The following is a 57,443-nucleotide window of genomic DNA, read 5'->3' on the forward strand; positions in this document are numbered from 1 at the left end:
CTCGCACGCCAGGACGTGAGGGCAAAGGCGCTTGGTCTGCAAATTGGCCTAACCCCTTAAATAAAATGAATTTTTTTCAAAAAAGATTTGACGGGTTTCAAGGCCCTCTATACTATTCGTCGCACTTGTCGGGCACAGCCTAGCACTGCTTAAGAAGGTCGAGCAGAATTGCTGTTCTGTAAGGCTGGAAGCACTTAGTTTGTAATCCTCCAAGAGTACAGATTAATAAGGCGCCCGTAGCTCAGCTGGATAGAGCATCCGCCTTCTAAGCGGATGGTCGCAGGTTCGAGTCCTGCCGGGTGCGCCATTAGGCAGCTTTGGCACAAGTAGCGTTATATGGTGGGCGTAGCTCAGTTGGTAGAGCACGGGATTGTGACTCCCGTTGTCGAGGGTTCGATCCCCTTCGTCCACCCCATATTTAGAAAGGCGCCAGATTAATCATCTGGCGCCTTTGCTTTAAGAGCTTCAAGCGCGGATGTGGTGGAATTGGTAGACACACTGGATTTAGGTTCCAGCGCCGCGAGGCGTAAGAGTTCGAGTCTCTTCATCCGCACCAATTAAAGCGTTGCCGGGCCGTCAGGCGCGGTAGGGCTCAACAAAGAAGATGTTTGAGTTCTTTGTTAATGCAATATGGTGGGCGTAGCTCAGTTGGTAGAGCACGGGATTGTGACTCCCGTTGTCGAGGGTTCGATCCCCTTCGTCCACCCCATATTCAGAAAAAGCGCCAGATCAATGATCTGGCGCTTTTTTTTGCGTCAGAAATTTCCCATTGGCTGTGCGAGTCAACTTGACGCCAAGAAAAAACAAGCATTCTCAATGCCTTGGCGTTAGAATCGTTGCCGGTTTTGAGCGTGTAGAACTGATCCCAGGCTATACCAGGGTCAGTACAGCTATTTAATAGCGATAACGGCGCAGTACCTGAAAAAGGGCTGTGCCGTTTTTGTTTAAGTGTTTTGAGTTTCAGGGCGGGGCGTTTCGTCGTATTTGTGTTCCTCGATGCTGCCGCCGTGCCCTCCGGTCTTGTTTGCAAGGTCGGTCGCCAGGGGAGTGCGTTCCGACGCTTCTATATATAGAAGGGTTGATGCAGAGCCCTGGCGTGTTGAGCTGTATTTGCTAACGGGATGAGGTGCATGCGTGCACTTGAACCTATAAATGGCCTGCTGTTTTTCTACCCGTTTTCAGTAGGGTGACTTCTTGAGTTTGACCCACTAGAATGCATGCCCTTGATTCTGGGGTCGGAAACGGCCGGCTAACGTCTGTGCAACGAGGAATATCCATGCAAGTTTCTGTTGAAAATACTACTGCTATCGAGCGCCGCCTGAGCATCACCGTGCCGGCAGAGCGTATTGAGACTGCGGTCAACAAGCGTCTGCAGCAGACTGCCCAAAAGGCCAAGATCGCTGGTTTCCGTCCAGGCAAAGTGCCAATGAGCGAAATCAAGCGTCGTTTTGGTGCCGATGCGCGTCAGGAAGCTGTGGGTGACGTGATCCAGGCTTCTTTCTACGAAGCTGTTGTTGAGCACAAGCTGAACCCGGCTGGCTCGCCTTCGATCGAGCCTAAGTCCCTGGAAGCGGGTAAAGACCTGGAATACGTTGCCGTATTCGAAGTGTTCCCGGAGTTCACTGTTGCCGGTTTCGAAGACATCGCTGTTGAGCGCCTGAGCGCTGACGTGGCTGATGCCGATCTGGACAACATGCTGGAAATCCTGCGCAAGCAGAACACTCGTTTCGAAGTGGCCGATCGCGCCGCCCAGAACGAAGACCAACTGAACATCGATTTCGTTGGCAAGGTTGACGGCGAAGCATTCGCTGGCGGCTCCGCCAAGGGCACTCAGCTGGTGCTGGGTTCCAACCGCATGATCCCTGGTTTCGAAGACGGTCTGGTTGGCGCAAAAGCCGGCGAAGAGCGCGTTCTTAACCTGACGTTCCCTGCTGACTACCAGAACCTGGACCTGGCCGGCAAAGCCGCCGAGTTCACCGTGACTGTCAACAGCGTGTCCGAGCCTAAGCTGCCAGAGCTGAACGAAGAGTTCTTCGCTCAGTTCGGTATCAAGGAAACCGGTATCGAAGGCTTCCGCACCGAAGTTCGCAAGAACATGGAGCGCGAGCTGCGCCAGGCTATCAAGTCCAAGGTCAAGAACCAGGTAATGGACGGCCTGCTGGCTGCCAACCCGATCGAAGTGCCTAAGGCCCTGCTGTCCAACGAAGTGGATCGCCTGCGCGTCCAAGCGGTTCAGCAGTTCGGTGGCAACATCAAGCCTGACCAACTGCCGGCCGAGCTGTTCGAAGAACAAGCCAAGCGCCGCGTTGTGCTGGGTCTGGTCGTGGCCGAAGTGGTTAAGCAGTTCGACCTCAAGCCTGACGAAGATCGCGTTCGCGAAATGATCCAGGAAATGGCTTCGGCCTACCAGGAGCCTGAGCAGGTTGTAGCTTGGTACTACAAGAACGACCAGCAGCTGAACGAAGTACGTTCGGTTGTGCTGGAAGAACAAGTTGTGGATACTGTTCTGCAGAAGGCTAAGGTGACCGACAAAGCGGTCTCTTACGAAGAAGCAGTCAAACCGGCGGAAGCAGCACAAGCCGACTGATTGTCCAACTCGTTCGAAATACAACCATAAGCCAGCCTCGCGCTGGCTTATGCGTTTTCAAGACATGACTATTTGGGAGTAACTGCAGAGCATGTTCCGTAATTCCTATATTCAGCAGAACTCTGATATCCAGGCCGCTGGCGGCCTGGTCCCGATGGTTGTCGAGCAATCTGCTCGTGGCGAACGCGCCTATGACATCTACTCGCGCCTGCTCAAGGAACGAGTGATTTTTCTGGTCGGCCCTGTAGAGGACTACATGGCCAACCTGATCTGCGCGCAGCTGCTGTTCCTTGAAGCGGAAAACCCGGACAAGGACATCCATCTTTACATTAACTCCCCGGGCGGCTCGGTGACGGCTGGCATGTCGATCTACGACACCATGCAGTTCATCAAGCCAAACGTGTCGACCACGTGCATCGGCCAGGCCTGCAGCATGGGCGCGTTCCTGCTGACCGCAGGTGCCGAGGGCAAGCGCTTCTGCCTGCCGAACTCGCGCGTGATGATTCACCAGCCATTGGGTGGTTTCCAGGGCCAGGCGTCGGACATCGAAATTCACGCCAAGGAAATCCTGTTTATTCGTGAGCGCCTCAATACATTGATGGCCAAGCACAGCGGGCACACCCTGGAAGAAATCGAGCGTGACACCAATCGCGACAACTTTATGAGCGCGGAAGCTGCGCGCGCGTATGGGTTGATCGATGCGGTGATCGAAAAGCGCCCCGCTTAATATAAGCAGCTCAAAATAGGGCTGGTCGGCGTGTCCGACCACCGGCGGGCTTGAAAAAGCCCGCATAAGCCTTCATCTTGTGTTGCAAGCCTATCGGATTTGGATCGAACGAATGACTGACACCCGCAACGGCGAGGACAACGGCAAGCTGCTCTATTGCTCCTTCTGCGGCAAAAGCCAGCATGAAGTGCGCAAATTGATTGCCGGCCCCTCGGTGTTTATCTGCGACGAGTGCGTCGACCTGTGCAATGACATCATCCGCGAGGAGGTGCAGGAAGCCCAGGCCGAGAGCAGCGCGCATAAATTGCCTTCGCCTAAAGAAATCAGCGGCATCCTTGACCAATATGTGATTGGTCAAGAGCGTGCAAAGAAGGTTCTGGCCGTAGCGGTGTACAACCACTACAAGCGCTTGAATCAGCGTGACAAGAAAGGCGACGAGGTCGAACTCGGCAAGAGCAACATCTTGCTGATCGGTCCTACTGGCTCGGGTAAAACCTTGCTTGCGGAAACCCTCGCTCGCCTGCTGAACGTTCCGTTCACCATCGCCGACGCCACCACCCTCACCGAGGCTGGCTACGTGGGTGAAGACGTCGAGAACATCATTCAGAAATTGCTGCAGAAGTGCGACTACGACGTAGAGAAGGCCCAGATGGGTATTGTCTATATCGACGAAATCGACAAGATTTCACGCAAGTCGGACAACCCGTCGATCACCCGGGACGTTTCCGGTGAAGGCGTGCAGCAGGCCCTGTTGAAACTGATCGAAGGCACGGTAGCTTCCGTACCGCCACAAGGCGGCCGCAAGCATCCGCAGCAGGAATTCCTGCAGGTTGATACGCGCAACATCCTGTTCATCTGTGGCGGTGCGTTCTCCGGTCTGGAGAAGGTTATTCAGCAGCGTTCCACGCGTGGCGGCATCGGTTTTGGTGCGGAAGTGCGCAGCAAGGAAGAAGGCAAGAAGGTGGGCGAGTCCCTGCGTGAAGTCGAGCCTGACGATCTGGTCAAGTTCGGTCTGATCCCGGAATTCGTTGGCCGTCTGCCCGTCCTGGCCACGTTGGACGAGTTGGATGAGGCTGCTTTGATTCAGATCCTCACCGAGCCGAAAAACGCCCTGACCAAGCAATATGCCAAGTTGTTCGAAATGGAAGGTGTAGACCTCGAGTTCCGTACCGACGCACTCAAATCAGTGGCCAAGCGGGCACTGGAGCGCAAGACCGGTGCACGTGGTTTGCGCTCGATCCTCGAAGGCGTGTTGCTCGACACCATGTACGAAATCCCCTCGCAGTCTGAGGTGAGTAAAGTGGTGATCGACGAAAGCGTTATCGAAGGCAAGTCCAAGCCACTGTATATCTACGAAAACAGTGAGCCGGCTGCCAAGGCTGCACCAGACGCGTAAGCGTTTAGCCGTCGCAGTACAAGCAAGGGGCCTTTCGGGGCCCCTTATTTATTTTGGGGCGATTTTGACGCGTTGTTTTTTTAATTCCCGTTTATTCATGCGTTTAACTGCTGGCATTGAGCTTGTTTTTTTTGCATGCAGCCCCCATCTTGGTTTCAAGCTAATTTTTCAACTGTCATAGAGGCGAAATCATGAAGACAACCATTGAATTGCCTCTCCTGCCGTTGCGTGATGTCGTCGTCTATCCGCACATGGTTATCCCGCTGTTCGTGGGGCGCGAGAAGTCTATCGAAGCCCTCGAGGCCGCGATGACGGGCGACAAGCAAATTTTGCTGTTGGCCCAGAAGAATCCTGCTGATGATGATCCAGGCGAAGACGCCCTGTATCGCGTCGGTACCATTGCGACCGTATTGCAATTGCTCAAGTTGCCTGATGGCACCGTCAAGGTGCTGGTGGAAGGTGAGCAGCGCGGTGCGGTCGAGCGCTTCATGGAGGTGGATGGCCACCTGCGCGCAGAAGTGGCGCTGATCGACGAAGTCGAGGCCCCTGAGCGCGAATCCGAAGTGTTTGTGCGCAGCCTGCTCTCGCAGTTCGAGCAGTATGTGCAGTTGGGCAAAAAAGTCCCGGCTGAAGTCCTGTCTTCCCTCAACAGCATTGATGAGCCAAGCCGCCTGGTCGACACCATGGCTGCGCACATGGCGCTGAAAATCGAGCAGAAGCAGGACATCCTCGAAATCATCGACCTGTCGGCACGTGTTGAGCACGTGCTGGCGCTGCTGGATGGCGAAATCGATCTGCTGCAGGTCGAAAAACGCATCCGTGGTCGTGTGAAGAAACAGATGGAGCGCAGTCAGCGCGAGTACTACCTGAATGAGCAGATGAAGGCCATCCAGAAAGAACTCGGCGACAGCGAGGAGGGCCACAACGAAATCGAAGAGCTGAAAAAGCGCATCGATGCCGCCGGCCTGCCGAAAGACGCCCTGACCAAAGCCAACGCTGAGCTGAACAAGCTCAAGCAAATGTCGCCAATGTCGGCCGAAGCCACTGTGGTTCGTTCCTACATCGACTGGCTGGTGCAGGTGCCGTGGAAGGCCCAGACCAAAGTGCGCCTGGACCTGGCCCGCGCCGAGGACATCCTCGACGCCGACCACTACGGCCTCGAAGAAGTCAAAGAGCGCATCCTCGAATACCTCGCCGTGCAAAAGCGCGTGAAGAAAATTCGTGGTCCGGTGTTGTGCCTGGTCGGTCCTCCAGGTGTGGGTAAAACCTCCTTGGCGGAGTCAATTGCCAACGCCACCAACCGCAAATTCGTGCGCATGGCCCTCGGTGGTGTGCGTGATGAGGCGGAAATTCGTGGTCATCGCCGTACTTACATCGGTTCGATGCCAGGAAGATTGATTCAAAAGATGACAAAGGTTGGGGTGCGAAACCCGCTGTTCCTGCTCGATGAAATCGACAAAATGGGCAGCGATATGCGTGGCGATCCGGCGTCGGCTTTGCTCGAAGTGCTCGACCCGGAGCAGAACCACAATTTCAACGACCATTACCTGGAAGTCGACTACGACCTGTCCGACGTAATGTTCCTGTGCACCTCCAACTCCATGAACATCCCGCCAGCTTTGCTGGACCGGATGGAGGTGATTCGTCTGCCGGGTTACACCGAAGACGAGAAGATCAACATCGCCGTCAAATACCTCGCGCCAAAGCAGATTTCGGCCAACGGCCTGAAAAAAGGCGAGATCGAATTCGACGTCGAGTCGATCCGCGACATCGTTCGCTACTACACCCGCGAGGCCGGTGTGCGGGGCCTTGAGCGTCAAATTGCGAAGATCTGCCGCAAGGCAGTCAAAGAGCACGCGCTGGAAAAACGCTTCTCTGTGAAGGTGGTTGCCGACTCCCTGGAACACTTCCTGGGCGTGAAAAAATTCCGTTACGGCCTGGCTGAGCAGCAGGATCAGGTAGGGCAGGTGACTGGCCTGGCGTGGACCCAGGTGGGCGGCGAATTGCTGACCATCGAAGCCGCGGTGATCCCGGGTAAAGGTCAGCTTATCAAGACCGGTTCGTTGGGTGATGTGATGGTCGAATCCATCACTGCCGCGCAGACCGTGGTGCGCAGCCGCGCGAAGAGCCTGGGGATTCCCCTGGACTTCCACGAGAAGCACGACACTCACATCCACATGCCGGAAGGGGCTACCCCGAAGGACGGCCCTAGCGCCGGTGTAGGCATGTGCACGGCACTGGTGTCGGCATTGACGGGCATACCGGTACGAGCCGATGTCGCCATGACGGGGGAAATTACCCTGCGTGGTCAGGTATTGGCCATCGGTGGTCTGAAAGAGAAATTGCTTGCTGCACACCGGGGCGGTATCAAGACGGTGATCATTCCTGAAGAGAATGTTCGCGACTTGAAGGAAATTCCTGACAACATCAAGCAGGATCTTCAGATTAAACCGGTTAAATGGATTGACGAAGTCCTGCAAATTGCGCTGCAATACGCGCCGGAGCCCTTGCCAGATGTGGCTCCGGAGATTGTCGCGAAGGATGAAAAACGCGAGTCTGATTCCAAGGAAAGAATTAGTACACATTAATGCCGTTAAGCCTGGGGGCTTCCTTGACAGCTTTTTAGAGCCCTTGTTATAAAGCGGCTCTTAAGTGTCTGTAGGCCATTCAGCACTGGTTTTTGCTTTCACCAAAAAACTTAGAACCATACTCAATAGATATATAAGGGGACTTAGAGTGAACAAGTCGGAACTGATTGATGCTATCGCCGCATCCGCTGATATCCCGAAAGCTGCTGCTGGCCGTGCGCTGGACGCAGTAATCGAATCCGTCACTGGCGCTCTGAAGGCCGGCGACTCCGTGGTACTGGTAGGCTTCGGTACTTTCTCTGTGACTGATCGCCCAGCTCGCACTGGCCGTAACCCACAGACTGGCAAAGCACTGCAAATCGCTGCCGCCAAGAAACCAGGTTTCAAAGCCGGTAAAGCCCTGAAAGAAGCTGTTAACTAAGTTTCGCTCAAGCCTTACCTACCCGGGTTGGACGCAGGTCTGACCTGGCAGCGGAGCGGCAGCTGACCCAAGTATCCATCGGGTCGCCACGCCGGGGGTGTGGGTTCAAACCCCCGTCCGCTCCGCCAGTTACGAGAAGGCGCATCCTCGGATGCGCCTTTCTTCTATCCGGACTCTACCCACGCTCCACGGTTGCCTAATTTTTGAAGATCAACCGTTTCTGGGGGACGCATGCTGCAGAATATCAGGGACAATTCACAAGGCTGGATTGCCAAAACCATTATCGGGATCATCGTCGCATTGATGGCGTTCACCGGTATCGAGGCCATTTTCCAGGCTTCGACCAATAACAAGCAGGACGTGGCCAAGGTCAACGGTGAAGAAATCACCCAAACCGAACTGAGCCAGGCCGTCGACATGCAACGTCGCCAGCTGATGCAACAGCTGGGCAAGGATTTTGATGCTTCTCTGCTGGACGAAAAACTGCTGCGCGAAGCGGCCCTCAAAGGGCTGATTGATCGCAAGCTGTTGCTGCAAGGCGCAGCTGATTCCAAGTTCGGCTTCTCTGAGGCTGCCCTGGATCAAGTGATCCTGCAGACGCCGGAATTCCAGGTGGACGGCAAGTTCAGCCCTGAACGCTTTGACCAGGTGATCCGTCAGCTGGGCTACAGCCGTATGCAATTCCGTCAGATGTTGAGCCAGGAAATGCTGATCGGCCAGGTTCGCGCAGGCATTGCCGGCAGCGGTTTCGTTACCGATGCCGAAGTGCTGGCATTTGCCCGTCTGGAAAAGCAGACCCGCGATTTCGCTACCGTCAACATCAAGGCTGACCCTGCGGCGGTGAAACTCACCGACGACGAGGTCAAGGCTCACTACGACCAGCACGCCAAAGAGTTCATGACCCCGGACCAGGTGGTCATCGACTATCTGGAACTGAAGAAGTCTTCCTTCTTCGACCAGGTCACCGTGAAGGATGATGAGCTGCAGGCTGCCTATCAGAAAGAAACCGCCAACCTCGCTGAACAGCGTCGTGCCGCGCATATTCTGATTGAAGTGAACGACAAGACTACCGACGCTCAAGCCAAGGCGAAGATCGAAGAAATCCAGGCACGCCTGGCCAAGGGCGAGAAGTTCGAAGCCCTGGCCAAGGAGTTCTCCCAGGATCCAGGTTCGGCCAACAATGGCGGCGACCTCGGTTTTGCCGGCCCTGGCGTCTACGATCCTGACTTCGAAACGGCCCTGTATGCCTTGAACAAGGACCAGGTGTCGGCACCGGTGCGCACCACATTCGGTTGGCACCTGATCAAGCTGCTGGGCGTAGAAGCACCGCAAGTGCCATCGTTTGCCAGCCTGAAAGACAAGCTGACCCGCGAGCTCAAGACCCAACAGGTTGAACAGCGCTTTGTCGACGCCTCCAAGCAATTGGAAGATGCGGCATTCGAAGCGTCCGACCTGGCCCAGCCGGCGTCCGACCTGAAGCTGACCGTACACACCTCCGCGCCGTTTGGCCGTGAAGGTGGCGAAGGTGTCGCGGCCAACCGCGCCGTGGTGACTGCTGCGTTCAGCCCGGAAGTGTTGGATGAGGGTGCCAACAGCACCGCCATCGAGCTGGACCCGGAAACCATCATCGTGCTGCGGGCCAAAGAGCACTTGAAACCTACGCAACTGCCTCTGGAAAGCGTCTCTGCGGCGATCCGCACACAGATGACCAAAGAGCGTGCCAGTGCAGCAGCCAAAGCCCATGCCGACGAGTTGATCGCCAGCCTGCGTGATGGCAAGACCCCACTGAACCAGGCGATTGATGGTCAGGCATGGAAAGTCACTGCAGCGGCTACCCGTAGCCAGGAAGCGATTGACCCTGCGGTGTTGCAAGCCCTGTTCCGCATGCCCAAGCCTGCGAGCAAGGACAAGCCGACCTTCACCACGGTTACCCTGGCTGACGGTAGCCTGATGATCGTGCGCTTGAATGCTGTCAACGAAGCGGCTGCGCCTACGGACGAAGAAAAGGCGCAATACCGCCGCTTCCTCGCTTCCCGTATCGGCCAGCAAGACTTTGCTGCGTACCGCAAGCAGTTGGAAACCAAGGCTGACATCAAGAAGTTCTGATGTTGGTCTGAATAAAGAGCCCCCGGTCTGCAAGGATCGGGGGCTTTTTTATGCAGCAGGCCCCGTCCTGTAAGGCTGTGACGTTTTACCGACAGGAATGCGCGCGCCAGGACCCCGTTCTGTTGCACAATACCGCCCTGACTGTTTTCCTCAGGATTTTCGATGTCGACATCATTTCACTTGCGTAGCCTCGGGCTGGCGCTGGTGCTGGCGGGCGCCGCGGGCTGCTCGTCACCCAAGACCGCCATTTATGAACATGAGAATTTCGACGATTCCGGTACGTTCTCCCGGGATTACCCGGTCAGTGACGTGGCAGCCTGCGAGGCCGCACGGCGCGCGCTGTTGAGCCAGGGCTACATCATCACCAGCAGCGATCCTAAGTTGGTCGTGGGTAACAAGAGTTTCCAGCAGACTGGCGAGACCCACCTGCAGATCAGTTTCAATGTGGTGTGCGCCGATGATGGCAAAGGTAATAACCACTCGACGATGTTTGCCAACGCCTTGCAGGACCGCTACGCGTTGAAGAAGGTCAACAACTCCGCAAGCCTCGGCGTGGGTGTGTTGGGCTCGGTGTCGATGCCGATTGGCTCCACCGATGACTCGATGGTGAAGGTGGCGAGCGAGACGGTTTCGGCGCCGAAGTTTTATGAGCGTTACTTCTCGCTCGTGGATGTATTCCTGCCGCAAGAAGTGAAGAAGGCTGCGCACATTCCAGAGACGCCGAAGGCGGAGCTGGGGGTGCCGGAACCGAAAGCGGCGCCGGTTGCTGAAAAAGTCGAGGCGCCAAAGGAAGTACCGGCAGCGCCTGCCGTTTCGGAGCCGGTTGCCACGCCACCCGAGGCGGCACCGATTGCCCCAACAGCAGAGCCGGCCCCAACGCCTGCAGCTGATCCTGCACCTGCGGCGACCAATCCAAAACTGCCGGCGCCAACAGAGGCGATTCCGCCCCTGCCAACTCCTTCGCAGTAACGTTGACCGCTGCGGGGTTCGTCTCTTCGACGTTCATCCCGTAGCGGCTCAAGCCTCCACGCGCTCCTTCGCGATCGATCATTCATACGCCAGCGGCTCAACGCCGCCAGCGCGATGAAGTGCGGGTGCCCGCCTCAAAGCCCTGATGCTAAATCCGCTCAGCGCTGCTACGTTTTATCTTGAAGTGCAGGAACGTCACGGCGCCGACATTTTTTCGTCATCACGGCACTTTAGGCTGGCTGTGCAGGTCATTTATTGACAGCCGCTTTAAACCAACAAGGAGTCCGCCATGGACGATTACCAAGAAGAACTGCTGGAGTACCACGCGTTTGAATTGGATCCGCTGGATCCGGTCGATGACGCAACCGAGCTGTAAGACCGACTTCAGGCGGAATGCCGCTGACTGCGGCGAAATTCCCCTGGGGTCTGGTTGTTCCACCGCCTGAACGCCCGTTGAAAGGCCTGGGCTGAGGCAAAACCGAGCAAGTAGGCGATCTCGCCGAACGCCAGTTCCGTATCGCGAATGTAGGTCATGGCCAGGTCGCGGCGGGTATCGTTGAGAATTGCGCGAAACTGAGTGCCTTCTTCGGCCAGTTTGCGCCGCAGTGTCCAGGTAGGCAGCTTCAAGCGTGCCGCCACTTCTTCCAGGTCGGGCTCCCGGCCGCCATTGAGCATCGGCCCGAGCAACCGGGTAATGCGCTCGCGCAGACTGCGGGTGCGGGTCAACTGCTCCAATTCGTGTTCACATAACTTCAACAACAGGTGCCAGGTACTGGGGCAGTGCTGCGGGTTACGCAAGGCCAGGGTCTGCTGGTTGAGGCGCAGTTGATTGGCGTCGGCGCCGAAGTGGACCGGGCTGTCACCGAGTACACCGTACTGTTCGCTGTACGCCGGGGCTTCAAACTCGATGTCAATGCGCTGTGCCTGCACCGGTTGCTGCGCCACGCTCGACAATTGCTGCAGCCAGCCGGCGATGATCGAATCCACCACAAAGCGGTTGTAGGCGTTGTAAGGGCTGATGGAATAGAAACGCAGCCAGGCGCCTTCGGCGTCTTCGTGAAAGCTCGATTGCCCGCGATAGTTGGAGCCGTACAGCGCTTCAAAACGGGTCAATGTGCGGGCCGCTTCTCGCACATTCGGTGCCTGTGCGGCAGTCACGCCTGCCAGTCCAGCCTGGCTCAGGCGACTCAGTTGGCCCATGCGCAGCCCCAGGGCAGGGTCGCCGGTCAGTTGGATGGCTGCGTGGCCCAGGCGCATGTAGCGCGGGATCGACAGGCGCGCCCCCGCTTCGGCGAGGCGCGCCGGGTCCAGGCCGTATTGCAGCAACAGCGGTTGCGGGTCCAGGCTATGGCTTTGAATGGCGTCCGCCAGGGTGTGCACGAAGCCCACCGAAAGATCGCCCAGGCGCACCGGCTTCACGGCACTACAACCAGATATTCAGCAGGCGCGCGCCACGGGCGTCGTTGCCTGTGATGACGTGCCCGTTGCCGCTGAGGAAGCTGTGCCCGGCGGTGCCCAGGTCCCAGAACTGCCCGCGCAGGAATACGCTCATTCCGGCGCTTGCCTGGCTGATTGGCTGTTGGCTGATCAGGGTGAGGCGGCGCCAGGCTTCGCCTTCACTGAGTTCTTCGGGCTTGAGGCTGATTTCGGGCGGCGTTGAAACGCTTTTAAAGCCGCGCCATGGGCGCTCCCAGGTGTCGCGGCCGGTCACAAAGGCTGGCACTGCGACCAGTTGCGCGCCTTGCTCGTTGAGTTTGCGGTAATTGTCCGGGTACCAGCTGTCGCTGCCGATCAGGATGCCCAGGCGTCCGGCCGGGGTGTCGACCACGCTGACGATGTTCTCATCGCCCGGTTCGATAAAGCCGCGCTCGTCGTAGATCGGGTAGAACTGGCGCTGTGGCTGGCCTACCGGCAAACCGTCCGCGCCAAACACCAGGCTGGCGTTATACAGCGCACCCTGACCGACCTGCAGTTGCCCCTGGCTGACACTCGGGTTGGGCAGGGCGATAGAGCCGGCCACCAGCGTAACCCCGAATTCTTTGGCCAGGCCGCCGAACAGCACCTGATAGTCGCGGGCCATGGCCGGTGCTTTCATGCGCAGGTAGGCGTCGTCCATGCGGTTATCGCCGGTGGCGCTGATCCAGGCGCGGGCGAATTGCAACGGGTTGCTGGCCGACAGCCAATTCATCGCGTCTTTCAGATGCACCGCCTGGTACAGCTCGTTCTTCTCGCCGCTGAGCATCAGCCACGTGCCGATGTGTTCCGGCAGCACGACGATGGTCTTGTCGTTGATCAAGCCTTTGTCCCGCGCTTTTTGCAGGTAGGCCGCGAGCTTCAGGTGCAGGCGTTCCAGGCTTTGGTAATCGGCGGGAAACAGCTCTGGCTGGATACCCAGCAAGTTACCGCGATCGGCGGGTTGGCCTTCGTTGATAGCCAGGGTGATGCGCAGGTCCGACAGGTAATGCGCCACAGGGCGCTCCTGGGTCCAGACCAGATACGCGGCGACGGCGGCAACCAGGGCCATGGTGACGGTGAACGCTAGAAGTTTACGCATGGGGCAACAGACAACAGACCGGGTGCAGGGTTCGCCGACTAGGGTAGGGCCCAGGCAGCGGCTTGCCAAGGGGCGCTGTGCATTTGGATCAATAACTTGTCAGTTTCAGTCATTGAGCGGTAGTCCATCGCCTCTTAGTCTGTGGGACATAAACCGATGGCGCGCCGTTCGAGCGCGTCACGTCCCGTGATGATCCGTTGTGGAGCTGTACCATGACCGCTGCTGCCTACCCGCACTTGCTGGCCCCGTTGGACCTGGGTTTCACTACCTTGCGCAACCGCACCCTGATGGGCTCGATGCACACTGGCCTGGAAGAAAAACCCGGTGGTTTCGAACGCATGGCCGCCTATTTTGCCGAGCGTGCCCGTGGCGGCGTCGGCCTGATGGTCACCGGCGGTATCGGCCCGAACGATGAAGGTGGCGTGTACGCCGGTGCAGCCAAACTGACCACCGACGAGGAAGCACAAAAGCACAGGATCGTGACCCAGGCGGTGCACGAGGCGGGCGGCAAGATCTGCATGCAGATCCTCCACGCTGGCCGTTATGCCTACAGCCCCAAGCAGGTCGCCCCCAGCGCGATTCAAGCGCCGATCAACCCGTTCAAACCCAAGGAGCTGGACGAAGAGGGCATCGAGAAGCAGATACAGGATTTTGTCACCTGCTCGCTGCTGGCCCAGGTCGCCGAGTATGACGGCGTCGAAATCATGGGCTCCGAAGGCTACTTCATTAACCAGTTCCTCGCCGCCCACACCAACCACCGCACCGACCGTTGGGGCGGCAGCTACGAAAACCGTATGCGCCTGGCGGTGGACGTCGTGCGTCGCGTGCGCGAAGCGGTGGGCCCGAATTTCATCATTATCTTCCGCCTGTCGATGCTAGACCTGGTGGAAGGTGGCAGCTCCTGGGAAGAAATCGTGCAGTTGGCCAAGGCCATCGAGCAGGCCGGTGCGACCCTGATCAACACCGGTATCGGCTGGCACGAAGCGCGTATCCCGACCATCGCGACCAAGGTGCCGCGTGGTGCATTCAGTAAAGTCACCGCCAAGCTACGCGGCTCGGTGAAGATTCCGCTGATCACCACCAACCGCATCAACACCCCGGAAATCGCTGAGCAGATCCTCGCCGAAGGTGATGCCGATATGGTCTCGATGGCGCGGCCGTTCCTGGCCGACCCGGAGTTCGTCAACAAGGCCGCTGCCGGCCGTGCGGATGAAATTAACACCTGTATCGGCTGCAACCAGGCCTGCCTGGACCACACGTTTGGCGGCAAACTGACCACCTGCCTGGTCAACCCGCGGGCGTGCTACGAGACCGAACTCAACTACCTGCCGGTGAAACAGATCAAGAAAATTGCCGTGGTCGGTGCCGGTCCTGCCGGGCTGGCGGCGGCCACCGTGGCGGCTGAGCGCGGTCATCAAGTGACGCTGTTCGACTCCGCCAACGAGATCGGCGGCCAGTTCAATATCGCCAAGCGTGTACCGGGCAAGGAAGAGTTTTTTGAAACCCTGCGCTACTTCAAACGCAAGTTGCAGACCACCCACGTCGAGCTGTGCCTCAACACCCGCGTGGATGTCGCGCAACTGGCGGCGGGCGGCTATGACGAAATCATTCTGGCCACCGGCATTGCACCGCGCACCCCGGCCATCCCGGGTATCGATAACGCCAAGGTGCTGAGCTACCTGGACGTGATCCTTGAGCGCAAACCGGTGGGCAAGCGCGTTGCGGTGATTGGCGCCGGCGGTATCGGTTTTGACGTCTCCGAGTTCCTGGTGCATGAAGGCGTGTCCACTAGCCTGGACCGCGAAGCGTTCTGGAAAGAGTGGGGCATCGACACCCAACTGCAAGCCCGTGGTGGCGTGGCGGGCATCAAGCCCCAGCCCCATGCACCGGCGCGCGAAGTGTTCCTGCTGCAACGCAAGACCTCCAAGGTCGGCGACGGGCTGGGCAAAACCACCGGCTGGATCCACCGCACGGGCCTGAAGAACAAGCGGGTGCAGATGCTCAACAGCGTCGACTACTTGAAGATCGATGACGAAGGCTTGCATATCCGCATCGGCGCCGAGGGTGAGCCTCAAGTGCTGGCGGTGGACAATATCGTCATCTGCGCCGGGCAGGATCCGCTGCGCGAATTGCACGATGGCCTGGTCGCAGCAGGCCAGAACGTGCACCTCATCGGCGGTGCCGATGTGGCGGCCGAGCTGGATGCCAAGCGCGCCATCAACCAGGGCTCGCGCCTGGCTGCCGAGCTATAAGGCGACGCAAGGGGGCGGTGATAGACTACCGCCCCGTTTTTTATTCAGATGCTTGCTAATGGGTCCTTTCGACTGGCTTCCTCGCGCTCCACTTGAACCCTTGCTGCTGGATTGGCTTAACGGGGTCGAGTTGGCCGTGCTGCGGCTGGACCGTATCGACCCACTTATCAGCGGCAACAAGTGGTTCAAGCTCACCCAACACCTGGCGGACGCACAACAGGCCGGTGCCGCTGGACTCATCAGCCTGGGTGGCGCTCATTCCAACCATCTGCACGCGTTGGCGGCGGCCGGCAAGCGGTTTGATTTCCCCACCGTCGGCCTGCTACGTGGCCATCCTCAAGACACCCCCACCATCCTTGACCTGAAAGCCTTCGGCATGCAGCTGCACTGGCTGGGTTACGGCGGTTATCGCGCGCGTCATGACGCCGGTTTCTGGCTGCCGTGGCGTGAACAATATCCCCATCTCTATCCCGTGCCCGAGGGCGGCGGCGGACGGGCCGGTGCAATGGGTTGCGGGGTGTTGGTCGAGCAGGCGCGCGAACAACTGAACACGCTCGGTTGGGCTGATTACGACGCATGGTGGTTGGCGGCGGGCACCGGCACCACACTGGCCGGGTTGGCGCTGGCAGAGGCGGGCGTGCATCCGGTGTTCGGTGCCTTGGCGGTACCGGATGATCACGGGGTTGCGCAGAACGTGCAGGCCATCGTGCAGCATGGCTATGAACTGCTGGACGCGAGCCGAGGCGGTTTCGCCAAGGTCGACCCGTTATTGCTCAATTTTATCCAGGCCACGGAGCAGGCATGCGGCCTGCTGCTGGAGCCGCTTTACACCGGCAAGGCCTTGCTGGCATTGAAGCAACAGATCGAGGCGGGACGCTTCGCCCCCGCCACTCGCTTGATCTTCGTGCACACCGGCGGCCTGCAAGGCCGCCGGAGCATGCAGGGTTAGCGCTTGGGCATCATGCGAAACACAGTGTTATCGCGCATGAAGTAATGGTGGTACAGGCCGGCCAAGGCATGCAGGCCGATCAGCCAATAACCGACGGTGCCTCCCAGCTCGTGCCATTCTTTGATCTGCTTGGACAAGTCTTTGTTTTCGCCAATCAAGGGCGGCAACTCGATCCCGTAGAACATCACGGAATGGCCCTGGGCACTCACGATCAGCCAGCCGAAAATCGGCATGCCGATCATGAATACGTACAGCGCCAGATGCATCAGTGTCGCCAGCAACGATTGCCATTGCGGCGGTGCCGGCACGATCTTCGGTGCAACGCCCAAGGTACGGGCAAACAGGCGCAGCCAGACCAGCACAAACACCGTCAGGCCGAACATGTAGTGCATTTCTACAATCAGGGCCCGCCCGCCACTGCCTTTGGGAAAGATCCCGCGAAACTCAATGCAGGCGTAAACCACCGCCAGCAGCACCACCATCAACCAGTGCAGTGCAATCGACATGGTGCTGTAGCGCGTATCGGAATTTTTCCACGGCATCGCTTTCTTCCTCACTCATCAGGGCAAACCTCCGTTCTTTGGCGACGGAGTCCTATTACTGTAAGCCTGTTTTGGCGGGTTTGCCCGGTGCGAATGCCGTTGTGTTGACCTCTATCAGTGGCTTTGCGGCATTTCACCACGGGCCAGGCGCTGGTTGATGTCGCTAATCACCGCCGGCAGGTCGGTAATGGTGTCGATCAGGTAATGCGGGCGCGAGCCTTTGAACATCGCCTCGATACGCTTGCGCTCGCGGGCCAGGGTGTCCTGGTCCAGCGCACGAAACTGTTCGTAGTTCAGGCCCAGGGCATTGCCCGAGCAGGTCAGGGCCACGGTCCACATTCCGGCGCGGCGTCCTTCGAGGATGCCCGGCACGGTGTCATCGACCTTCACGCACGCCGCCACATCGTCAATACCCAGGGCGATCACGTTGGCCAGGGCCTGGGCCGGCCACGGACGGCCGTTGGGCACTTCGTCGGTGGCAACCACGTGGTCGGCGATGTAGCCATTGATCGCGGCCAGGGCGACCACCTTGTCCATGACTTGCTTGGGGTAGCCGGAGCAGGAGCCGATCTTGATGCCTTGAACGCGCAGCCGGGCGAGGGTGTCGAGGGCGCCGGGGATGAGGGCCGAGTGCTCGGCGATCTTCTCGATCTGCAGCGGCATGAAGCGTTGGTAAATGGCAGTGACGTCGTCATCCGTCGGCGTGCGGCCGAAGGCCTTGCGGTAACGCTCGGCCACCTGCGGCTGGTCGCAGAGTGTGCGGATATGGTCCCACTTGCCCATGCCCATCGGGCCACGGGCTTCATCGATGGAGACTTGCACGTCGAACTCGGCGAAGGCTTCGACAAAGATCTGCGTGGGGGCGAAGGAGCCGAAGTCGACCACGGTGCCGGCCCAGTCGAGGATCACGGCCTGCAAGGTGGTGGGGTTTTGATAGTTCATGGCTGAGATCCAAAAGATGAAAGGTTGATGTGCATGGCGTGCAGCGCCTGGGCGATGGCCGCGACGGCGGCGCGCATCTCGGCCGTGTCGACATGGCCGATGCAGCCCACGCGAAAGGTGTCTACTTCGGTCAATTTGCCGGGATACAGGATGAAACCCTTGGCCTTGACCCGCTCGTAGAACGCCTTGAACTGGTAACGCGGGTCTTGTGGGGCATGGAAGGTGACGATGATCGGGGCCTGGATCGCCGTGGGCAGGAAACTGCGCAGGCCAAGTTCGGCCATGCCGTCGAGCAATGCCTGGCAGTTGCGGGCGTAACGTTGATGGCGCGCGGGCAGGCCGCCTTCCTCAACGTATTGCAGCAGCGCTTCGTGCAGGGCCGCGACCACATGGGTCGGTGGCGTGAAACGCCATTGGCCGGTCTTGGCCATGTAGCTGTGTTGGTCGAACAGGTCCATCGCCAGGGAGTGGCAGTTGCCTTGGGCGGCGGCCAGCGCCTGTTTATCGGCGAACACAAAACCCATGCCTGGCACGCCTTCCAGGCATTTACCCGACGCTGCGATCAGCGCGTCGAACCGCACCTCGCGGGCATCGATTGGCAGCGCGCCGAAGGAACTCATGGCGTCGATGATCAGGCGCTTGCCGTGGTTTTTAACCACGTCGGCGATCTGCGGCAGTGGGTTGAGAATGCCGGTGCTGGTTTCACAGTGGATCAGCGCTACATGGGAAATGGCCGGGTCGGCGCGCAGCAGGCGGTCCACATCGTCGGCAGTGGTGAGTGCATCTTCGGCGGTTTCGAAGGTGCTGAAATCGCGGCCGAGCACTTCGCAAATCCTGGCCAGGCGCTTGCCGTAGGCGCCGTTGATCAGCACCAGCACCTTGCCATCACGCGGGACCAGCGTGCCGATGGCCGCTTCGACCGCGAAGGTGCCGCTGCCTTGCAACGGCACACAGTCATGGCTGTGGCTGGCGTTGAGGATCGCCAGCAGTTGCTCGCACACACTGGCGGTGAGTTGGTTGAAGCGCTCGTCCCATGAACCCCAATCCACCATCATCGCCTGGCGCGTGCGGGCGGACGTGGTCAGTGGGCCGGGTGTGAGCAGGATCGGCGCGGTGCTGGTCATCTGAGGTCCTCGCGGGCATTGGGTTGACTCTAAGGCGCCTAAATTGCAGTTTGGCTTGTCATCAATCAAATTGTTTGTTGTTATGCGAGCTATCAGTTAGGCCGATAGCTATGAATTTGTTCCAACTGCGCGCATTCGATGCCGTGGCCCGTGAGGGCAGTTTTACCCGGGCGGCGGCGCGGCTATTCATCAGCCAGCCGGCGGTGACCGGGCATATCAAGGCGCTGGAAGAGCACTACCAGATCCCGCTGTTGCGCCGTACGGCACGCCGGGTGGAATTGACCGAGGAAGGCACGCGCCTGGCGGCGATCACCCGGGCGATCTTCGGCCTGGTGGACGAGGCACAGACCCTGCTGGAGGCCAATCGGCAATTGCTCGCCGGGCGGCTGGAAGTCGCGGCGGACGGCCCGCACCTGGTAATGCCGATGATCGCGCGGCTGCGCGCACGCTACCCAGGCATTACCGTCAACCTGCGGTTGGGCAATGCCCAGGAAACCCTGGCGGCGCTGCTGTCGGAGCATGCCGATGTGGCGGTGCTCACCGAGGTGGAGCCGCGCAGTGGCTTGCATCTGCAGCCCCTTGATGAATCGCGGATCTGCGCCTTGGTACCGGCCGGGCACCCTTGGCTGATCGACCCGGCGGGCATTCGCCTGGAGCAATTGCACGACGTGATCATGGTGCTGCGCGAGCCCAGCTCCATCACCCGTCGCACTTTCGACAGCGCTTGCGCAATCGCCGCTGTGCAGCCCAGGGTGTTGCTGGAACTGGACAGCCGCGAGGCCGTCACCGAAGCCGTCGCCGCTGAACTGGGGGTGGGGGTGGTGTCGTCGATGGAAGTCAGCCGTGACCCGCGGGTGCATGCCATTCCCTTGCAGGGCGAGGGGCTGGTGAACCGGCACATGCTCGGTTGCATGGAGCGACGCCGCTCATTGCGCCTGATCCAGGCGTTTTTCGAGTTGGCGTCTTGACGGTTTTTTGGTGGAACGATGGGTTTTTGCGCTATAAACTCTGCCCCCAAAGCGCCGGCCAGTAGACGTCTCGGCGCGATGGACAGGAAGAGAGTGAGTCATGGGCGCACAGTGGAAAGTCAAACATAAAGAAGCGGCATCCAATGCCAAGGGCAAGATTTTCGGCAAGCTGGTGAAAGAAATCACCATCGCCGCCCGCAACGGTGCCGACACCGCGACCAACGCCCACTTGCGTCTGGTGGTGGAGCAGGCCAAAAAAGCCTCGATGCCCAAGGAAACCCTGGAGCGCGCCATCAAGAAAGGCGCCGGCCTGCTGGGTGAAACCGTGCAGTACCACCGCGTGACGTACGAGGGTTTCGCTCCGCACCAGGTGCCGCTGATCGTCGAATGCGTGACCGACAACATCAACCGTACCGTGGCGGAAATCCGTGTAGCGTTCCGCAAGGGCCAATTGGGCGCATCCGGCTCTGTGGCGTGGGACTTCAACCATGTGGGCCTGATCGAGGCGTCGCCGGACAGCCCTGACGCTGATCCGGAAATGGCCGCCATTGAAGCGGGCGCCCAGGATTTTGAAGACGGCGAAGAAGAAGGCACCACCTTGTTCATTACCGAAACCACCGACCTCGATGCCGTGCAAAAAGCGCTGCCGGAGCAGGGTTTCACCGTGCTGTCGGCCAAGCTGGGCTATATCTCGAAGAACCCGGTGAGCGGGTTGACCGATGAGCAGATGGCCGAAGTCGAAGCCTTCCTGGAAGGCCTGGACAACCACGATGACGTGCAGGATATGTTCGTCGGCCTGGCCGGCTGATTTGTAGCTGAATACATGCAGTAAAAATGTGGGAGCGGGCTTGCTCGCGAATGCAGTGTGTCAGTCGCCAGATCAGCTGACTGACACGCCGCATTCGCGAGCATGCCCGCTCCCACATTGGTTTAGTGGTTTGGCAGAGACCTCAGCAGCGCTTCGATTTCTTCGAAGCCCGGTCGCGCTAACACATCCGGCTGGCAGCATCGTTTCTGCAGGTCTACCAGTCCCTCGTCGTTGAACTCAGTCTCGATCCGCTCCAACAACTCCCCAAGCAACACCCCAAACGCGCGCACTTCGATGCGCTGCAACGCTCTGGTTTCCAAGGTGTCCGCCGTGGCATGGAACGACGCCGCGCCAAAGTCCCCGAGCAAGCAATCGCCTGCTGCATTCCACAGAATATTGTGGCCGTACAAATCGCCATGGGTGATGCCGTGCCGGTGCAAGTGCGCCGCCACCGAGGCGATGCCACGCGCCATGCGCAAGGCCACATCGACGCTGAAGCGAGTCGTGGGCTCGTAGATATCGCGCGTGCAGGACGCCAGGCTCGGCAATGCCGCGAGGTTGCGGTAGCTCGGGTCGATCAGGTCCATGACCAGCGCGGCTTGATTATCAGGGTGACCTTTGATGCGGCCTTCTACCTTGATCAGGTTGGGGTGCAACCCGGCAGCGATGCAGGCCTGCATTTCATGCAGCGGTGAACCGTCGCTGGTGATCGTGCCTTTGTACAGTTTTACCGCGACAGGCAAGGCTTGCGGCTTCCACAACGCTTTACGAATGATCCCCGAGGCGCCTTCGCCCAGCACTTCGCCCAGGTCCAGTTCTGACCAGGGAATGTTCGGCGTCACGTCATCAGCGGCCACGTCCACTGCCATTTCCACCGGGTTACCGGCATAGGCCAGCCACGTCAGACTCGGCAGCGCCAGCAGCCATTCCGGCAGTTGGGTCAGACGGTTGGAGGCGATGCGGATCAGCTCCAGGTTTTTGCAGTTGGCCAGGCTCTCCGGCAGGTGCGCCAGATGGTTGCCGGCCAGCATCAGTTTTTGCAGCAACGGCCGCTCGCCCAATTCGCTGGGCAGTTGGCTGATGCAGTTGTCGGTGAGGATCAGCCAGCGCAATTGCGCCGGCAGCGCGGCGGCGGGTACATGGCTGATCTGGTTGGCCTTGAAGCCGATCATGCTCAACTTGGCGCACTGGCCCAGGCATTCGGGTAGTTCGGTAAAGGCGTTGTCCGAGCAGAACAGCACCCGCAAGTGCGACAGGCGATGCAGGTCGTCCGGCAGGCTGCTCAGGGCGTTACCCGTGAGGTTGAGGATTTCCAGGGTGTCGGCCAGCTCGAAGATTTCTTGCGGGAATTCGGTCAGCCCGCAGGCCAGGTCCAGGCGCTTGGTACCGGCCAATTGGCCAGTCTTGAGTTGGTCGAGGGTATTCATGAACGGCGCGGTCACTCGGCAATAGGGTGTAAAAGGCGCTCATGATACCGGGTCGGGCGCACGTTGCGGGCAGACGGTTTGCAATTGGTTCAGGCGGCTGGCGGTGCGGGCGAGGTCGATGGCCTGGCCTTCCAGAGATTCGGTCAACGGCTGTTGGCCGATCAGGGTCAGGCGTTTGTCCTGGTCGTAGAGCACGTCTACCAGGTTGATAAAACGCTGCTGCACAGCGATTGGACACTCTGCCAGTTGCGGCAGGCCATCGATAACCCAGTGGTCGAAGTCCGCGCATAGCAGCAGGTAGTCCATGACCGCCGTGAGCTGTTCGCACAGGTCGTTGAAGGTGAACACGATGGTGCGCGCCTGATGGCTGCGGCACACGAGCTGCCGGTTGCCGACCGTCAGGGCGTGTGCCGGGCCTTGCGTGGCGGGCAACCCGAGCGCTTCACGCTGGGCGACGGTACCCGGCCATACATACTGGCCGCCGGTAAAACGCTGCTCGGCATGGGCCTGGGGCAGGCTGCGAAAGTCCTGGGGTGAACTGACTTCCAGCACCTCCATACGCGCCGCGATCAGGTCAATTACCGGCTTGAACCGCTCGTGGTACAGCGGATTGGGCAGCAACCCTTCGGGCGCATAGTTGGAGGTCACCAGCACCAGCACGCCGCGCTGGAACAAGGCCTTGAACAACCGACTGATGAGCATGGCATCGCCGATGTCGTGGACGTGGAATTCGTCGAAACACAACACCCGGCAACCCGCCAGCAGCTCATTCAGGGTGGCGGCCAGGGCGTCGTCATGCTCACGGTGCTTGAACATGCCCCGGTGCAGGCGGGCAAAAAAAGTGTGGAAGTGCACGCGCTGTTTTTCGGCAATCGGCAGCGCCTGGAAAAAGCCATCCAGCAGCCAGCTTTTGCCACGCCCCACGGGGCCATACAGGTAAAGGCTACGGGTGGGCTGCCCGGCGAGCAGGTGCTGGGTCTCGCGGGCGAGGGCGGTGATTGCCCGGGTTTGGCCGGCACTGAGGATATAGCCCTGCTGCTCGGCCTTTTTCTGAAAAAACCTCGGGATCGGGGACGCGTCCGGGGTATCTGTTTTTTTACCGAGCAGACGCTGAATCAAGGAAAGCACAGCCAATGCGGTTCACTCTGTATTTCTGTGGTCCCTTACTTTAGGGCGCCCGCCGTGATTTGACCAATAGAGAACGGCGCCGCCAGCTATCTCGAAAAAGCATGGCGGGCGGGTAAACCCGAGCGAACTGGCGGTTTATCGTTAAATGACTAATCTCATACACAGTTGTCACCCCTGTATAAGGAATTGGGGCTGTGAAGGGACGAGCAGTACTGGCAGTAATGGGCGCCATGCTCTGTAACACGTTGTACGCTGCACAACTTCAGGTTGAGGTGCGCATCGACGTGCAGCGAGGTTGCCAGCTGGTGGGAACCACCCGCAGTGCTGGCATCGAGCAACTTGGCGTACTGGATTTCGGCAGCGGCCCGCGTCTGGACGACCCGGCCGGTCCCCTGAGTGCGGCCCTGATCAGCCAGCGCCAGCCGCGTCTGGAATGCAACCCTGATACACCTTATCAAGTGCGCGTGGATGGTGGCCTGCATGGCGGCACCGGCGAAGTGCGCTACCTGACCAGCGCCACGTCTTCCACCCAACCGATTCCCTATCGTCTCTACGCCGACGCCGCGCGGCGTATCCCCTTGCCCGTGAATGAGCCACTGAGCGGCCGCGTGCCGGATTCCGGCAGCGTCGATCTGCCGTTGTATGGCCGCATTGAATCGCTCAAGGACATTCCTGCCGTCGGTCGCTACAGCGACCTGCTCAAGGTCACGGTCACATGGTAAGCCGGGGCTGGGCCCTTGTGGCGATGGGCGGCCTGTTGCTGCTGGCCGACGACGTCCAGGCGGCTGTCAGCGGGCAGATCCACGCACGCCTGGTGATCACTGCCAGTTGCCAGGTGAGCAAAGGCATTGAGAGCGCACCGGTCAGCCCTTCGGGCGGCGGCGCATTGCTCGACTTCGGCAGCCAGGGCCCGACGTGGAGCAACCCGTTGGGCGCCGCTGTGACTGACGGCGCCAGTGCGCCGCTGTCGGTGTCGTGCAACCCGTCGGTGGTCAGCAGCTTCACGGTGACGATTGACGGTGGCGCCCACGGTGACGGCACCACGCGACGCCTGAGCAACGGGCGCCAGACCATTGCATATCGGCTGTCCGCTGATGCGCGGGGCCAAAGCGCCTACAGCATCGGCCAACAACGCAATTTCGTCGTGACCAAGGGCACGCAAGTACCGATCCCGGTATTCGGCTCGGTGGTGGCGAATACCAGGGCCCTACCGGCCGGCATCTACACAGACACCCTGACGGTGACTCTGGATTGGTAAACCATGAGGATGAACATCATGCATGCACTCGTATCGAAAGCAGTTTTTCCATTGATGGCGCTGGTGTGGGTGTCGGGCGCGCAGGCGGCCACCGTGGCCGGCACCGTGAGCGCGACCCTGGTGCTGACCAGCAGTTGCCAGGTCAATGGCGCGGCGGCGACCGGCGGGATGAGCTTCGGTAACTTGAACTTCGGTACGGCCAATAGCCTGTTCACCGAAGCCGACGGCCAGGTGTTGGGCGGTGGCGGCGGGGCGTTGTCGATTCTGTGCTCGGCAGGTACTTCACCGACGTTGACGGTGTCTGCCGGTGCCAATGACGGCAAGTCCACAGGCGGTGCGCGGGCCCTGTATGACGGCGTCGCCAATTACGTGCCCTACGATCTCTATACCGACAGTGGTCATTCGAATTTGCTGGCAATCGGTGGGGTGATCAACCTGGCGCCCAGTACCGGTGTGGCTCAAGCCGTGAATATTTACGGCAAGGCCAATGGTAAGGCGGGACTGCCGGCCGGTACTTACACCGACACGGTTAACGTGACCCTGACGTTCTGAGTGCCATGAGCCGGGCCGCGTGGGCGTTGGTGGTGTGCATCGGCTGGGGAATGCCGGTCTCACTGCAGGCGGTGACGAGCCAGTCGTTCCAGGTCAGCGCGACCATCACCCCCGGCTGCCTGGTGGTCGGGGGCGGCACTAATTACGGCAGCCTGGCGTTCGGCACGTATTCGGCACTGGCAACCAGCACGGCGTCCGTCGCGCTGACCGGCGGCGTGACCCTGCAATGTACGCCGGGGGTTGCGCTGAGCATGACGGTTGATGGCGGTTTGCATAACAACAGCGGCCGCCGCATGCAGCTCACTAGCGGCAGTGCTCAGGTGGCCTATCAGCTGTTTCGGGACGCGGCCTTCAGCCAGAGCCTTGGGATCAGCCAAAGCGTCAGCGTGGCCTACAGCAATGCCGCGAGTATCACCTTGCCAATTTATGGGCGAGTGCAGTTACCGGGTAATCAGCCTGGGGGGACGTACAGCGACACGTTGCAGGTGCAACTGTCGTGGTAAAGCGATTGGCAATGAGGAGTAAGACCTATGTATGCAGCTTCCCGGCACTGGTGGGCAGCAGGTTTGAGCGGGTTTTTGGCGTTAGCGGCGGGGCAGGCCCAGGCGGCCAGTTCGGTGCTGATCTGGCCGATTGATCCGGTGTTGGAGGCCGATCAACAGGCCAGCGCACTGTGGCTGGAAAATCGCGGCACAGAGACCGCCAACCTGCAAATCCGCGTGTTTGCCTGGTCCCAGAGCGGCTTCGATGAGCAGTACCAGAACCAGCGCGACGTGATTGGCAGCCCGCCGGTGGCGAAAATCGAACCGGGCCAGAAGCAATTGGTGCGCTTGACCCGTACCAAACAAGTGCCACCGGGCCAGGAGCTGGCCTATCGCATCATCATCGATGAGATCCCCTCGGCCAACCCTGCGCCGGCCCCTGCGGATGGCAAGACCGCCGCCGCGATCCGCTTCCAGATGCGTTATTCGGTGCCCTTGTTCGCCTATGGCCCAGGCCTTTGGAGCAAGGTTGACGGTACGCGCGATCGCGACCCCAAGAGCGCCGGCAAACCTGACTTGAGCTGGAAGAAAGTCACGGTGGGCGGGCGCAACTACGTCGAAATGCGCAACCAGGGCGCCGTTCACGCGCGCTTGACCGATGCCACATTCAAGCAGGGCGGCCAACCTCGTCCGCTGGTGGAAGGCTTGATGGGGTATGTACTGCCGGGTGCGACCATGCGCTGGCCAGTGCCGGATGGACTGCCGGCCGATCAGCCGCTGCAGGTACGAGTCAATGGTGCAACGCAATTGGAGAGCCTTGCGCCGGGGCGGTAAAGCAGTGTGGTAGGGCACGGAATAGCCCTTGATGTTAACGGATGGAGACGTCCATTGATGGACACAAAGCCTTGGTGAGCCACGATCGGGCTCGATGTCTATGGCGATCGGTGTGGGTGGTGAGTGGCCTCTGCGGGCTGGTGCTTGCGCCGCCGGGCGCTGCCGCGCCGTTGCCGCCCCCTCCCAGCAGTATGGAGGCTGTTGCCGATGCACAGTTATTCCTGGAACTGGTGGTCAACCAGAGGGACACCGGCCGCGTGGTCGCCGTCAATCAGCGCGCCGGGCAGCTGTTTTTGCCGGCGTCGGTGTTGCAGGAAGTCGGCATGAAACTGCCGGGTGAGGTCCCCGCCGAGGTGGCGCTGGAAAATCTGCCAGGCCTGCACACCGATTACGACAGCCAGGGCCAGCGCCTGATGCTCACGGTGCCACCTGCCTGGTTGCCGGAGCAGTTTATCGGCAGTCGTGACAATTACCCGCGTACCCAGGCGCTGACCAGTTTCGGGGCGTTGCTCAACTACGACGCCTACCTCAACGATACGGATGACGCGGGCACCTATCTCGGCATCTTCAACGAAGTCAGGCTGTTCGATACCTGGGGCACCTTGTCCAATACCGGCCAGTACCGCACCACTATTGGCCGGGAGACCGTTGGCAGCAGTCTGGACAATGGCTATCGGCGTTATGACACTACCTGGCGATTCTCCGACGATGAACGCCTGTTGACCTATGAAGCGGGCGACGTCATCAGCGGTGCCTTGCCCTGGAGCACCTCGGTGCGCTTGGGCGGGGTGCAAGTGTCGCGGGACTTTGCAGTGCGCCCGGACCTGGTCACCTACCCCTTGCCGCAGTTTGCCGGGGAGGCGGCTGTGCCGTCGTCGGTGGACCTGTTTATCAATGGTTATAAGTCCAGCAGCGCCGATCTGCAGCCTGGCCCCTACACCCTCACCAACGTGCCGTTTATCAACGGCGCCGGGGAGGCGGTGGTGGTCACCACTGATACGCTGGGTCGGCAGGTCTCAACCACGGTGCCGTTCTATGTCACCAGCACCCTGTTGCAAAAGGGCTTGTCAGACTTCTCGGTGGCGGCCGGTAACCTGCGCCGCGATTACACCGTGCGCGATTTCGGCTACGGCCCCGGCGTGGCCAGCGGCACCTTTCGTTACGGGCTGTCGGACGCGTTTACCCTGGAAAGCCACGCCGAAGCCTCCAATGACCTGACCCTGGGCGGTGTGGGCGGCAACCTTCGCGTCGGCAACTTCGGCGTGCTCAACACGGCTATCAGCCAAAGCCAGTATGACGGCCGGACAGGCCAGCAACTGAGCCTGGGCTACCAATACAGCAACCAGCGTTACAGCCTGTCGTATCAGCGCGTGGAGCGGCGCGATCAATATGCTGACCTGAGCCTGATCGACACCCCCTACGCCAGCCTCAGCAAGCGCAGCCAGCAGGCGACGTTGAGCCTTAACCTCAACGAGTTCGGCAGCCTGGGCGTGGGCTATTTTGATGTGCAGGCGGCCGACAACTCTCGCACCCGCCTGGTGAACATGACCTGGAGCAAGTCGCTGTGGCGCAACAGCAGTTTCTACCTGTCCGCCAACCATGAAGTCGGTGACAGCAGCTGGGCGGTGCAGGCCCAAGTGGTGGTGCCCTTCGACGTCTACGGCAGTCTCAGCCTGGGTACTGAGCGCAGTAAAACCGGGCAAAGCCAGCAGCGGGTCAATTACAGCCGTGCGGTACCTGCCGAGGGTGGCGTGGGCTTCAACCTGGGTTACGCCAGCGGCGATGGGCCGGCCTATCGTCAGGCTGACCTGACGTGGCGCCTGCAGTCGGTGCAGTTGCAGGCGGGTGTGTATGGCAGCAGCGATGCGCAAACCCGTTGGGCGGACGCTACCGGGTCGCTGGTGTGGATGGACAACCAAGTGTTCGCCGCCAACCGCGTCAACGATGCGTTTGTGGTGGTGAGTACGGATGGCGTGGGTGGCGTGCCGGTGCGCTACGAAAATCAGGTCGTGGGCGAAACCGATCGCAACGGCCACCTGTTGGTGCCGTGGACCAGTGCCTACTACCGCGCCAAATACGAGATCGACCCGCTGAACCTGCCGGCCAACGTGCAAGTGCCGAATGTGGAGCAACGGGTTGCCGTGCGCCGGGGCAGCGGCTACTTGCTTGAGTTTCCGGTGCGTCGGGTGCTCGCGGCGAGCATCACGCTGGTCGATGCCCAGCATCAGGATTTGCCCCTGGGCAGCCAGGTACGCCATGAACAAAGCGGTGCACTGGCGGTGGTGGGTTGGGACGGCCTGGTGTACCTGGAAAACCTGGTGGCCCATAACACCTTGCAAGTCACGGTGGGCGACGGCCAGACCTGCCAGGCAACGTTCGAACTGGATACCACGCAAGAGCAGGTGCCGCTGATCGGGCCACTGGTGTGCCAATGACATAAGGAGTGTGCGAGTGCGAGTGAGGGTCAAGGAATGGCTGGTGGTGTGGCTGCTATTGGCGAGCCTGGGTGTGTCGGCGCAGGTGCAGGCCGTGTGTTCGGTGGTCGCCACCGTGCCAGCCAGCTTTGGCACGACGGTAAGTTCGATGACTGTGCGCACCACGTCCCAGCCCAGCTCAACGACCAACGCCGGCTTGAGCTGTACCCCGGCGGTGCTGTCGGTATTGGCTTCCAGCGACCATTTCTACGCGACCGTTACCGGTTCGTCGCAGGGCGGTTTAGTTGGGCCGACCGGTGATGTCATCAGCTATACCATCTACGCCAACAACACCGCGTCGTTTCCGATGACTCGCGGTACCGCGTTCGATTTTGGCGGCAGTGGCGGCATTGCCGCGTCCCTGGGGCTGGTGTTTGGGCCCGGCACAAAAACCGTTCCGCTGTACTTCGCTACCACCGTTGGCAGCAACGTGGCGGCGGGTGTGTACAGCGAGACGCTGAGCATTTTCTGGAACTGGAACTATTGCTCGGGCATTGGCATTGGCGGGATCTGCCTGGGCCGCGAGATCAACAGCGGAACGACCACGCTGAACGTCAGCATGACTGTGGTCAATGACTGCCAGATCACCACGCCGCCGATCGCATTCGGCAGTGCCCCGGTGGTCAGTGCCTTCGCCACGGTCACCGGGCAGGCCAGCATTGCCTGCACCAAGGGCAGTGCCTACACCGTAGGGCTCAGCGATGGGCAGAACCCGCTCAGTGTGGGCGGCCGTCGGCAGATGGTTTCTGGCAGTAAGTTTCTCGCCTATGACATTTTCCAGGGAGCGGGCTCCACCCGCTGGGGTAGCGTGGGCGCAGCGCGGCGGGCCAGCGCCTCGGCAGAGATCAACCCGGGCAACGGCTTGGGCACCGGCAGTCAGGTATTCAACTACAACGCGAAAATCTACACCGACCAGGCCACACCGCCGGGTGGCACCTACCTCGACAACGTGGTGCTGGACGTGGGCTTCTAGAACTTCAGCATCTGCGTGGCGGGCTGATCCACCGGGCTGACCATCGCATAGTTGTACCCGGCGCCGGACCAGTATTCGGCTTGCAAGCCATCGGCGCTGCGGCTGCCACGGGGCAGGAAGCCGTTGTCCGGGCCCGGCGGGCGGATATAGAAGCTGATGCGGCGACCTGTCGGGTCTTCGTACAGCACCATGGCTGCCGCGCCTTGGTCCGTGGTGAGCAGGCGCCCGCTCACCGGTTTGAAACCGGATTGGCTCAAGTCCGGCAGGCGATGCGCCTGGTTGAAATAACGGTCCAGCCACGCCTGCATGGTGCCGCCATCCTGCGTCTTGTAGTCGGCGGGCATGATGCCGTCCTGGGCAAACAGGCGGTAAGCCTGCATGGCATCGGCCATCGGCAACATCGGCGGTTGAGTGGCTTCGCGGGCATGCCATCCCCCCACGCCACCGAGGCTGACGGCGATCAGCAACACGGCTGCGGTGGCGAAGTGGCGACGGGACTGGTGCTTGATGCGTAGGCGAATCAGTGCCGGATCCAGGTCGGGGTTGGCCGGTTGTTGCAAGGCCCCGCTCAATGACGCACGCAGCAGGTGCGCATCCTGCTGCCAGGCCTGTACCTGAGCGGCGATGTCGGGGTGCGCCGCCAAGTAGGTTTCAAGCACGCGACGGTCGCTCTCCAACAGTTGGTGGTCGACGTAGGCATGCAAATCGCGTTCGCTGGGGGGCAGGCTGATCATTTGAGTATCCGCAGGGAAGGGCTGGCAATTTCGCCATCGCTGAGTTGACGCAAGGCTTGGCGCGCCCGGGACAGGCGCGACATGACGGTGCCCACAGGCACCTCCAGGATATTGGCAACTTCCTTGTAGCTTAAGCCTTCGACCGACACCCACAGCAGCAGAGCGCGTTGTTCGGTGTTGAGTCGGTCGAAGGCTTGCAGGGTCGATTGGGCCATCACCGTGCGCTCCACCGAGGGCTGTGCGTCGTCACGGCCGGTGAAGAATTCGAGCATGCGCGCATAGCGCCGACTGCGGCGGTGGGTGTCGAGGAACTGTCGGTAGAGGATCGAGAACAGCCAGGCGCGAAGGTCGCCTTCGAGGCGTTTATCGGCCCAACTGATGATCGCCCGTTCCAGGGTCGACTGCACCAGATCGTCTGCGCTGCTGGCGTTACGCGTCAGTGACACGGCAAAACGCCGCATTCTGGGGATGAGTTCACGTAACTGTTCGTCGAGTTCATGCATGGGGGTCTGGCTGGTCGCTACGCTGGGACTAGAGAGACGTCCGGCGTTGAGGGTTATTCCCGGTTCCGAAAAATAAACCCGGAACCCGGGAATAGAGCTGATCGGCGTTCGTCTTAATGCTCCGACCTTATGTTTCAACCCTTAGGCCTCTGGCCCTGGAGTCAGTTCATGGTAGATCACTCATCACCGCCCCGTCCTCCCTTGAGTACCGCGAGCCTGATCGCGCGGCTCGCCGGTATCGGTGCTGTGGTTGCAGTTGTTGCTGGGGCGTTTGCCTACGTCAACGGCACGCTTGACCCACAGCGCCTGCGCCCCAAAACCCTGGTCAATGCTCTGGAAGCCAATAACGGTTTGCACCCGGGCTTCCGACGCAATCATGCCAAAGGCGTGTGCGTGGCCGGTTACTTCGAGAGCAGCGCCGACGCGCGTGCTTACTCCAGTGCGCAGGTGTTCAGCGCGGCTAAAACCCCGGTGATTGGTCGATTTGCCTTGCCCAGCAGCAACCCCTATGCGCCGGACAGCAGTGTGCCGATTCGCAGCTTTGCGCTGCAATTCAGCCAGGCCAATGGCCAGCAATGGCGCACGGGGATGAACAGCATGCCGGTGTTCCCGGTGGGCACGCCTGAGGCGTTCTACCAGATGCTCAAGGCCGGCGCCCCAGACCCGGCGACCGGCAAGCCGAACCCGGCGAGTATGCCGGCGTTTTTTGCCGCGCACCCGGAAACCGCGCCGTTCCTGGCATGGGTAAAGACCGCCAAGCCATCGGCGAGTTACGCGACTGAAACCTACAACGGCATCAATGCGTTTTATCTGGTGAGCGCCGACGGCAAGCGCCAGGCGGTGCGTTGGGGGGTAGTGCCGCAGAGCCAGGATGCGGCGGGTGATACCGCGCCCTCGGGCAGCGATTTCCTGGAAAAAGACCTGGTGCAGCGCCTGACGTCGGGCCCGCTGCGCTGGCAGTTGAACATGACGCTGGCCAACCCCGGTGACCCGCTGGACGATGCGAGTAAACCCTGGGTGGGCGAACACAAGGTGCTCAACGCCGGAACCCTGGTGCTGCAAAGCAGCCAGCCGCAAGCGGAGGGTGATTGCCGCGATATCAACTTTGACCCGCTGATTTTGCCCAGTGGTATCCAAGCCTCCAACGACCCGCTGCTGGCAGCACGTTCGGCTGCCTATGCCAGTTCGTACCTGCGCCGCGCCGGTGAAGTCAGCCCCTTGCACAGCGCCCCCCTGGAGTCGAAGCCATGAATGTTCAACCACGGTTTTTCGCGCCGCTGGCCCGTCTGCTGCATTGGCTGATGGCACTGATGGTCATCGCCATGTTGTTTATCGGCGCGGGTATGGCCGCGTCGGTGTCGGAGCGCCATGAGTGGCTGATTCATCTGCACAAGCCGCTGGGTATCGCGATCTTGGCGTTGGTGATCGTACGGTTGGTGGTGCGCTTTTCCACACGGCAACCGCCGCTTCCGGCCGATTTGCCATTGTGGCAAGTGCTCGCCGCCAAGGCCTCGCACGTAGTGCTGTACGGATTGATGCTGGTGTTGCCGCTGCTGGGGTGGGCGATGATTTCCGCGGCCGGTGACCCGGTGATGCTCAGCAGTTCGGTGCAACTGCCGGCGCTGGTGGGGGCCAACGCGCCGTTGTTTGCGCTGTTGCGCAAAGCTCATGGCTATCTCGCCTATCTGTTGTTCCTGACGGTGCTGTTACACCTCGCGGCGGCCCTGTTCCATGGGCTGATTCGTCGCGACGGCGTGCTGCAAAGCATGACCGGCACCAAGGACTGATGCCGGGGGCAGGGCGGTTAGCGTAGCGCCGTGACGATTTCGGCCACGGTGCTCAATACGTCCTTGCCCAGCTGTTTGGAGCGTTCACCTGACCAACCGGTTTTCGGGTTGGGCGCGTCGTCGTTGTCCTTGAAGGGCATCTCCAGGGTCAGTGACAGGCAGTCATACCTTTCACCGACCGCATTACAGGCCAGCGTCATGTTGGCCTCGCCCGGCAGGTCACGGGTGTAACCGTGGGTGGTCTGGAAGTCGCGGGTAAGGGCGCTCAAGTGGCTGCGGAAGTGTTTTTCCAACGCTTCGATACGCGGGGTGTAACCGGGGTTGCCTTCGCAGCCGGCGGTGAACACGTAGGGGATTTCCTCGTCGCCGTGGATATCGAGGAACAGGTCGACGCCGTATTTTTCCATCTGCTGCTGGGCGAACAGCACTTCCGGGCTGATCTCCTGGCTGGCGTTCTGCCAGGCACGATTCAGGTCCTGGCCCATGGCGTTGGTGCGCAAGTGGCCATGGAAGGCGCCGTCAGGGTTCATGTTCGGAATAAGGTACAGGTCGGCGACAGACAGGAGTTTTTTCAGCTCAGTGTCACCGTCCTGTTGCAGTCGCTCGATGATCCCTTCCATGAACCATTCGGCCATGTGTTCGCCGGGGTGTTGCTGGGCGATGATCCAGACATTACGCCGGCCCTCGCCACCTTTGCCGCGGCGCAGCAGTTGGATGTCGCGACCTTCTGCACTTTTGCCGGTGGCGAGCAATTGGGTGCCGGCGCGGTTCAAAGCCTGCCCGATCAGCCAGTCATGACGTTTACGGCTGTAGGGTTCAAAGTAGGCGATCCAGGCGTGTTTCTCGCGGGTTTCCAAACTGATGTGCAGCGTTTCGCCATCAAAGCGCGTGGGCACGCGGAACCAGTTGATGTGGTCGTAGGACGCCACGGCGTTGTAGCCGCTCCAGGCGTTTTTGTAGGAGGACTGGCTGGCGTTACTCAAGCGAAAGGTATGGGTGTGACCCACGTGCATACCTTCGGCCTTGAAGTGGAACCATTGGAAATGCGCGCTGCGGGTATCGGGTTTGATCGCCAGCAACAGCTGGTAAGCGTCGCTGGCATCCAGGACCTGGATGTTGCCGCTGTCGAAGTCGGTGCTGATCTTGATGGAGGTCAAGGCCACGGTCATAGTCTGGGCTGCCTGAGTATGATTGTTGTGGCGGATATCTTACACAGGAGTCAGGCAAAATCTTGATGCAAAATTGTTGCATGGGGAGGGGGCGTCATCCTTGACGCAACAGCAGCTTAGAATCTATGAGATTGATTCTCAAGCGCTATTTCGCAAAGATCCGGGCTAGAGCGTTCGTTCGGCTTGGTTTTGGGGATGGTCTTTTGCTACCATGCGCACCATTCAGCAACACACAGTCTTCATTAGCCTGAAGCCATGCCAGGGAAACTGGCAAAAAAAAGACCCGGCCAAAGAGCCGGGTCAAAAACCGTGATTAGCCTGATGAGGAGATATTCCAAGAGTCCGACCTAAGGTCCCTTGGTCTATCGACTGATCTCGCGATCAGCTGGGTCCAATAGTAATCATTATCATTTGCAAGTCAAATGTTTTTATCCATCCGATAGAAATATTTCCCTTCGCGACCGTCATGTGTTGGCCTGAGTGGCAGGCACGTGCAACGTCTGCTCCACCATCGCTTTCGCCATATCAATCAAATACACCACCGAAAACGCCAGGTCCCGCTGATTGCCTTTACGGCTGCTTGCCGATTCATAGGCTGCTGCTGCCGCACTGCGTAACAGGTCCGAAGCGTGCACCAGCGCATCCTCATGGCTGATGCCAGGCTTGATGTCGAAAAACGTGGCGTCCGTGATCGGCGCCGACACATCCTCTTTCAAGTAATAGTCGAGTGCGCGCTTGGCGGCGCCGCTGTTGCACATGAGCAACAGTTCGTCGTTTTCAGCCGCGTCAGGCTGGTGATTTGGGCTGGTCGTCATGAGGGCGGGTACTCTGAGTGAATGTCGAAAACCTGCACCTGATATTAATACGAATCGTATTTATGTCATTTGATGGATTACTACAAACTGTTTATTGTCGTGGCGAATACGCAACGTATCGTCACGCCTCATGGATAACTGGATAGCGTTGGTCAAAACCAACATGAAAGACCGCAAGGTCACGCAGGACGAGCTGGCCGAACGCTTGGGCATGTCCCAGGGCGGCGTTGGGCATTGGCTCAACAAACGTCGTGTGCCGAGCCTGGCGGACATGAACCGGGTACTTGCCGAGTTAGGGCTGGGCGATCTGGAAGTGGCGCTGGAAATTCGCGAGAGAGCCCATGAAGCGCCGGCGTTGGAAAAACATTACAACCCGTATTTTCGCTACCCGGTCAGCGACTGGAAGGGCGTCTGTGAAGTTCGTGAAGAACGCCCGACCTACGGCGCTGCGCGATTCGAATTGACCGATTACCACGCCCGCGGTGAAGCCTTCTGGCTGCCTGTGACAGGAGACGCCATGACCGCCCCCAGCGGACTGAGCATCGGTGCAGGCATGATGATTCTGGTGGACCCGGCCATCGATGCCGAACCCGGTAAACTGGTGGTCGCTCAATGGGCCGACAGCACCCAGGCGACCTTTCGCCAGTTAATGGAAGAGAGCGGCCAGCTTTACCTGGTACCGCTCAACCCGACTTACCCCAAATTACGCTTCACTGACGATTGCCGAATTCTTGGGGTCGTCGTGCAAGCCACTGCGAAGTTTTAGTCCGCTGCTTCGAGTTCCACCAAGGCACTGCCTTCGGCAACCATTTCGCCTTCCTGGCAGAACAGCGCCTTGACCACGCCGGTTTGCGGCGCGCGGATGCTGTGCTCCATCTTCATCGCCTCCAGTACCACCAGTTGGGTCCCGGCTTCCACGGTTTGCCCGACCTCCACCAGCACGCGCACGATGCTGCCGTTCATCGGCGCGGTGAGGCCACCCTGATGAGATTGGTTGGCCTCGACCGCCGCAATCGGGTCAAACAGGCTGACTGCGTGCATCTCACCGTTCCAGCGCAGGTACACGGTGTCTTCGTTGCGCACCGCCAGATGAGCGCGGCGTACGCCGTTGTGTTCGGTCCATAACTGTTCACCTTGCAACTGCGGCGGGCTCTGGCACAGCCTTACCAGATGATCCTGCCCATTGCAGCTCAGGTGCAGCGAAACATCGGCCGGTAATCCCGTGCGAAACCCGCGCGTATCCGCCCAAGGACCGTCACCGGCCGGCAAACTCTGCATAAATGCCGAGCCCGCTGCCTGCCAGAATTCATCACTCAAGGCGCCGGCCACGGGCAGTAGCTGGTCCTGATAGCGCGGAATAAAACCGGTATCCAATTCAGCTGCCGCAAACGCCGGGTGGCCGATGATGCGCCGTAAGAAGCCGAGGTTGGTCTTGAGCCCGCCCACGGCGAACTCATCCAGCATGCTCAACAAGCGCAGACGCGCCTGTTCACGGTCTTCACCCCAGGCAATCAGTTTGCCGAGCATCGGGTCGTAGAACGGTGAAACGCTGTCGCCTTGTTCGACGCCGCTGTCCACGCGGCGGCCCGGTCCCGGCGCAGATTCGCGGTACAGCGTAAGGTGCCCGGTGGCCGGCAGGAAATCATTGGCCGGGTCCTCGGCATACAAGCGCACTTCAATCGCATGCCCCATCAACGGCACCTGCGCTTGAGTGATCGGCAGTGGCTCACCCTGGGCGACACGAATCTGCCAGGCCACCAGGTCGAGGCCGGTAATCGCCTCAGTCACCGGATGCTCCACTTGCAGCCGCGTGTTCATCTCCATAAAGAAAAATTCGCCACGCGAGTCCAGCAAAAACTCCACCGTGCCTGCGCCCACGTAGCCGATCGCCTGGGCGGCGCGCACGGCGGCTTCGCCCATGGCTTTGCGCTGTGCAACACTCAGGCCCGGCGCCGGTGCTTCTTCCACCACCTTTTGGTGACGACGCTGAATCGAGCAGTCGCGTTCATTGAGGTACAGGCAGTGGCCGTGCTGGTCGGCAAACACCTGGATTTCCACATGGCGCGGCTTGAGCAGGTATTTTTCCACCAGCATCTGCCCGTTGCCGAAGGATGAAAGCGCTTCCCGCTGGGCCGACGCCAAGGCTTCGGCCAGTTGGCTGACCTCCTCGACCACCTTCATGCCTTTGCCGCCGCCCCCGGCCGTAGCCTTGAGCAACACCGGATAACCGATACGCTCACAGGCATCACGAAAGGTTTCCAGGTCCTGAGCGTCCCCGTGATAACCCGGCACCAGAGGCACGCCGGCCTTTTCCATCAACGCCTTGGCTGCCGATTTGCTGCCCATGGCGTCAATGGCGGAGGCGGGCGGGCCGAGGAAGATCAAACCCGCCGCCTCAATTGCACGGGCAAATCCGGCATTTTCTGACAGGAAACCATACCCCGGATGAATCGCCTGGGCGCCGCTGGCCTGTGCGGCGGCGATCAGCTTGTCGATTTGCAGGTAGCTGTCGGTGGCCTTGCTGCCACCCAGGTCGACACGAATATCCGCTTCGCGGCTATGGCGCGCATCGCGGTCCGTGGCGCTGTGCACGGCCACGGTGGTCAGCCCCATGGCCTTGGCCGTGCGCATCACTCGGCAAGCAATTTCGCCGCGGTTGGCCACCAGTACAGTGGTCAGTGTGCTCATGAACGGGGCTCCTGGGCTTGCCAACTGGGCGAGCGTTTTTGCAGGAAGGACCGCAACCCTTCTTGGCCCTCGGCGCTGACGCGAATCCGCGCAATGGCGTTTTCGCAGTAACGACGCAGGGCCGGGGTGAGTGCGCCGTTGCCCACCTCACGCAACAAATCCTTGCTGGCGCGCATGGCGGCCGGGCTGTTAAGCAGTAGATTGGCGACCCATTGTTCTACGTGCTGGTCCAGTTCGGCCACCGGGTAACTTTCCGCCAACAAACCGATATCCCGTGCCTGCTGGCCGCCAAAACGCTCGGCCGTCAGGGTATAGCGCCGCGCCGCACGCTCGCCGATGGCCTGCACCACGAACGGGCTGATCACCGCCGGTGCCAGGCCGATGCGCACTTCCGACAGGCAGAACTGGGCGTCATCGGCCCCAATCGCCATGTCGCAGCAGCTGATCAAGCCCAGTGCGCCACCGTAGGCCGCACCTTGTACCACCGCCAGCGTCGGGATTTTCAGCTTGGCTAGGTTGTACATCAGTTCGGCCAGCTCGCGGGCGTCGTCCAGGTTGGTGTGGTAGTCCAGCTCGGCAGATTGTTGCATCCAGGCCAGGTCAGCACCGGCGCTGAAGTGCTTGCCGCGTCCGCGCAGCACCAAAAAACGCAGGGATGAATCACCCTGCACCTGGTCGAGGGCGATGATCAGTTCGCGGATCATCTCGGCGTTGAACGCGTTGTTCTTGGCTTCACGGCTGAGCCACAGGGTGGCAAAGCCACGGCTGTCGGTGATCAGTTCGAGGGTGTTGAAATCGCTCATGGGTACAGCTCCATTTACATGCGGAACACGCCGAAGCGGCTCGGCTCGATGGGGGCATTCAGCGAAGCGGACAAGGCCAGCGCCAGCACGTCGCGGGTCTGCAACGGGTCAATCACACCGTCATCCCACAGGCGCGCGCTGGAGTAGTAGGGGTGGCCCTGGGTTTCATACTGGTCGAGGATCGGCTGCTTGATGGCGGCTTCTTCCTCGGCGCTGAAACCGACGCCAGCGCGTTCGGCCTGTTCACGCTTGACCTGGACCAATACGCCGGCCGCTTGTTCGGCACCCATTACGCCGATGCGCGCGTTTGGCCACATCCACAGAAACCGCGGGTCGTAGGCGCGCCCGCACATGCCATAGTTCCCGGCACCAAAGCTGCCGCCGATGATCACCGTAAACTTCGGCACCTTGGCGCAGGCCACTGCGGTGACCAGCTTGGCGCCATGCTTGGCGATGCCGCCGGCTTCGTACTTTTGGCCGACCATAAAGCCGGTGATGTTCTGCAGGAACAGCAGGGGAATCCCGCGCTGGCAGGCCAGTTCGATAAAGTGCGCGCCTTTTTGTGCCGCTTCGGCAAACAGAATCCCGTTATTGGCGAGGATCGCAATCGGGTAGCCGTGAAGGTGGGCAAAGCCGCACACCAAGGTGGTGCCGAACAGCGCCTTGAACTCATCGAACACCGAGCCATCCACCAGGCGCGCGATGACTTCGCGCACATCAAACGGCTGCTTGGCGTCGGCCGGGATCACGCCGTAAAGCTCTTCGCTGCTGTACAGCGGCGCCACCGGCGTGCGTTGCAGTAACTCACCCTGTTTGCGCCAGTTAAGGTTGGCCACGCTGCGCCGTGCAAGGGCCAGGGCGTGTTCATCACTGTCGGCATAATGGTCGGCTACGCCGGAGATCTTGCAGTGCACATCGGCACCGCCCAGGTCTTCGGCGCTGACCACTTCGCCAGTCGCCGCTTTTACCAGTGGCGGCCCGGCGAGGAATATCGTGGCTTGCTGGCGCACCATGATCGCTTCGTCGGCCATCGCCGGCACATACGCGCCGCCGGCGGTGCACGAGCCCATCACCACTGCGATCTGCGGGATGCCCTGGGCACTCATGTTGGCTTGGTTGAAGAAGATGCGTCCGAAGTGTTCGCGGTCGGGGAACACCTCGTCCTGGCGGGGCAGGTTGGCGCCGCCGGAATCCACCAGGTAGATGCACGGCAGGCGGTTTTGCTCGGCGATGGTCTGGGCGCGCAGGTGTTTTTTTACTGTGAGCGGGTAGTACGAACCGCCTTTTACCGTGGCGTCGTTGGCGACGATCATGCATTCGACGCCTTCCACGCGGCCGATCCCGGCGATCACGCCGGCGGCGGGTACGTCTTCGCCATACACCTGATGGGCAGCCAGTTGGCTGAGTTCGAGGAACGGCGAGCCAGCATCGAGCAAACGGTTGATTCGCTCGCGAGGTAGCAGCTTGCCGCGTGAAGTGTGCCGCTCCTGGGCTTTTGCGCCGCCGCCTTGTTGCACGTGGGCGAGCAGCGTGTGCAGGGCGTCGACCTGGTGGCGCATCGCCGCGCTGTTGGCGGCAAATTCCGCCGAGCGCGGGTTGAGCTGGGTGTGCAAGGTGGCCATGGGCGCGCTCCGTCAGCGGGTTTCGTTGAAGAGTTCGCGACCGATCAACATGCGGCGAATCTCACTGGTGCCGGCGCCAATTTCGTACAGCTTGGCGTCACGCAGCAGTCGCCCGGCGGGGAATTCGTTGATGTAGCCGTTGCCGCCGAGAATCTGGATCGCGTCGAGGGCCATTTGCGTGGCGCGCTCGGAGGTGTAAAGGATCACCCCAGCGGCATCCTTGCGTGTGGTTTCGCCGCGCTCGCAGGCCCGGGCCACGGCGTACAGGTAGGCGCGACCCGCGTTGAGATGGGTGTACATGTCGGCGACCTTGCCCTGGATCAGCTGGAATTCGCCGATGCTTTGGCCGAACTGCTTGCGATCGTGGATGTACGGCACGATCAGGTCCATGCACGCTTGCATGATGCCGATCGGGCCACCCGCCAGCACCACGCGTTCGTAGTCCAGGCCGCTCATCAGCACTTTGACGCCGCCATTAAGTACGCCGAGGATGTTTTCTTCCGGCACTTGCACGTCATCGAAAAACAGCTCGCAGGTGTTGGAGCCGCGCATGCCCAGCTTGTCGAATTTGTTGCTGCGGCTGAAGCCTTTCCAGTCGCGCTCGACGATAAAGGCGGTGATGCCGTGAGGGCCTTTTTCCAGGTCGGTCTTGGCGTAGATCACGAAGGTATGGGCGTCGGGGCCGTTGGTGATCCAGGTCTTGCTGCCATTGAGCACGTAATGGTCGCCGCGTTTTTCGGCGCGCAGTTTCATCGAGACGACATCGGAGCCAGCATTCGGCTCGCTCATGGCGAGCGCGCCGACGTGCTCGCCGCTGATCAGCTTGGGCAGGTACTTGAGCTTCTGCGCGTGGCTGCCGTTGCGGTTGATCTGGTTGACGCACAGGTTGGAGTGGGCGCCGTAGGACAAGCCGACCGAGGCCGACCCACGGCTGATTTCTTCAATGGCGACCACATGCGCGAGGTAACCCAGGCCGGCGCCGCCGTACTCTTCCGGCACGGTGATACCGAGCAAGCCCATGTCACCGAACTTGCGCCACATATCGGCGGGGAACAGGTTGTCACTGTCGATTTGTGCCGCGCGGGGAGCGATTTCCTTGGCCACGAAGGACTGCACCTGATCGCGCAGCATGTCGATGGTTTCGCCGAGGGCGAAGTTCAGGGACGGGTAACTCATGGACAGGCACCTTAATGTGAGCATTGTTTTTGTGTGGGTTGAGCGCCGGGGGAGGTTGCTCACCTTTACGTTAACGTAAGCTTGCGTTGCGAGGCTGTCAATCGTAGTTTACGTTTACGTCAAGCAACCGCCGTCCACCTTACAAAAAAGACAAAAGGGGTCGTTATGGATCAACTGAATCAGAGCTACAGCCGTGGCGCTCAGGACAAGACGTTGCTGGCCATGACTATCGGCCAAGCCTTCGACAACACGGTTTTGCAATACCCCGATGGCGAAGCGCTGGTGGTGCGTCATCAGCAACGCCGCTACACCTGGCGACAATTGGCCGAGACTGTTGATCTGCACGCACGCGCGTTCCTCGCCTTGGGCATGCAAACCGGTGACCGCCTCGGTGTCTGGGCTCCCAATTGCGCCGAGTGGTGTATCAGCCAAATCGCCAGCGCCAAGCTCGGGGTGATTCTGGTGAATATCAACCCCGCCTATCGCAGCAGTGAATTGGCGTACGTCCTCAAGCAATCCGGTTGCCAGTGGCTGGTGTGTGCGGGGTCGTTCAAGGGCTCCGATTACCACGCCATGCTGCAAGAGTTGCAGCCGGACCTGCGTGCCATGATCAGCCTCGACCCCAGCCCGCCCGCAGGATTCCTGCCCTGGTCACAATTGTCGGCCCTCGGCGCAGGCGTCCCGCCCGAACAACTGCACAGCCGCCAGGCCAGCCTGCACTTCGATCAAGCCGTCAACATTCAGTACACCTCCGGCACCACCGGCTTCCCCAAGGGGGCCACCCTCAGTCACCACAACATCCTCAATAACGGTTACATGGTCGGTGAAAGCCTGGGCCTCACGGCGCAGGATCGCCTGGTGATCCCGGTGCCGCTGTATCACTGCTTCGGCATGGTGATGGGCAACCTTGGTTGCATCACCCATGGCACCACCATGATCTACCCCAATGATGGCTTCGACCCGCTGCTGACGCTCACTGCCGTTGCCGAAGAGCGCGCCACCGGGCTGTACGGGGTACCGACGATGTTCATCGCGTTGCTCGATCACCCGCGCCGGGGCGAGTTCGACCTGTCGACCCTGCGCACCGGCATCATGGCCGGCGCTACATGCCCCATCGAGGTCATGCGCCGTGTCATCAGCGAGCTGCACATGGGCGAGGTGCAGATCGCCTATGGCATGACCGAAACCAGCCCGGTGTCACTGCAGACCGGCGCCAATGACGACCTCGAGCGCCGTGTCACTACTGTCGGGCGCACTCAGCCGCAACTGGAAAACAAGATCATCGACATCGATGGCAATACGGTTGCACGCGGTGAGATCGGCGAATTGTGCACCCGGGGCTACAGCGTGATGCTCGGCTACTGGAACAACCCCGACGGCACCCGCGACGCCATCGATGACGCGGGCTGGATGCACACCGGCGACCTGGCGACCATGGACGAGCACGGCTACGTGTGCATCGCCGGGCGTAACAAGGACATGATTATTCGCGGCGGTGAAAACGTGTACCCGCGTGAGCTGGAGGAGTTTTTCTTCACCCACCCGGCGGTGGCCGACGTGCAAATCATTGGCATCCCGGATGCGCGTTACGGTGAAGAGATTGTGGCGTGGATCAAGTTCCATCCCGGCCATGTCGCCAACGAGCTGGAGCTGCAAACCTGGTGCAAGGGCCGCATTGCACACTTCAAGACGCCCAAGCACTTCAAGTTCGTCGACGAGTTTCCGATGACCGTAACCGGCAAGATCCAGAAGTTTCGCATGCGTGAGATCAGCATTGAGGAACTGACGCGTTAACTACTTAGCCCCCGGCGCAAAAGTAGCTCATTAAATTGGTCTTTTGAGAACACTCACTGGACCGGATATGCCCGATATAGACACCGCCTACGCACTGGTAGAGGCGCAAAGCATTCATGTGGGGCCAATCCGGGAGCACATCCCGGGTTGGTATGCCGACTCTTCATTGCGCCGTAAGCGTGAACTGGCTGAATTTGCACTTGAGGTGCCGGACTTTTACCGCAGCGCCAGTACCCTTGAGCGTGAAAACCTCCACACGGCTCATGCCGACGGTTGGGCTGCATTGAATGCGGTCGATCGGATTTTTGATGGGCTCAAGGACAGCGTCGAATTTGTCGAGCCGTTATTGGTCAAGGCGATAAAAGCGCAGCTCAACCTTGATTTGGATGTCAGGAAAACCTTTTACGCACGCAAAATTTACTACCGCAACCGTGTCGATGAACGCAGCGATTTTGGCGGGGCATTTGCGTTTGCGACAGGTGTTGGTGGGCCCAGGGACTATTACTACTCCGGCATCACGTTGCTGGAAGCCGCGATGGGTAACTTCTCTGCTGACGAAGGGATTGCGGGATCATGCGACGATTGCCAGCTGATTACCCGGTTCGATTTTCAGGCTGACAGCGCAGTATTGCCCACTGAATTTGCGGTCAAACAGCTGGCGCTGACACTGCCTGCCCATCGGTTTGCGGCCCTGTGTCGCCGCCTCGATCTGGGTAAGCAGTACCAGGCACATGTTAACGCAGTGCTTGCGCCCGTTGACCCTCCAGGCACCGAGGCAGGCACGGCGGCCACGGCACTGCTGAGGGAACTGGTGACGTATCAAAAAATACAACTGGAGGTGCAGGCCCGGATAGCGCTGGCGCGTAAACACATCGAAGCGGATAGCTTCCAGATGATCACGGATTACGCCGCCTACCGGCTAGGGCGCAAGGTCGTCAGTTGGAGGGGTCTCAATATGATGTGTTCCACCCCGACCATCGCGCGTGTCCAAACCAGGCAGATCATGTTGTTTTACACGGACACCCCACGGGTTGAAAACTACCTGCTTTACGTACCGGGTGATCCGGACAAGCCCCTGACGGAATACACCTCGCTCTGGGCCGTGGCCGATGATTTGGCCAAGCGTCTGTGCGCGTTCAAGTACCGAATGTTTTTCAGTCAATTTATTCCGGTTGAGTACCAGCATGAATTTTTTACGTCGGTTAAACAGACCCTGGATCCTCAAGACATCTATCAGCCCCATGACAACTTCACGTTGGATAGCAGTGCGGGGCACCACCGGCCTCGGATATTCGCAACAACGTACTACGTCGATTGGCACTCCTGGGCACAGCAGAAACTCACCCTGACTCGCAATAACGCCAAGGCACTGGTGGTGTCGACCGCTGATCAAGACAAGCGCGCCCAGCGCGAATGGTTGCAGGCCGTTGGCAGCGCTGCGTTGGATGTCCTCAATCTGGCGTCATTCGTAGTGCCGGGGTTAGGCCCGTTGATGATGATGGTCGGTGCCATTCAAATGATGAGTGAGCTTGAGGAGACCGTTTCCGCGATCAGGGAAGGTGATACGAAAGAGGCGTGGGCGCATGCGTCAGGGATCATGCTGAACCTGGCGTTTGTGGCTGCCGGGCACCAGCTGATTCCAGTCATCAGCGAGTCTGAGTACGTCAAAGGGTGGGTGCATGTGGTCTCGCCCCAGGGGAAAACACGCCTGGCAAGGCCAAATGTCGACGATTACCAACAATCCGTGGTCCTACCACCGGGCACACGCCCGGATTCCCTGGGTGTGTATACCCACGCCGGCAAACGTTACTTGTCGGCGCAGAACGGGCGTTATTACGCACTGGCGAATGCGGATGGCGCATTCACGCTCCGCCACCCCAGCGATTTACGACGGTATGCGCCACGCGTCGTGCATAACGGTATGGGCGCCTGGGTACACGAATTCGAGCAACCGCTCAGTTGGGACCGGCGCACGCTTATGCGGCGTATAGGCCCTTCGGTGGACGGGCTCAGCGACGAGCAGTTAGAGCAGATTTACCAGGTCAGCGGTATTCACGAAGATCAATTGCGCAGGATGTATATCGACCTGTCGCCACCGCCACCATTATTGGCCGAGAGCATCCGACGTTTTCAGATCGGTCGTCGTTACAGCGCTTTTATGGAGCAGATGTGCAGTCCCGACGCCGAGGTCTACAGCCAGGCAGATCCTGACCTGCAGGTGGAACTGCTGACCCACGAAAGAATCTGGCCGCCGTCCAGGGGCCTGAGTGTCATCGACACTGAACAAGGCGCCACGATTTATCAGGCGCCTGCGGGTTCCCAAGCGAAGGCCCAGGTAGCGATCAGCAGCCAGGCGCTGTACAGCGGGCAATTGCTTGATACGGTGGTCGCGGAGCTGAGCGACGAACAGTTGCAGGTCTTGTTGGGCGAGGATGTCCAGGAAGCCCGGCTGCGCGAAGGGCTCAGTAAAAATCCTTCCTCAGGCAGTTACTCGTGGGAACTGACCAACTTGTTGCGCCGCCCGCGTGATCCCGGCATGACCCTGTCGAGGTTAAGACTGCGGCTGGCACGGGCGGCCCGGCTCAAGCGTGATGAGCTGTTGAACGCCGTACCTCAGAGTCCAGACGCGCCTGCTCGCTGGATCCAGGAGGCGTTTCCCGCGTTGCCCGACGTAGCCGTCGAGCAATTGCTGGAACATATGGATGAGGCTCAGCGTCAGCAACTGATTACCACCCAACGACCGCCTTTGCAGCTTTCGCAAGAGGCGCGCGAATACCTCGACGCATTTCGCTTGCAGCGCGCCTACGAAGGCCTCTACCTCCCTGTAGGCATGAGCGAAGACATGGCGCGTCTCGCCCTGCACACTCTGGAAAATATGCCGGGGTGGTCGGACACCGTACGTATCGAGTTGCGTGACGGCACCTACATGGGGCCGGTGTTGGACAGTATCGGACCACTCGATGCCAAACGCAGACATGTCTGGATCAAGCGTGCCGATGGTCGCGTAGGGAGCACCTGGCATTCCTATGACACCGACAGGTTCTACGCGTCACTGTTTGAGTGGGTGCCGAGGCCTGATGTCGAGGTCATGGTTTACCCTGCGGAAGCGCGTTGGACGAATTTTCGCCGTGCCTTGCAACGGCAGGCGCGTACCCCTGCTGAGCTACGGGACACCCTCGATATGCCCGCCGTCGAGCAAGGCTATCAATCGCCGATGGGATTGGCTCAAGGTGCCCGTGGTGACGGCGCGGTAACGCCTTCAACGCGTGCCATTCAATGCCGTCTCAAAGCTCAGAAGCTCTATCCCGGTTCGACGCTGGAGCAAATAGAGGGCTACCTGAACGTCAAGGGGCAGGGCGATGCCTTCATGCTCAAGGAGGTTCGCCGGATGCAGGTTGAATTTGACCGGTTGAGTGAGGACTTGAAGCAATGGGCAGGCACTGCGCCTAATAAATTGAAGGTGGCAGAGCGGATAAAGAGGTGCTGGCAGCGACGTACCGAGCTTGTCCGCAATAATGCCGATGAGGTGACCGGTTACGCCTTGGACCTCAGTGATTGGCTTGTCGAAGACTTGCCGACGTTAACGGTTGAAATGCCCCACGTCGCAAGTCTGACGCTGCGAAACATGAGGCTGTCGAATAATGTCGACGAGTTTCTGGGTTCCTTCAAGGGGCTGCGTCACCTGGATTTGAGTGGAAATCGCTTGACTCATCTGCCGAAGATTATTGGCAGTATGAGCGGGCTGAGCCGATTGTCCCTGGCGAACAACCAACTGCAGTTGACCGCTGACAGCGTGGCGGCATTGGCGCACTTGAACCACTTGCGGATGCTCTCACTGGCGAACAACCCTCTGCTGCTGGCACCTGATGTCAGTGCTATGACGCGGTTGGATCAACTCTACCTGGCCAATTGCGGATTGAACGTATTGCCCGTCGGAGGGCTGGAGCTGCGTTGGTTAACGCGTCTGGACTTGCGTAGCAACCTGCTGGAGGAACTGCCTGAAACGTTGTTTCAGCGAACAGCGCAGCAGAACAGGGGGACGACATTGGGTGAGAATCCACTGTCCGAGCAAACCCGGGATCGAATTGAAGCCTATCGACAGCGCAGTGGTGTGGCATTGCTCGACAGGGCGATGTCACGGCATGTCACCGAGAGCGTTGCTTTGTTGATTTGGCTTGAGGAAATGCCGGCCGCTCAGCGTGTGCAACTGGAGCAGCTATGGCGCGACCTTCGGTCAGAACCTGGTGCGGATGCTTTCTTTCGGTTGATTGCGGACATGACCCGTTCGGCCACTTACAAGGCAGCGAATGCGCGTGCCGGGATCGCTGGGCAAGTCTGGGAGCTGATAAAAGATGTTTCGGACGATGAGGCACTTCGTCAGGAAATTTTCAAGGCGGTCGACGCCCCTGGGACCTGTACGGACCAACGCACTGACGTGCTGTTCAAACTCCGTCTGCAGGTGCGGATTCATAAAGCCAAGCTTGACGCGGGTACTTTGCAGGTAGAGCCGAGGCTGATAGAGCTGGGCAGGGGCCATTTTCGTCTGGTGGAGCTGGATAAACTGGTCAGCGCTGATATTGCGGGGCGTGAATCGGCGTTGCACGCACGTGCTGCTGCGGATGCGCTGAACATGGCTGCGACGGTGGCTGGAGAACAAGGCTCGCCCGGCGTCACGGCTTTGGCCGAAGCCGCTCTGGCGGCAACAGCCGCTGCAGATACCGCACAAGCCGCAGCGGAGTTGGGCGCGCCTGGGGCCCGCGACGCAGATAACGCCGAGCGCGAGGTACGCCGGATTGCGAGCGCGGCAGGTGTCGTTGATTGGCCCAGAGAGCCCTATAGTGAAGGTATCGAGGTGGATCTGGTTTATCGAACGTCCCTGGCCGATCGGCTCAACTTACCGCTTCAGCCGCGCCTCTTGACGTTTGCGCACTTGTACCCGGTCAGTGAACCACTCATCCGCCAAGCTGGCGAAACCGTGCTGGAGCAGGAGGCCGTGCCGGGTGCGCTGGCGCGCTTCTTGGTGGAAGAGACCTTTTGGGGCAATCACCTGACGAGTCTCTATGCCCAAGAGATTGAGCAACACTTCGGTGAAACCAAACAATTACTACAAGAACAATCGTCGGTGTTGGATGACCTCGAAACGTGCGTCAGAGCCTATGATGAGGCCGAGAATGACGGGGCTCGTGTCTCGCATCTAGAGGATATAAACGAGGCATTGGAAGACGTGATGAGGCTTTTTGGTTTAGAGCGCCAGCAGATTGTCGGGCCTGCGGGAATGCCGCAAGCGGACTTTCTATCAACGCAACGCATTGCGGTGGGAGAGCGTTGGGCGGTAGAGGAAAAACGTGCGCTGGTGGCTGTTACCCAATCAATACTGGATAGGCCCGTCCCCGTCTGAACCCGTGCGCCAGAAAGCACAAAGGGGACCCGAAGGTCCCCTTTAATTTGTCGTTGCGTGCTCTTTTTTTATTATTGAGGGGCGGTCTATTGTTGTTTTTGGCAACCGTTACCCTTTACCGCTGTTTTTGGCGACCCCCATCCGGGGTCAAGAGCAAACGTATTTTTTTGAGCGCTGATCTGCTTCTTCGTAATCGATCCAACCAGTGGGTAGCTACCTGAGGTAGTTTTATTTTTCTCTAACCGGTTGCGGGTTTCGGCACGCCGTACCCTGCGAAGCACATCTTCTCCAAAAAAATCTGTTAGCTGCGTCTCTGCCGTGTTGTTTTTGTTATGTCAGAGTCGTTTCGTCTTATTTTTATTAGGTTTGGCGCTTTTTATTCTTGTTATGCAATAGAGGTAGCAGAAGCCGTGCCAACTTTTAAAAGTTGTTTAAAATCAATGGCTTGGTTTTTTCGTGGGAAATGACCTACGGCAAATAAGACAAAATATGTTCCCGTGTTACTCGATATGTAGCGGTGCGGTAACACATTGTCACGGCTAAGCTACTCAACCGGCTGTTCGGGCCTTTGCCACACGCGAACCGGTTGGGCGCCCCAGCACCTGACTGATCTGCAGGCCCGCGCGAATCAACGCCTGTAAGTCGATTCCGGTGTCGATACCCAGGCCATTGAGCAGGTACACCACATCCTCGGTGGCGACGTTACCGCTGGCACCCTTGGCGTAGGGGCAGCCGCCAAGGCCGGCGATAGAGCTATCAAACACGTTTATGCCTTCCAGCAAGCTGGCGTAGATATTCGCAATCGCCTGGCCGTAAGTGTCATGAAAGTGCCCGGCCAGCTTGTCCCGTGGCACCTGCGCGCCGACCACTTCAAACAGCTGCCGCGTGGCGCCCGCCGTGCCGGTGCCGATGGTGTCGCCCAGGGAAACCTCATAGCAGCCCATGGCATACAACTCGCGCGCGACCGCCGTGACCTGTTCCGGGGCGATGTCACCTTCGTAAGGGCAACCCAACACACACGACACATAGCCGCGCACGCTGATACCGTGCTGCTTGGCCGCCGCCATGATCGGCGCAAAGCGCTCCAGGCTTTCGCTGATCGAGCAGTTGATATTGCGCTGGGAAAACGCCTCGGACGCTGCCGCGAACACCGCCACTTCCTTCACGCCTGCAGCCAGCGCATCTTCAAACCCGCGCAGGTTCGGTGCGAGTGCGCCGTAGGTCACGCCGGGCTTGCGCTGAATCTGCGCAAACACCTCGGCCGAGCCGGCCATCTGCGGCACCCATTTGGGCGACACAAAACTGCCAACCTCGATATAGCGCAAGCCTGCGCCGGTCAGGGCATCCACCAACTGGACCTTGTCGGCCACGCTGATGGGCTGGGCTTCGTTCTGTAATCCGTCGCGTGGGCCGACTTCCACCAGGCGTACGTGTGAGGGGAGGGACATTGCAGCTACCTTCTGGTTATTGGCCAACCTGGCTCATGGTCTGTGCCAGGGCCTGGGTGCAACGCTCTTCGGCGGTGTCCAGTTCCAGCTTCATCTGTTCGATATCCAGCAACTGTTGCTCAAGCTGCTCGCGGCGCTCGGCGATCTTGGCCAGCATGCTGTTGAGCTGGATGTGATTGCCGCTGGTAGGGTCGTAGAGTTCGATCAGCTCGCGGCATTCGGCCAGGGAGAAGCCGATGCGTTTGCCACGCAGGATCAGCTTGAGGCTGACCTTGTCCCGCGCCGAGTAGATGCGCTCCTGGCCCCGACGTTCAGGGGCCAGCAGGCCTTGTTCTTCATAGAAACGAATGGCGCGGGTAGTAATGTCGAGCTCGCGGGCGAGGTCGGAAATGCTGTAGGTCGTGCTCATGGGGGCGCTCAAGAAGGTCTTGGCGCTAAGCTAATGGCACGTTGACGTAAACGTCAAGGGCTGCCGTGCAGCCCAGCGCAAGCAAGCCCCCTGCGACGCTCAAGCTTGCTTGCTATCGAGCTTCTTCTCATGCGCCGTCACCTGCTGGCACAACTCGATCATCTGCTCACGCATCCAGCGGTTGGCCGGGTCCTGGTCGGTGCTTTCGTGCCAGTACAGGTGGGTTTCCACGGGCGGTACGTCGTTGACTGGCAGGTTGAACCAGTGCAGTTCGTGGCGGCGGGCGAAGCGTTCGGGCACGGTCATGACCATGTCGGTCTGCTGCAACACTTGCGAAGCCATCAGGTAATGCTGGGAGCGCAGGGCGATCTTGCGCTGGATGCCCATTTTGCCCAACGCCAGGTCGACATGGCCCAAGCCGTTGCGGCGGCTGGAGATATGGATATGGGTCAGTGACAGGTAGTCGTCCAGGGTGAATTTGTCCTTGCCCGCCATCGGGTGGCCCTTGCGCATGGCGCACACGTAGCGGTCTTCCATCAGCTTGACATGGCGCACTTGCGGGTCAGTGTTAAGCGGCGCGTCCACGGCAAAGTCCAGGCGCCCGGCGGCCAGCTCCTTGGTGGTTTCGCGGCGTTTGGACAGGAAACTCTCGATCACCACGGTCGGCGCCAGGCGGCGCAGGCGCTGGAACAGCAACGGCAGAATCACCGCCTCGGTAAGGTCGGTCATGCTGATGCGATAGGTCTTGGCCGCCTGTTGCGGGTTGAAAATACGGCTTTCCTGCACCGACACCCGCAGCAGCGACAACGCGTTGCGCACCGGGCCGATGATGTTCTGCGCCATCGGCGTAGGCACCATGCCTTGGGCGGTGCGCACGAACAGCGGGTCGTTGAACGTCTCGCGCAGGCGCGCCAGTGCGTTGGACACCGCCGGCTGGGTGATGCCGACAATCTGCCCGGCGCGAGTCAGGTTGGCTTCGGTATAGATCGCGTCGAAGACGATAAAGAGGTTGAGGTCGACCTTGCTCAGATTCATGTCGTTGCGCTCTTATTGTTAGGTGGCGATTTGTTAAGTGCCCATGCGCCGATCATATATCGGTGATGAATGTTAATACACGCCGAGAATAGGCTAGGTAAATTATCAGCGCTGTTCTAGCATCGATTGCATGACCTAAACAACCTCTCAGAGAAGGGAGCTGCTCATGGATTTCGCCTATTCGCCCAAGGTTCAGGAACTGCGTGAACGCGTCACCGCGTTCATGGACGCTTACGTTTACCCGGCCGAGCCGGTGTTTGAACGCCAGGTCAGCGAAGGTGACCGCTGGCAGCCCACCGCCATCATGGAGGCGCTGAAAGCCAAGGCTAAAGCCGAAGGCCTGTGGAACCTGTTCCTGCCGGAATCCGAACTGGGCGCCGGCCTGACCAACCTCGAATACGCGCCGCTGGCCGAGATCATGGGCCGCTCCTTGCTGGGCCCGGAGCCGTTCAACTGCTCCGCCCCCGACACCGGCAACATGGAAGTGCTGGTGCGCTACGCCAACGCAGAACAGAAACAACGCTGGCTCGAACCGCTGCTGCGCGGCGAGATCCGCTCGGCCTTTGCCATGACCGAGCCGGACGTGGCCTCCTCAGACGCCACCAACATGGCCGCCCGCGCCGAACGCCAGGGCGATGAGTGGGTGATCAACGGCAAGAAGTGGTGGACCTCCGGCGCCTGCGACCCGCGCTGCAAGATCCTGATCTTCATGGGCCTGAGCAACCCGGATGCACCGCGTCACCAGCAGCACTCGATGATCCTGGTGCCGGTGGACACCCCCGGCGTGAAGATCGTGCGCCCGCTGCCGGTATTCGGTTACGACGACGCCCCTCACGGCCACGCTGAAGTGCTGTTCGACAACGTGCGCGTGCCGTATGAAAACGTACTGCTCGGTGAAGGCCGCGGCTTTGAAATTGCCCAGGGTCGCCTTGGCCCAGGCCGTATCCACCACTGCATGCGCTCCGTCGGCATGGCCGAGCGTGCGCTGGAACTGATGTGCAAACGCGCCGTCAGCCGTACCGCGTTCGGCAAGCCATTGGCACGCTTGGGCGGCAATATCGACAAGATCGCCGACTCGCGGATGGAAATCGACATGGCGCGCCTGCTGACCTTGAAGGCGGCCTACATGATGGATACCGTCGGTAACAAAGTGGCGAAAAGCGAAATCGCCCAGATTAAGGTCGTGGCGCCGAACGTGGCGTTGAAGGTGATCGACCGCGCGATCCAGATCCACGGAGGTGCCGGAGTGTCCAACGACTTCCCGCTGGCCTACATGTACGCCATGCAACGCACCTTGCGCCTGGCCGACGGCCCGGATGAAGTACACCGCGCGGCGATCGGCAAGTTCGAGATCGGCAAGTATGTGCCTAAAGAGCTGATGCGCAGCGGGCAGTAACACCGCGTCGCCCCTATCGCGGGCAAGCCAGCTCCCATAATTGACCGATTTCCAACATGAGAATGAGGTCGAATGTGGGACCGGGCTTGCCCGCGAAGAGGCCAGTGTTTACACCATAAAACTCAAGGTTCAGTACACCCAAACCTCCACCCGCCGATTCTTGATCCGGCCCTCATCCGCCGTATTCGCCGCCACCGGCATCTGCGCGCCGAACCCGCGAATATCGCGCAGCACCACGCCGCTTTTGACCAATTCCCGGCGCACCGCCATCGCCCGCAATTTTGACAAGAGCGCCGCACGCTGCGGGTCATTCTTGGCATCACCAAACCCCACCAGTGTCACGTGCCTGTCGAGCTTGCCGTGGCTGCGGATATAAGCCACCACCCGCTGCAAATCCTGGCGAGCCTTGTTGTCCAGGCTGGCACTGCCTTCCTCGAAACGAAAATTCACCGTCAAGCGCTGGGCATCACGGGCGATGGCCTGATAGTCCTCGGGCATTGAGTTGCGCGGCTCCACGCCAATTGCCTGTACTTGCTGCGCGATAAAACCGTTGGCAGCCACAATCGCCTGGCCTTTGCTGCTCTGGGTAAAGTCCACCAATGCCTTGGCCCAAGGGTTACGGCTTGATGGCGGCCAGTAGAAATACAAGCGGCGTGACAGCGGGTAATCCTCGGTGGCAATCAGGCTGGTCAGCGGCTGCATGGGTTGTGAGTCACCGTCGACAATCGCCACGGCTTTGGCCTGGCGCACATAAGGCAGGCCGATGAACCCGATGCCTTGTGGGTCATGGCTCACCGCGTCGGACAACGCTTCACTGGACTCGAAGCGCTTGGCGGACGATGCGAGAGGCTTACCGCGCAGGCGTAGCACCAGTTCCTTGAAGGTGTCGTAGGTGCCGGACTGATCATCCCGGGCATATAAATGAATGGCACCGCCGGTGCCGCCCAGCGCCTCCCAGGTGCTGACCTCGCCGTTGAAGATCTGCGCCAGTTGGTCGGTGTTCAAGGTATTCAACGGGTTTTGCGGGTTCAGGATAATTGCCAGGCCGTCTATGGCGATCACTTGCTCGGCCTCGGGGCTTTTCAGGTCTCCCTGGGGTTCCAGGTCAACCAGTTCGCTGTCCTTGATCGGCCGGGACGACGCCGCGAGGTCGGCGCTGGCGTTTTTGAGCGCGCTAAACCCGGTGCTGGAACCGTGGGCGGCCACCTCGATAGTCACGGTCTTGCCCTGACGTGTCGTGCCGATCACCCGGCGTTCGTTGGCGCCATCGCCGGGCTCGCTGTGTACCGTCTGCAAGCCCTGGTGCTCCATCAAACCCTTGACCAACGCGGGCCCCAAGGCCGCGCCAATGGTATTGGAGCCCTGGATACGCAATGCGGGGCCTTGATCGGGAACGGGCAGGGGAGTGGCGACAGCGTAGAGGGGCAGGAGCAACAGGAGCAGAACGCGCAGCATCATGCCGGCACCTTCTTAAGCCAAAGGGAGTGCCGCCAGATTAAGTCAGGCAGGTTGCATAAATATGACGGGTAAGCCGCTGATCAACGTGTGGGAGCGGGCACGCCAACTCCCACACTGAGTAATGGTGTCAGCTCAGTTCGAGCCAGATCGGCGCATGGTCCGATGGCTTTTCCAAACCGCGCAAATCGTAGTCCACACCAGCATCCTTGACCCGTGACAGCAAGCCGTTGGACGCCATGATCACGTCAATGCGCAGCCCACGCTTGGGCTCGTCCTCGAAACCACGGCTGCGGTAGTCGAACCAGCTGAAGCGGTCGGTCACGTCCGGGTTCAAGTGACGGAAACTGTCGACCAGGCCCCAGTTCTTCAAGCGCGCCATCCACTCGCGTTCTTCCGGCAGGAAGCTGCACTTACCGGTTTTCAGCCAACGCTTGGCATTGTCGGCGCCGATGCCGATGTCGCAATCTTCCGGAGAAATGTTCACGTCGCCCATCACCACCAGCGCCTGGTCATTGCTGAACTGGCTTTCCAGCAGGTGCTGCAAGTCTGCGTAGAAGCGCTGCTTGGCCGGGAACTTGGTGGGGTGGTCGCGGCTTTCGCCCTGGGGGAAGTAGCCGTTCATGACGGTCACGGGGTTGCCGTTCTCATCGGCGAAGGTGCCCCAGATAAAGCGGCGCTGGGCGTCTTCTTCATCACTGGCAAACCCTTTGTGCACGCTCAATGCTTCTTTGCGCGAGAGCAAGGCCACGCCGTAGTGGCCTTTTTGGCCGTGGTAGTACACGTGGTAGCCCAGTGCCTGCACTTCGGCCAACGGGAACTGGTCATCGTGGACCTTGGTTTCCTGCAGGCCAATCACGTCGGGTTGATGCTTTTCAATCAGCGCCGCCAGCTGATGAGGGCGGGCGCGCAGCCCGTTGATATTGAAGGAGACGATTTTCATGGTCGGCAGTCCAGTCTGGCAAAAAGGCGATGCTAGCCGACAAGTCGGACGGGGGCCAGCGTGGCGGTAGGGCGGATGCACTGCTAATGTCTGGGAACGACTGGTGCTGCTTAGGTTCGTACCCATAAGAACGCCATCTTTTGAATGGCGCCCAGGGAGATTAACTGCATGCCTGACACTTCGACTGCCATCGCCGACATTCGCCTGCTCAACAGCGGCTATTCCCGCGAGGCGCGTTCCTTGTTGTACCAGGCTTATCGGCATGAGCCGACCTTCGCCTATATCTTCGAGGCCGAGCGTTCGGGTTATGAACAGCGGGTACGGGCCACCGTGCGCGAACTGGTCAAGCAGCACTTTTTTCAGAAACTTCCCGCCATCGGGCTGTTCGTCAACGACCGGCTCATCGGCATCGCGCTGATCGCGCCACCGCAGCGGCGCCTGGGTATCACCGAGAGCTGGGCCTGGCAATTGCGGATGTGGTTGAGCACCGGGGTGCGCGGTACTCGGCGTTACCTGGAATACCATTACGCAGTGCTGGCGTGCCTGCCCAGCGAGTCGGTGCATGTGCTGCCGCTGTTGGGCATTCACCCGCAATTTCAGGGCAAACACTACGGCGAACAGTTGCTGGAAGCCGTGCACAACTGGTGCGCCGATGACCCGCACTCATCAGGCGTCGTGCTCGATACTGGCGATTCGCGCTATCTGGATTTTTACAAGCGCCAGGGCTATGAGGAAATTGGTGAAGTGGCGATAGGCCCCATTCTGGAACACGTTTTTTTCCACCCCAATCCGCAGTCGTTACATGCTGCAACGGCTTAATACAGAATTATTCAGATAATTCCAGGTTCAAAGAGCCTCCCAAGGTCGTGTAGCATCCGCGCGTATGAAGCTCCCAGGAAGATTTACCAGCGGCTTGGTTCTGCTGTTCACAAGCTGCGGCGCATTGGCGCAAAGCGAATTGGACGTGCGAATCAAGCCTTCAAACGACGCGTTGAAAGCCAACATCGAAGGCTATATCGGCGGGGTAGGCGATCGCGATGAAGAAGCCTTGCTGCGGTTCAGCCGTGGCGCCGAAGAGCAGGCCCGCAAAGCGGCCCAGGCTTTGGGCTTCTATCAGCCTCTGATCAGCAGTGATGTAAAGGGCGGTAAAAACCCGCGCCTGGTCCTCACCATTGACCCCGGCGAACCGGTGCATTTGCGCAACGTGACCATTCGGGTTGACGGCCAGGCCGCGAGCCTAAAGGCTTTTCGCGTGCCCGAAGGCAGCGACCTCACCTCCGGTGCCGTGCTCAACCACGGCCACTATGAAGACGCCAAGCGTCTGATCCAGAACCAGGCCTCGCGCTACGGCTTTTTCAGCGGGCGCTTTACCAGCCAGAAACTCATCGTTGACCCGAAAGCCGGTGTCGCCGATATCGAACTCGTGTACGACAGTGGCCCGCGCTACACCATGGGTAACGTCAGCTTTACCGGTGATACGCCGTTTGATGAAGACCTGTTGCAACGCATGGTGCCGTTCAAAAGCGGCACGCCTTACGACTCCGAACTGATCGCTGAACTCAATCAGAACCTGCAATCGAGCGGCTTCTTCGAAGGCGTGCGCGTGGACGCCACGCCCGCCGGCTCGGCCAATGACGTGATCCCGGTGGCCGTGCAACTGGAAACCCGCAAGCCACGCACCATGGGCCTGGGCCTCGGTTACTCCACCGACGTCGGCCCGCGTGGCAAGGCCAACTGGACCCGCCACTGGGTCAACCCTCAGGGCCACAGCTATGGTTGGGAAGCCGAACTGTCGGCGCCGCGGCAGAACGTCGGGCTGTGGTACGACATTCCGCTGGACCCACCGTTGACCGACAAATTGCGCTTCGCCGGTGGCTACCAGAATGAAGAACTGGCCAACACCGACACCCTGAGTAAATTGCTCACCCTTGGCCCGGAATGGCACAGCAAACTGCCCAGCGGCTGGACCCGTGTGATCTCGCTCAAATACCAGCGCGAGGAATACCGCCTGGGCAATGACTCGGGCCTGAGTAACCTGGTGATGCCGGGGATCAATTATTCCTACCTGCGCAGCGACAACCGCATCGACCCGCACAATGGCTATCGCCTGATGTTCGACGCCAAGGTCGCCAAGGAAGGGCTCGGCTCCGACACCAACCTGCTTTACGGCACTGCCACGATCAAAGGCCTGACGACCGTGTGGGATA

47 protein-coding genes and 4 tRNA genes (1 of these 51 running past the window's edge) are annotated in these 57,443 nt (G+C 60.0%); 30 read left to right on the plus strand and 21 right to left on the minus strand.

All coding sequences use genetic code 11. From position 1 onward, the window contains the following. Positions 1 to 230 precede the first annotated feature (230 nt). The 4 genes from ACLBW8_RS04230 (at position 231) to ACLBW8_RS04245 (ending at position 709) form a co-directional block, all read left to right on the plus strand. Positions 231 to 307: transfer RNA gene (locus tag ACLBW8_RS04230), tRNA-Arg, on the plus strand. 32 nt (positions 308 to 339) lie between these two features. Next, positions 340 to 415: transfer RNA gene (locus ACLBW8_RS04235), tRNA-His, on the plus strand. Positions 416 to 471: 56 nt separating this feature from the next. After that, positions 472 to 556, plus strand: a tRNA-Leu gene (locus tag ACLBW8_RS04240). A gap of 77 nt (positions 557 to 633) precedes the next feature. After that, a tRNA-His gene (locus tag ACLBW8_RS04245) sits at positions 634 to 709 on the plus strand. 3 nt (positions 710 to 712) lie between these two features. Here the strand turns inward: ACLBW8_RS04245 and ACLBW8_RS04250 are convergent. Next, the gene (locus ACLBW8_RS04250) at positions 713 to 1,030 is read right to left on the minus strand and encodes a hypothetical protein (RefSeq protein WP_447804663.1); all 318 of its coding nucleotides are present in this window, start codon (positions 1,028 to 1,030) and stop codon (positions 713 to 715) included. 246 nt (positions 1,031 to 1,276) lie between these two features. Between ACLBW8_RS04250 and tig the strand changes: the two genes are divergently transcribed. From tig to ACLBW8_RS04285, 7 genes are all read left to right on the plus strand, one after another. Continuing rightward, positions 1,277 to 2,587 (plus strand): trigger factor, encoded by a 1,311-nt coding sequence (gene tig / locus ACLBW8_RS04255; protein WP_221295137.1) that lies wholly within the window; start codon positions 1,277 to 1,279, stop codon positions 2,585 to 2,587. Between the two features lie 91 nt (positions 2,588 to 2,678). Then, complete coding sequence (gene clpP, locus ACLBW8_RS04260; protein ID WP_003238276.1) at positions 2,679 to 3,314, plus strand: ATP-dependent Clp endopeptidase proteolytic subunit ClpP; 636 nt, start codon at positions 2,679 to 2,681, stop codon at positions 3,312 to 3,314. A gap of 112 nt (positions 3,315 to 3,426) precedes the next feature. Continuing rightward, a complete protein-coding gene (clpX, locus tag ACLBW8_RS04265) occupies positions 3,427 to 4,710 on the plus strand; it encodes an ATP-dependent Clp protease ATP-binding subunit ClpX (protein ID WP_017136464.1) in 1,284 nt (427 codons plus the stop codon). A gap of 191 nt (positions 4,711 to 4,901) precedes the next feature. After that, entirely contained in the window at positions 4,902 to 7,298 is a 2,397-nt protein-coding gene (gene lon, locus ACLBW8_RS04270) for an endopeptidase La (RefSeq protein WP_064453005.1), read from the plus strand. Between the two features lie 133 nt (positions 7,299 to 7,431). Continuing rightward, on the plus strand, positions 7,432 to 7,719 hold the full coding sequence (locus tag ACLBW8_RS04275) for an HU family DNA-binding protein (protein ID WP_221034285.1): 288 nt from the start codon (positions 7,432 to 7,434) through the stop codon (positions 7,717 to 7,719). Positions 7,720 to 7,950: 231 nt separating this feature from the next. After that, on the plus strand, positions 7,951 to 9,825 hold the full coding sequence (locus ACLBW8_RS04280; RefSeq protein WP_262665343.1) for a SurA N-terminal domain-containing protein: 1,875 nt from the start codon (positions 7,951 to 7,953) through the stop codon (positions 9,823 to 9,825). 162 nt (positions 9,826 to 9,987) lie between these two features. Further along, entirely contained in the window at positions 9,988 to 10,794 is an 807-nt protein-coding gene (locus ACLBW8_RS04285; protein ID WP_064453003.1) for a DUF2242 domain-containing protein, read from the plus strand. A gap of 384 nt (positions 10,795 to 11,178) precedes the next feature. Here ACLBW8_RS04285 and ACLBW8_RS04290 read toward each other — a convergent pair whose 3' ends face one another. Continuing rightward, positions 11,179 to 12,213, minus strand: coding sequence for an AraC family transcriptional regulator (locus tag ACLBW8_RS04290; RefSeq protein WP_447804664.1), 1,035 nt, complete (start codon positions 12,211 to 12,213; stop codon positions 11,179 to 11,181). A 4-nt stretch (positions 12,214 to 12,217) separates the two neighbouring features. After that, positions 12,218 to 13,348, minus strand: a complete 1,131-nt coding sequence (locus tag ACLBW8_RS04295; protein ID WP_221295133.1) for a carbon-nitrogen hydrolase family protein — start codon at positions 13,346 to 13,348, stop codon at positions 12,218 to 12,220. A 212-nt stretch (positions 13,349 to 13,560) separates the two neighbouring features. On the opposite strand from ACLBW8_RS04295, the gene ACLBW8_RS04300 reads away from it, so the two are divergent. Both ACLBW8_RS04300 and ACLBW8_RS04305 read left to right on the plus strand, forming a co-directional pair. Further along, on the plus strand, positions 13,561 to 15,600 hold the full coding sequence (locus ACLBW8_RS04300; RefSeq protein ID WP_447804665.1) for an oxidoreductase: 2,040 nt from the start codon (positions 13,561 to 13,563) through the stop codon (positions 15,598 to 15,600). A gap of 58 nt (positions 15,601 to 15,658) precedes the next feature. Beyond that, the gene (locus ACLBW8_RS04305; protein WP_064452999.1) at positions 15,659 to 16,549 is read left to right on the plus strand and encodes a 1-aminocyclopropane-1-carboxylate deaminase/D-cysteine desulfhydrase; all 891 of its coding nucleotides are present in this window, start codon (positions 15,659 to 15,661) and stop codon (positions 16,547 to 16,549) included. Here the strand turns inward: ACLBW8_RS04305 and ACLBW8_RS04310 are convergent. From ACLBW8_RS04310 to ACLBW8_RS04320, 3 genes are all read right to left on the minus strand, one after another. Continuing rightward, positions 16,546 to 17,091, minus strand: a complete 546-nt coding sequence (locus ACLBW8_RS04310; protein ID WP_064452998.1) for a cytochrome b — start codon at positions 17,089 to 17,091, stop codon at positions 16,546 to 16,548. The genes ACLBW8_RS04305 and ACLBW8_RS04310 overlap by 4 nt on opposite strands. Positions 17,092 to 17,205: 114 nt before the next feature. Then, complete coding sequence (phnX, locus tag ACLBW8_RS04315) at positions 17,206 to 18,033, minus strand: phosphonoacetaldehyde hydrolase (RefSeq protein ID WP_447804666.1); 828 nt, start codon at positions 18,031 to 18,033, stop codon at positions 17,206 to 17,208. Beyond that, a complete protein-coding gene (locus ACLBW8_RS04320; RefSeq protein ID WP_447804667.1) occupies positions 18,030 to 19,157 on the minus strand; it encodes a 2-aminoethylphosphonate--pyruvate transaminase in 1,128 nt (375 codons plus the stop codon). The genes phnX and ACLBW8_RS04320 overlap by 4 nt, the downstream gene beginning before the upstream one ends. Positions 19,158 to 19,267: 110 nt before the next feature. On the opposite strand from ACLBW8_RS04320, the gene ACLBW8_RS04325 reads away from it, so the two are divergent. Both ACLBW8_RS04325 and ACLBW8_RS04330 read left to right on the plus strand, forming a co-directional pair. After that, the gene (locus ACLBW8_RS04325; protein WP_447804668.1) at positions 19,268 to 20,125 is read left to right on the plus strand and encodes a LysR substrate-binding domain-containing protein; all 858 of its coding nucleotides are present in this window, start codon (positions 19,268 to 19,270) and stop codon (positions 20,123 to 20,125) included. 100 nt (positions 20,126 to 20,225) lie between these two features. Beyond that, the gene (locus ACLBW8_RS04330) at positions 20,226 to 20,933 is read left to right on the plus strand and encodes a YebC/PmpR family DNA-binding transcriptional regulator (protein ID WP_064452994.1); all 708 of its coding nucleotides are present in this window, start codon (positions 20,226 to 20,228) and stop codon (positions 20,931 to 20,933) included. 122 nt (positions 20,934 to 21,055) lie between these two features. Here ACLBW8_RS04330 and ACLBW8_RS04335 read toward each other — a convergent pair whose 3' ends face one another. Continuing rightward, positions 21,056 to 22,360, minus strand: coding sequence for a protein kinase (locus ACLBW8_RS04335; protein ID WP_447804669.1), 1,305 nt, complete (start codon positions 22,358 to 22,360; stop codon positions 21,056 to 21,058). A gap of 39 nt (positions 22,361 to 22,399) precedes the next feature. After that, entirely contained in the window at positions 22,400 to 23,494 is a 1,095-nt protein-coding gene (gene zapE / locus ACLBW8_RS04340; RefSeq protein ID WP_447804670.1) for a cell division protein ZapE, read from the minus strand. Between the two features lie 215 nt (positions 23,495 to 23,709). Here zapE and ACLBW8_RS04345 point away from each other — a divergent pair, with 215 nt between their 5' ends. The 7 genes from ACLBW8_RS04345 to ACLBW8_RS04375 are packed head-to-tail and all read left to right on the plus strand — an operon-like array spanning position 23,710 to position 30,061. Beyond that, a complete protein-coding gene (locus ACLBW8_RS04345; RefSeq protein ID WP_447805014.1) occupies positions 23,710 to 24,210 on the plus strand; it encodes a Csu type fimbrial protein in 501 nt (166 codons plus the stop codon). After that, positions 24,204 to 24,746, plus strand: coding sequence for a Csu type fimbrial protein (locus ACLBW8_RS04350; protein WP_064452991.1), 543 nt, complete (start codon positions 24,204 to 24,206; stop codon positions 24,744 to 24,746). The genes ACLBW8_RS04345 and ACLBW8_RS04350 overlap by 7 nt, the downstream gene beginning before the upstream one ends. 18 nt (positions 24,747 to 24,764) lie before the next feature. Next, positions 24,765 to 25,298 (plus strand): Csu type fimbrial protein, encoded by a 534-nt coding sequence (locus ACLBW8_RS04355; protein ID WP_447804671.1) that lies wholly within the window; start codon positions 24,765 to 24,767, stop codon positions 25,296 to 25,298. A 5-nt stretch (positions 25,299 to 25,303) separates the two neighbouring features. Then, a complete protein-coding gene (locus tag ACLBW8_RS04360) occupies positions 25,304 to 25,801 on the plus strand; it encodes a Csu type fimbrial protein (protein ID WP_447804672.1) in 498 nt (165 codons plus the stop codon). Positions 25,802 to 25,828: 27 nt separating this feature from the next. Continuing rightward, complete coding sequence (locus ACLBW8_RS04365; RefSeq protein ID WP_447804673.1) at positions 25,829 to 26,614, plus strand: fimbrial biogenesis chaperone; 786 nt, start codon at positions 25,829 to 25,831, stop codon at positions 26,612 to 26,614. A 41-nt stretch (positions 26,615 to 26,655) separates the two neighbouring features. Beyond that, on the plus strand, positions 26,656 to 29,049 hold the full coding sequence (locus ACLBW8_RS04370) for a fimbria/pilus outer membrane usher protein (RefSeq protein ID WP_447804674.1): 2,394 nt from the start codon (positions 26,656 to 26,658) through the stop codon (positions 29,047 to 29,049). Between the two features lie 22 nt (positions 29,050 to 29,071). Then, the gene (locus ACLBW8_RS04375; protein WP_447805015.1) at positions 29,072 to 30,061 is read left to right on the plus strand and encodes a Csu type fimbrial protein; all 990 of its coding nucleotides are present in this window, start codon (positions 29,072 to 29,074) and stop codon (positions 30,059 to 30,061) included. On the opposite strand, the gene ACLBW8_RS04380 is transcribed toward ACLBW8_RS04375, so the two are convergent. Continuing rightward, positions 30,058 to 30,795 carry an anti-sigma factor family protein gene (locus ACLBW8_RS04380; protein WP_064452986.1) on the minus strand — a complete coding sequence of 246 codons (738 nt, stop codon included), beginning with the start codon at positions 30,793 to 30,795 and terminating at the stop codon, positions 30,058 to 30,060. The genes ACLBW8_RS04375 and ACLBW8_RS04380 overlap by 4 nt on opposite strands. Next, complete coding sequence (locus ACLBW8_RS04385) at positions 30,792 to 31,298, minus strand: sigma-70 family RNA polymerase sigma factor (RefSeq protein ID WP_064452985.1); 507 nt, start codon at positions 31,296 to 31,298, stop codon at positions 30,792 to 30,794. The genes ACLBW8_RS04380 and ACLBW8_RS04385 overlap by 4 nt, the downstream gene beginning before the upstream one ends. A gap of 168 nt (positions 31,299 to 31,466) precedes the next feature. Between ACLBW8_RS04385 and ACLBW8_RS04390 the strand changes: the two genes are divergently transcribed. Further along, positions 31,467 to 32,549, plus strand: coding sequence for a catalase family peroxidase (locus ACLBW8_RS04390; RefSeq protein ID WP_447804675.1), 1,083 nt, complete (start codon positions 31,467 to 31,469; stop codon positions 32,547 to 32,549). Continuing rightward, positions 32,546 to 33,085 (plus strand): cytochrome b, encoded by a 540-nt coding sequence (locus ACLBW8_RS04395; RefSeq protein ID WP_064452983.1) that lies wholly within the window; start codon positions 32,546 to 32,548, stop codon positions 33,083 to 33,085. Before ACLBW8_RS04390 ends, ACLBW8_RS04395 begins: the two co-directional genes overlap by 4 nt. A 17-nt stretch (positions 33,086 to 33,102) precedes the next feature. Here ACLBW8_RS04395 and ACLBW8_RS04400 read toward each other — a convergent pair whose 3' ends face one another. Together ACLBW8_RS04400 and ACLBW8_RS04405 are read right to left on the minus strand one after the other, a co-directional pair. After that, entirely contained in the window at positions 33,103 to 34,254 is a 1,152-nt protein-coding gene (locus tag ACLBW8_RS04400) for a M14 family metallopeptidase (protein WP_064452982.1), read from the minus strand. Positions 34,255 to 34,718: 464 nt separating this feature from the next. After that, positions 34,719 to 35,069 (minus strand): DUF6124 family protein, encoded by a 351-nt coding sequence (locus ACLBW8_RS04405; protein ID WP_447804676.1) that lies wholly within the window; start codon positions 35,067 to 35,069, stop codon positions 34,719 to 34,721. A 130-nt stretch (positions 35,070 to 35,199) separates the two neighbouring features. On the opposite strand from ACLBW8_RS04405, the gene ACLBW8_RS04410 reads away from it, so the two are divergent. Beyond that, complete coding sequence (locus tag ACLBW8_RS04410; RefSeq protein WP_447804677.1) at positions 35,200 to 35,835, plus strand: LexA family protein; 636 nt, start codon at positions 35,200 to 35,202, stop codon at positions 35,833 to 35,835. Here ACLBW8_RS04410 and ACLBW8_RS04415 read toward each other — a convergent pair. From ACLBW8_RS04415 to ACLBW8_RS04430, 4 genes are read right to left on the minus strand one after another with little or no spacing between them, the layout of a single operon-like run. Then, a complete protein-coding gene (locus ACLBW8_RS04415) occupies positions 35,832 to 37,757 on the minus strand; it encodes an acetyl/propionyl/methylcrotonyl-CoA carboxylase subunit alpha (protein WP_447804678.1) in 1,926 nt (641 codons plus the stop codon). The two genes, ACLBW8_RS04410 and ACLBW8_RS04415, sit on opposite strands and share 4 nt — an antisense overlap. Then, positions 37,754 to 38,560, minus strand: coding sequence for a gamma-carboxygeranoyl-CoA hydratase (locus ACLBW8_RS04420; protein ID WP_447804679.1), 807 nt, complete (start codon positions 38,558 to 38,560; stop codon positions 37,754 to 37,756). The genes ACLBW8_RS04415 and ACLBW8_RS04420 overlap by 4 nt, the downstream gene beginning before the upstream one ends. Positions 38,561 to 38,574: 14 nt before the next feature. Beyond that, entirely contained in the window at positions 38,575 to 40,182 is a 1,608-nt protein-coding gene (locus tag ACLBW8_RS04425) for a carboxyl transferase domain-containing protein (RefSeq protein ID WP_064452977.1), read from the minus strand. 12 nt (positions 40,183 to 40,194) lie between these two features. Continuing rightward, positions 40,195 to 41,358, minus strand: coding sequence for an isovaleryl-CoA dehydrogenase (locus tag ACLBW8_RS04430; RefSeq protein ID WP_447804680.1), 1,164 nt, complete (start codon positions 41,356 to 41,358; stop codon positions 40,195 to 40,197). Positions 41,359 to 41,532: 174 nt separating this feature from the next. Between ACLBW8_RS04430 and ACLBW8_RS04435 the strand changes: the two genes are divergently transcribed. Both ACLBW8_RS04435 and ACLBW8_RS04440 read left to right on the plus strand, forming a co-directional pair. Then, on the plus strand, positions 41,533 to 43,152 hold the full coding sequence (locus ACLBW8_RS04435) for an AMP-binding protein (protein WP_447805016.1): 1,620 nt from the start codon (positions 41,533 to 41,535) through the stop codon (positions 43,150 to 43,152). Positions 43,153 to 43,219: 67 nt separating this feature from the next. Further along, positions 43,220 to 48,550, plus strand: a complete 5,331-nt coding sequence (locus ACLBW8_RS04440) for an NEL-type E3 ubiquitin ligase domain-containing protein (RefSeq protein ID WP_447804681.1) — start codon at positions 43,220 to 43,222, stop codon at positions 48,548 to 48,550. 548 nt (positions 48,551 to 49,098) lie between these two features. On the opposite strand, the gene ACLBW8_RS04445 is transcribed toward ACLBW8_RS04440, so the two are convergent. From ACLBW8_RS04445 to ACLBW8_RS04455, 3 genes are all read right to left on the minus strand, one after another. Beyond that, positions 49,099 to 49,998 (minus strand): hydroxymethylglutaryl-CoA lyase, encoded by a 900-nt coding sequence (locus ACLBW8_RS04445; protein ID WP_447804682.1) that lies wholly within the window; start codon positions 49,996 to 49,998, stop codon positions 49,099 to 49,101. Positions 49,999 to 50,014: 16 nt separating this feature from the next. Beyond that, complete coding sequence (locus tag ACLBW8_RS04450) at positions 50,015 to 50,407, minus strand: MerR family transcriptional regulator (RefSeq protein WP_053256917.1); 393 nt, start codon at positions 50,405 to 50,407, stop codon at positions 50,015 to 50,017. 99 nt (positions 50,408 to 50,506) lie between these two features. Beyond that, positions 50,507 to 51,442, minus strand: coding sequence for a LysR family transcriptional regulator (locus tag ACLBW8_RS04455; RefSeq protein ID WP_447804683.1), 936 nt, complete (start codon positions 51,440 to 51,442; stop codon positions 50,507 to 50,509). Positions 51,443 to 51,608: 166 nt separating this feature from the next. On the opposite strand from ACLBW8_RS04455, the gene ACLBW8_RS04460 reads away from it, so the two are divergent. Next, on the plus strand, positions 51,609 to 52,838 hold the full coding sequence (locus ACLBW8_RS04460; protein WP_447804684.1) for an acyl-CoA dehydrogenase: 1,230 nt from the start codon (positions 51,609 to 51,611) through the stop codon (positions 52,836 to 52,838). 129 nt (positions 52,839 to 52,967) lie between these two features. Here the strand turns inward: ACLBW8_RS04460 and ACLBW8_RS04465 are convergent, their stop codons facing one another. Both ACLBW8_RS04465 and xthA read right to left on the minus strand, forming a co-directional pair. Beyond that, positions 52,968 to 54,296: a substrate-binding domain-containing protein gene (locus tag ACLBW8_RS04465; RefSeq protein WP_447804685.1), complete on the minus strand. Its 1,329-nt coding sequence runs from the start codon at positions 54,294 to 54,296 to the stop codon at positions 52,968 to 52,970. Positions 54,297 to 54,423: 127 nt separating this feature from the next. Continuing rightward, the gene (gene xthA / locus ACLBW8_RS04470; protein WP_064452971.1) at positions 54,424 to 55,236 is read right to left on the minus strand and encodes an exodeoxyribonuclease III; all 813 of its coding nucleotides are present in this window, start codon (positions 55,234 to 55,236) and stop codon (positions 54,424 to 54,426) included. 168 nt (positions 55,237 to 55,404) lie between these two features. Here xthA and ACLBW8_RS04475 point away from each other — a divergent pair, with 168 nt between their 5' ends. Further along, the gene (locus tag ACLBW8_RS04475; RefSeq protein WP_064452970.1) at positions 55,405 to 56,055 is read left to right on the plus strand and encodes a GNAT family N-acetyltransferase; all 651 of its coding nucleotides are present in this window, start codon (positions 55,405 to 55,407) and stop codon (positions 56,053 to 56,055) included. A gap of 64 nt (positions 56,056 to 56,119) precedes the next feature. Continuing rightward, positions 56,120 to 57,443, plus strand: partial view of an autotransporter assembly complex protein TamA gene (locus ACLBW8_RS04480; protein ID WP_447804686.1) — the 5' portion only. 404 nt of this gene lie beyond the right edge of the window; 1,324 of the gene's 1,728 nt are visible here — the first part of the coding sequence; the start codon lies at positions 56,120 to 56,122; the stop codon falls past the right edge of the window.

The sequence above is a fragment of the Pseudomonas sp. M5A4_2d genome, from assembly GCF_053345295.1.

Coding starts and splice junctions, on each gene's coding strand:
- tig (WP_221295137.1), top strand. CDS start 1,277: ATGCAAGTTTCTGTTGAAAATACTACTGCTATCGAGCGCCGCCTGAGC.
- clpP (WP_003238276.1), top strand. CDS start 2,679: ATGTTCCGTAATTCCTATATTCAGCAGAACTCTGATATCCAGGCCGCT.
- clpX (WP_017136464.1), top strand. CDS start 3,427: ATGACTGACACCCGCAACGGCGAGGACAACGGCAAGCTGCTCTATTGC.
- lon (WP_064453005.1), top strand. CDS start 4,902: ATGAAGACAACCATTGAATTGCCTCTCCTGCCGTTGCGTGATGTCGTC.
- ACLBW8_RS04280 (WP_262665343.1), top strand. CDS start 7,951: ATGCTGCAGAATATCAGGGACAATTCACAAGGCTGGATTGCCAAAACC.
- ACLBW8_RS04285 (WP_064453003.1), top strand. CDS start 9,988: ATGTCGACATCATTTCACTTGCGTAGCCTCGGGCTGGCGCTGGTGCTG.
- ACLBW8_RS04295 (WP_221295133.1), bottom strand. CDS start 13,348: ATGCGTAAACTTCTAGCGTTCACCGTCACCATGGCCCTGGTTGCCGCC.
- ACLBW8_RS04300 (WP_447804665.1), top strand. CDS start 13,561: ATGACCGCTGCTGCCTACCCGCACTTGCTGGCCCCGTTGGACCTGGGT.
- ACLBW8_RS04305 (WP_064452999.1), top strand. CDS start 15,659: ATGGGTCCTTTCGACTGGCTTCCTCGCGCTCCACTTGAACCCTTGCTG.
- ACLBW8_RS04310 (WP_064452998.1), bottom strand. CDS start 17,091: ATGCCGTGGAAAAATTCCGATACGCGCTACAGCACCATGTCGATTGCA.
- phnX (WP_447804666.1), bottom strand. CDS start 18,033: ATGAACTATCAAAACCCCACCACCTTGCAGGCCGTGATCCTCGACTGG.
- ACLBW8_RS04320 (WP_447804667.1), bottom strand. CDS start 19,157: ATGACCAGCACCGCGCCGATCCTGCTCACACCCGGCCCACTGACCACG.
- ACLBW8_RS04325 (WP_447804668.1), top strand. CDS start 19,268: ATGAATTTGTTCCAACTGCGCGCATTCGATGCCGTGGCCCGTGAGGGC.
- ACLBW8_RS04330 (WP_064452994.1), top strand. CDS start 20,226: ATGGGCGCACAGTGGAAAGTCAAACATAAAGAAGCGGCATCCAATGCC.
- ACLBW8_RS04335 (WP_447804669.1), bottom strand. CDS start 22,360: ATGAATACCCTCGACCAACTCAAGACTGGCCAATTGGCCGGTACCAAG.
- ACLBW8_RS04345 (WP_447805014.1), top strand. CDS start 23,710: ATGGGCGCCATGCTCTGTAACACGTTGTACGCTGCACAACTTCAGGTT.
- ACLBW8_RS04350 (WP_064452991.1), top strand. CDS start 24,204: ATGGTAAGCCGGGGCTGGGCCCTTGTGGCGATGGGCGGCCTGTTGCTG.
- ACLBW8_RS04355 (WP_447804671.1), top strand. CDS start 24,765: ATGCATGCACTCGTATCGAAAGCAGTTTTTCCATTGATGGCGCTGGTG.
- ACLBW8_RS04360 (WP_447804672.1), top strand. CDS start 25,304: ATGAGCCGGGCCGCGTGGGCGTTGGTGGTGTGCATCGGCTGGGGAATG.
- ACLBW8_RS04365 (WP_447804673.1), top strand. CDS start 25,829: ATGTATGCAGCTTCCCGGCACTGGTGGGCAGCAGGTTTGAGCGGGTTT.
- ACLBW8_RS04370 (WP_447804674.1), top strand. CDS start 26,656: ATGGAGACGTCCATTGATGGACACAAAGCCTTGGTGAGCCACGATCGG.
- ACLBW8_RS04380 (WP_064452986.1), bottom strand. CDS start 30,795: ATGATCAGCCTGCCCCCCAGCGAACGCGATTTGCATGCCTACGTCGAC.
- ACLBW8_RS04385 (WP_064452985.1), bottom strand. CDS start 31,298: ATGCATGAACTCGACGAACAGTTACGTGAACTCATCCCCAGAATGCGG.
- ACLBW8_RS04390 (WP_447804675.1), top strand. CDS start 31,467: ATGGTAGATCACTCATCACCGCCCCGTCCTCCCTTGAGTACCGCGAGC.
- ACLBW8_RS04395 (WP_064452983.1), top strand. CDS start 32,546: ATGAATGTTCAACCACGGTTTTTCGCGCCGCTGGCCCGTCTGCTGCAT.
- ACLBW8_RS04400 (WP_064452982.1), bottom strand. CDS start 34,254: ATGACCGTGGCCTTGACCTCCATCAAGATCAGCACCGACTTCGACAGC.
- ACLBW8_RS04405 (WP_447804676.1), bottom strand. CDS start 35,069: ATGACGACCAGCCCAAATCACCAGCCTGACGCGGCTGAAAACGACGAA.
- ACLBW8_RS04410 (WP_447804677.1), top strand. CDS start 35,200: ATGGATAACTGGATAGCGTTGGTCAAAACCAACATGAAAGACCGCAAG.
- ACLBW8_RS04415 (WP_447804678.1), bottom strand. CDS start 37,757: ATGAGCACACTGACCACTGTACTGGTGGCCAACCGCGGCGAAATTGCT.
- ACLBW8_RS04420 (WP_447804679.1), bottom strand. CDS start 38,560: ATGAGCGATTTCAACACCCTCGAACTGATCACCGACAGCCGTGGCTTT.
- ACLBW8_RS04425 (WP_064452977.1), bottom strand. CDS start 40,182: ATGGCCACCTTGCACACCCAGCTCAACCCGCGCTCGGCGGAATTTGCC.
- ACLBW8_RS04430 (WP_447804680.1), bottom strand. CDS start 41,358: ATGAGTTACCCGTCCCTGAACTTCGCCCTCGGCGAAACCATCGACATG.
- ACLBW8_RS04440 (WP_447804681.1), top strand. CDS start 43,220: ATGCCCGATATAGACACCGCCTACGCACTGGTAGAGGCGCAAAGCATT.
- ACLBW8_RS04445 (WP_447804682.1), bottom strand. CDS start 49,998: ATGTCCCTCCCCTCACACGTACGCCTGGTGGAAGTCGGCCCACGCGAC.
- ACLBW8_RS04450 (WP_053256917.1), bottom strand. CDS start 50,407: ATGAGCACGACCTACAGCATTTCCGACCTCGCCCGCGAGCTCGACATT.
- ACLBW8_RS04455 (WP_447804683.1), bottom strand. CDS start 51,442: ATGAATCTGAGCAAGGTCGACCTCAACCTCTTTATCGTCTTCGACGCG.
- ACLBW8_RS04460 (WP_447804684.1), top strand. CDS start 51,609: ATGGATTTCGCCTATTCGCCCAAGGTTCAGGAACTGCGTGAACGCGTC.
- ACLBW8_RS04465 (WP_447804685.1), bottom strand. CDS start 54,296: ATGATGCTGCGCGTTCTGCTCCTGTTGCTCCTGCCCCTCTACGCTGTC.
- xthA (WP_064452971.1), bottom strand. CDS start 55,236: ATGAAAATCGTCTCCTTCAATATCAACGGGCTGCGCGCCCGCCCTCAT.
- ACLBW8_RS04475 (WP_064452970.1), top strand. CDS start 55,405: ATGCCTGACACTTCGACTGCCATCGCCGACATTCGCCTGCTCAACAGC.